This is a genomic window from Dolomitihabitans soli, assembly GCF_022213955.1.
Taxonomy (GTDB): Bacteria; Actinomycetota; Actinomycetes; order Streptosporangiales; family Streptosporangiaceae; genus Streptosporangium_A; species Streptosporangium_A soli.
Genome location: NZ_JAKNTW010000019.1, coordinates 57,672 through 114,240, shown reverse-complemented (window position 1 = coordinate 114,240; position 56,569 = coordinate 57,672). Strand labels below are relative to the sequence as shown.

57 protein-coding genes and 1 pseudogene (2 of these 58 only partly in view) are annotated in these 56,569 nt (G+C 69.6%); 33 read left to right on the top strand and 25 right to left on the bottom strand.

The features are described 5' to 3' along the window. The 6 genes from MBA17_RS30775 to MBA17_RS30750 all read right to left on the bottom strand — a co-directional run. Window positions 1-881, bottom strand: partial view of an MFS transporter gene (locus MBA17_RS30775; RefSeq protein ID WP_238500247.1) — the 5' portion only. It extends 421 nt beyond the left edge of the window; the window shows 881 of its 1,302 coding nt (coding positions 1-881); it begins with the start codon at window positions 879-881; the stop codon falls past the left edge of the window. 183 nt (window positions 882-1,064) lie between these two features. Then, on the bottom strand, window positions 1,065-1,943 hold the full coding sequence (locus MBA17_RS30770; RefSeq protein ID WP_238500246.1) for an ABC transporter permease: 879 nt from the start codon (window positions 1,941-1,943) through the stop codon (window positions 1,065-1,067). A gap of 113 nt (window positions 1,944-2,056) precedes the next feature. Further along, the gene (locus MBA17_RS30765; RefSeq protein WP_238500245.1) at window positions 2,057-3,007 is read right to left on the bottom strand and encodes an ABC transporter permease; all 951 of its coding nucleotides are present in this window, start codon (window positions 3,005-3,007) and stop codon (window positions 2,057-2,059) included. A 16-nt stretch (window positions 3,008-3,023) separates the two neighbouring features. Further along, window positions 3,024-4,040: an ABC transporter ATP-binding protein gene (locus MBA17_RS30760; protein ID WP_238500244.1), complete on the bottom strand. Its 1,017-nt coding sequence runs from the start codon at window positions 4,038-4,040 to the stop codon at window positions 3,024-3,026. Then, window positions 4,037-5,032 carry an ABC transporter ATP-binding protein gene (locus MBA17_RS30755; RefSeq protein ID WP_238500243.1) on the bottom strand — a complete coding sequence of 332 codons (996 nt, stop codon included), beginning with the start codon at window positions 5,030-5,032 and terminating at the stop codon, window positions 4,037-4,039. The genes MBA17_RS30760 and MBA17_RS30755 overlap by 4 nt, the downstream gene beginning before the upstream one ends. Next, window positions 5,029-6,648 (bottom strand): ABC transporter substrate-binding protein, encoded by a 1,620-nt coding sequence (locus MBA17_RS30750; protein ID WP_238500242.1) that lies wholly within the window; start codon window positions 6,646-6,648, stop codon window positions 5,029-5,031. The genes MBA17_RS30755 and MBA17_RS30750 overlap by 4 nt, the downstream gene beginning before the upstream one ends. A gap of 195 nt (window positions 6,649-6,843) precedes the next feature. Between MBA17_RS30750 and glnII the strand changes: the two genes are divergently transcribed. Beyond that, window positions 6,844-7,884, top strand: coding sequence for a glutamine synthetase (gene glnII, locus MBA17_RS30745; protein ID WP_238500241.1), 1,041 nt, complete (start codon window positions 6,844-6,846; stop codon window positions 7,882-7,884). A gap of 118 nt (window positions 7,885-8,002) precedes the next feature. On the opposite strand, the gene MBA17_RS30740 is transcribed toward glnII, so the two are convergent. After that, the gene (locus MBA17_RS30740) at window positions 8,003-8,263 is read right to left on the bottom strand and encodes a hypothetical protein (RefSeq protein ID WP_238500240.1); all 261 of its coding nucleotides are present in this window, start codon (window positions 8,261-8,263) and stop codon (window positions 8,003-8,005) included. Between the two features lie 239 nt (window positions 8,264-8,502). On the opposite strand from MBA17_RS30740, the gene MBA17_RS30735 reads away from it, so the two are divergent. Continuing rightward, a complete protein-coding gene (locus MBA17_RS30735) occupies window positions 8,503-8,952 on the top strand; it encodes a hypothetical protein (RefSeq protein WP_238500239.1) in 450 nt (149 codons plus the stop codon). Window positions 8,953-9,144: 192 nt separating this feature from the next. Here MBA17_RS30735 and MBA17_RS30730 read toward each other — a convergent pair whose 3' ends face one another. Then, window positions 9,145-10,281 (bottom strand): M20 family metallopeptidase, encoded by a 1,137-nt coding sequence (locus MBA17_RS30730; RefSeq protein ID WP_238500238.1) that lies wholly within the window; start codon window positions 10,279-10,281, stop codon window positions 9,145-9,147. Between the two features lie 98 nt (window positions 10,282-10,379). Here MBA17_RS30730 and MBA17_RS30725 point away from each other — a divergent pair, with 98 nt between their 5' ends. The 9 genes from MBA17_RS30725 (at window position 10,380) to MBA17_RS30680 (ending at window position 19,706) form a co-directional block, all read left to right on the top strand. Beyond that, window positions 10,380-11,591 carry a PucR family transcriptional regulator gene (locus tag MBA17_RS30725; RefSeq protein WP_238500237.1) on the top strand — a complete coding sequence of 404 codons (1,212 nt, stop codon included), beginning with the start codon at window positions 10,380-10,382 and terminating at the stop codon, window positions 11,589-11,591. A gap of 60 nt (window positions 11,592-11,651) precedes the next feature. Next, entirely contained in the window at window positions 11,652-12,146 is a 495-nt protein-coding gene (locus tag MBA17_RS30720) for a VOC family protein (RefSeq protein WP_238500236.1), read from the top strand. Continuing rightward, entirely contained in the window at window positions 12,143-12,850 is a 708-nt protein-coding gene (locus MBA17_RS30715; protein WP_238500235.1) for a FadR/GntR family transcriptional regulator, read from the top strand. The genes MBA17_RS30720 and MBA17_RS30715 overlap by 4 nt, the downstream gene beginning before the upstream one ends. Before the next feature lie 20 nt (window positions 12,851-12,870). After that, window positions 12,871-13,230, top strand: coding sequence for a cupin domain-containing protein (locus MBA17_RS30710; protein ID WP_238500234.1), 360 nt, complete (start codon window positions 12,871-12,873; stop codon window positions 13,228-13,230). Window positions 13,231-13,358: 128 nt separating this feature from the next. Beyond that, window positions 13,359-14,414, top strand: coding sequence for a BMP family ABC transporter substrate-binding protein (locus MBA17_RS30705; RefSeq protein ID WP_238500233.1), 1,056 nt, complete (start codon window positions 13,359-13,361; stop codon window positions 14,412-14,414). After that, window positions 14,371-16,554, top strand: a complete 2,184-nt coding sequence (locus tag MBA17_RS49755; RefSeq protein WP_455432889.1) for an ATP-binding cassette domain-containing protein — start codon at window positions 14,371-14,373, stop codon at window positions 16,552-16,554. The genes MBA17_RS30705 and MBA17_RS49755 overlap by 44 nt, the downstream gene beginning before the upstream one ends. Next, the gene (locus MBA17_RS30690) at window positions 16,551-17,654 is read left to right on the top strand and encodes an ABC transporter permease (protein WP_238500232.1); all 1,104 of its coding nucleotides are present in this window, start codon (window positions 16,551-16,553) and stop codon (window positions 17,652-17,654) included. The genes MBA17_RS49755 and MBA17_RS30690 overlap by 4 nt, the downstream gene beginning before the upstream one ends. 5 nt (window positions 17,655-17,659) lie before the next feature. Beyond that, entirely contained in the window at window positions 17,660-18,559 is a 900-nt protein-coding gene (locus MBA17_RS30685; protein WP_238500231.1) for an ABC transporter permease, read from the top strand. Between the two features lie 115 nt (window positions 18,560-18,674). Next, complete coding sequence (locus MBA17_RS30680; protein WP_238500230.1) at window positions 18,675-19,706, top strand: zinc-binding dehydrogenase; 1,032 nt, start codon at window positions 18,675-18,677, stop codon at window positions 19,704-19,706. A 95-nt stretch (window positions 19,707-19,801) separates the two neighbouring features. On the opposite strand, the gene MBA17_RS30675 is transcribed toward MBA17_RS30680, so the two are convergent. The 10 genes from MBA17_RS30675 to MBA17_RS30635 all read right to left on the bottom strand — a co-directional run bounded on the left by MBA17_RS30675 (window position 19,802) and on the right by MBA17_RS30635 (window position 27,050). Next, the gene (locus MBA17_RS30675; protein WP_238500229.1) at window positions 19,802-21,016 is read right to left on the bottom strand and encodes a cytochrome P450; all 1,215 of its coding nucleotides are present in this window, start codon (window positions 21,014-21,016) and stop codon (window positions 19,802-19,804) included. A 73-nt stretch (window positions 21,017-21,089) separates the two neighbouring features. After that, window positions 21,090-21,278 (bottom strand): hypothetical protein, encoded by a 189-nt coding sequence (locus MBA17_RS30670; protein WP_238500228.1) that lies wholly within the window; start codon window positions 21,276-21,278, stop codon window positions 21,090-21,092. 557 nt (window positions 21,279-21,835) lie between these two features. Continuing rightward, window positions 21,836-21,958, bottom strand: a complete 123-nt coding sequence (locus tag MBA17_RS49750) for a hypothetical protein (protein ID WP_274386208.1) — start codon at window positions 21,956-21,958, stop codon at window positions 21,836-21,838. A 189-nt stretch (window positions 21,959-22,147) separates the two neighbouring features. Further along, window positions 22,148-22,552, bottom strand: coding sequence for a VOC family protein (locus MBA17_RS30665; RefSeq protein ID WP_238500227.1), 405 nt, complete (start codon window positions 22,550-22,552; stop codon window positions 22,148-22,150). A gap of 56 nt (window positions 22,553-22,608) precedes the next feature. Further along, on the bottom strand, window positions 22,609-23,796 hold the full coding sequence (locus MBA17_RS30660) for a methyltransferase domain-containing protein (RefSeq protein WP_238500226.1): 1,188 nt from the start codon (window positions 23,794-23,796) through the stop codon (window positions 22,609-22,611). A gap of 247 nt (window positions 23,797-24,043) precedes the next feature. Beyond that, on the bottom strand, window positions 24,044-24,436 hold the full coding sequence (locus tag MBA17_RS30655; RefSeq protein ID WP_238500225.1) for a hypothetical protein: 393 nt from the start codon (window positions 24,434-24,436) through the stop codon (window positions 24,044-24,046). Window positions 24,437-24,726: 290 nt separating this feature from the next. Then, complete coding sequence (locus tag MBA17_RS30650) at window positions 24,727-24,930, bottom strand: hypothetical protein (RefSeq protein WP_238500224.1); 204 nt, start codon at window positions 24,928-24,930, stop codon at window positions 24,727-24,729. Window positions 24,931-25,022: 92 nt separating this feature from the next. After that, window positions 25,023-25,358 carry a hypothetical protein gene (locus tag MBA17_RS30645; RefSeq protein WP_238500223.1) on the bottom strand — a complete coding sequence of 112 codons (336 nt, stop codon included), beginning with the start codon at window positions 25,356-25,358 and terminating at the stop codon, window positions 25,023-25,025. After that, complete coding sequence (locus MBA17_RS30640) at window positions 25,355-25,582, bottom strand: hypothetical protein (protein ID WP_238500222.1); 228 nt, start codon at window positions 25,580-25,582, stop codon at window positions 25,355-25,357. The genes MBA17_RS30645 and MBA17_RS30640 overlap by 4 nt, the downstream gene beginning before the upstream one ends. Before the next feature lie 301 nt (window positions 25,583-25,883). Continuing rightward, window positions 25,884-27,050, bottom strand: a complete 1,167-nt coding sequence (locus tag MBA17_RS30635; protein WP_274386206.1) for a helix-turn-helix domain-containing protein — start codon at window positions 27,048-27,050, stop codon at window positions 25,884-25,886. Between the two features lie 499 nt (window positions 27,051-27,549). On the opposite strand from MBA17_RS30635, the gene MBA17_RS30630 reads away from it, so the two are divergent. Genes MBA17_RS30630 through MBA17_RS30620 form a run of 3 tightly spaced genes read left to right on the top strand, consistent with a single transcriptional unit; the run spans window position 27,550 to window position 29,257 of the window. Further along, window positions 27,550-28,167 (top strand): DUF2975 domain-containing protein, encoded by a 618-nt coding sequence (locus MBA17_RS30630; RefSeq protein ID WP_238500220.1) that lies wholly within the window; start codon window positions 27,550-27,552, stop codon window positions 28,165-28,167. Continuing rightward, entirely contained in the window at window positions 28,167-28,418 is a 252-nt protein-coding gene (locus MBA17_RS30625; RefSeq protein ID WP_238500219.1) for a helix-turn-helix domain-containing protein, read from the top strand. The genes MBA17_RS30630 and MBA17_RS30625 overlap by 1 nt, the downstream gene beginning before the upstream one ends. After that, complete coding sequence (locus MBA17_RS30620; RefSeq protein ID WP_238500218.1) at window positions 28,415-29,257, top strand: S1 family peptidase; 843 nt, start codon at window positions 28,415-28,417, stop codon at window positions 29,255-29,257. The genes MBA17_RS30625 and MBA17_RS30620 overlap by 4 nt, the downstream gene beginning before the upstream one ends. Window positions 29,258-29,327: 70 nt before the next feature. On the opposite strand, the gene MBA17_RS30615 is transcribed toward MBA17_RS30620, so the two are convergent. The 3 genes and pseudogenes from MBA17_RS30615 to MBA17_RS30605 form a co-directional block, all read right to left on the bottom strand. After that, complete coding sequence (locus MBA17_RS30615) at window positions 29,328-29,732, bottom strand: RICIN domain-containing protein (RefSeq protein WP_238500217.1); 405 nt, start codon at window positions 29,730-29,732, stop codon at window positions 29,328-29,330. A gap of 307 nt (window positions 29,733-30,039) precedes the next feature. Then, window positions 30,040-30,244: pseudogene (locus MBA17_RS30610) on the bottom strand (transposase); the annotation flags it as partial. 288 nt (window positions 30,245-30,532) lie between these two features. Continuing rightward, entirely contained in the window at window positions 30,533-32,020 is a 1,488-nt protein-coding gene (locus MBA17_RS30605) for an aldehyde dehydrogenase family protein (protein WP_238500216.1), read from the bottom strand. A gap of 120 nt (window positions 32,021-32,140) precedes the next feature. Here MBA17_RS30605 and MBA17_RS30600 point away from each other — a divergent pair, with 120 nt between their 5' ends. From MBA17_RS30600 to MBA17_RS30580, 5 genes are all read left to right on the top strand, one after another. Then, the gene (locus MBA17_RS30600; RefSeq protein WP_238500215.1) at window positions 32,141-33,526 is read left to right on the top strand and encodes an amidohydrolase family protein; all 1,386 of its coding nucleotides are present in this window, start codon (window positions 32,141-32,143) and stop codon (window positions 33,524-33,526) included. Next, a complete protein-coding gene (locus MBA17_RS30595) occupies window positions 33,526-34,548 on the top strand; it encodes an alcohol dehydrogenase catalytic domain-containing protein (protein WP_238500214.1) in 1,023 nt (340 codons plus the stop codon). Before MBA17_RS30600 ends, MBA17_RS30595 begins: the two co-directional genes overlap by 1 nt. Before the next feature lie 118 nt (window positions 34,549-34,666). Further along, window positions 34,667-36,001, top strand: coding sequence for an FGGY-family carbohydrate kinase (locus MBA17_RS30590; RefSeq protein ID WP_238500213.1), 1,335 nt, complete (start codon window positions 34,667-34,669; stop codon window positions 35,999-36,001). 170 nt (window positions 36,002-36,171) lie between these two features. After that, window positions 36,172-36,540, top strand: coding sequence for a VOC family protein (locus tag MBA17_RS30585; protein ID WP_238500212.1), 369 nt, complete (start codon window positions 36,172-36,174; stop codon window positions 36,538-36,540). 14 nt (window positions 36,541-36,554) lie between these two features. Beyond that, on the top strand, window positions 36,555-36,950 hold the full coding sequence (locus MBA17_RS30580) for a VOC family protein (RefSeq protein ID WP_238500211.1): 396 nt from the start codon (window positions 36,555-36,557) through the stop codon (window positions 36,948-36,950). On the opposite strand, the gene MBA17_RS30575 is transcribed toward MBA17_RS30580, so the two are convergent. Next, the gene (locus MBA17_RS30575; protein ID WP_238500210.1) at window positions 36,925-37,962 is read right to left on the bottom strand and encodes an aldo/keto reductase; all 1,038 of its coding nucleotides are present in this window, start codon (window positions 37,960-37,962) and stop codon (window positions 36,925-36,927) included. The two genes, MBA17_RS30580 and MBA17_RS30575, sit on opposite strands and share 26 nt — an antisense overlap. A 151-nt stretch (window positions 37,963-38,113) precedes the next feature. Here MBA17_RS30575 and MBA17_RS30570 point away from each other — a divergent pair, with 151 nt between their 5' ends. From MBA17_RS30570 to MBA17_RS30535, 8 genes are read left to right on the top strand one after another with little or no spacing between them, the layout of a single operon-like run. Further along, entirely contained in the window at window positions 38,114-39,307 is a 1,194-nt protein-coding gene (locus tag MBA17_RS30570) for an aromatic ring-hydroxylating oxygenase subunit alpha (RefSeq protein ID WP_238500209.1), read from the top strand. 15 nt (window positions 39,308-39,322) lie between these two features. Beyond that, a complete protein-coding gene (locus MBA17_RS30565) occupies window positions 39,323-39,778 on the top strand; it encodes a VOC family protein (protein ID WP_238500208.1) in 456 nt (151 codons plus the stop codon). Beyond that, window positions 39,775-40,149, top strand: coding sequence for an ester cyclase (locus tag MBA17_RS30560; protein WP_238500207.1), 375 nt, complete (start codon window positions 39,775-39,777; stop codon window positions 40,147-40,149). Before MBA17_RS30565 ends, MBA17_RS30560 begins: the two co-directional genes overlap by 4 nt. Window positions 40,150-40,161: 12 nt before the next feature. Further along, entirely contained in the window at window positions 40,162-40,944 is a 783-nt protein-coding gene (locus tag MBA17_RS30555) for a class I fructose-bisphosphate aldolase (RefSeq protein ID WP_238500206.1), read from the top strand. Further along, the gene (locus MBA17_RS30550) at window positions 40,937-43,018 is read left to right on the top strand and encodes a hydantoinase/oxoprolinase family protein (RefSeq protein WP_238500205.1); all 2,082 of its coding nucleotides are present in this window, start codon (window positions 40,937-40,939) and stop codon (window positions 43,016-43,018) included. The genes MBA17_RS30555 and MBA17_RS30550 overlap by 8 nt, the downstream gene beginning before the upstream one ends. Then, a complete protein-coding gene (locus MBA17_RS30545) occupies window positions 43,015-44,574 on the top strand; it encodes a hydantoinase B/oxoprolinase family protein (protein ID WP_238500204.1) in 1,560 nt (519 codons plus the stop codon). The genes MBA17_RS30550 and MBA17_RS30545 overlap by 4 nt, the downstream gene beginning before the upstream one ends. Then, a complete protein-coding gene (locus MBA17_RS30540) occupies window positions 44,571-46,040 on the top strand; it encodes a class I adenylate-forming enzyme family protein (protein ID WP_238500203.1) in 1,470 nt (489 codons plus the stop codon). Before MBA17_RS30545 ends, MBA17_RS30540 begins: the two co-directional genes overlap by 4 nt. Window positions 46,041-46,046: 6 nt before the next feature. Further along, complete coding sequence (locus tag MBA17_RS30535; protein ID WP_238500202.1) at window positions 46,047-46,673, top strand: RraA family protein; 627 nt, start codon at window positions 46,047-46,049, stop codon at window positions 46,671-46,673. A gap of 93 nt (window positions 46,674-46,766) precedes the next feature. Here MBA17_RS30535 and MBA17_RS30530 read toward each other — a convergent pair whose 3' ends face one another. Beyond that, entirely contained in the window at window positions 46,767-47,453 is a 687-nt protein-coding gene (locus tag MBA17_RS30530) for an MBL fold metallo-hydrolase (RefSeq protein ID WP_238500201.1), read from the bottom strand. Between the two features lie 162 nt (window positions 47,454-47,615). Here MBA17_RS30530 and MBA17_RS30525 point away from each other — a divergent pair, with 162 nt between their 5' ends. Next, window positions 47,616-48,164 carry an RNA polymerase sigma factor gene (locus tag MBA17_RS30525; protein ID WP_238500200.1) on the top strand — a complete coding sequence of 183 codons (549 nt, stop codon included), beginning with the start codon at window positions 47,616-47,618 and terminating at the stop codon, window positions 48,162-48,164. After that, on the top strand, window positions 48,161-49,072 hold the full coding sequence (locus MBA17_RS30520; RefSeq protein ID WP_238500199.1) for a hypothetical protein: 912 nt from the start codon (window positions 48,161-48,163) through the stop codon (window positions 49,070-49,072). The genes MBA17_RS30525 and MBA17_RS30520 overlap by 4 nt, the downstream gene beginning before the upstream one ends. A gap of 86 nt (window positions 49,073-49,158) precedes the next feature. On the opposite strand, the gene MBA17_RS30515 is transcribed toward MBA17_RS30520, so the two are convergent. Then, entirely contained in the window at window positions 49,159-49,320 is a 162-nt protein-coding gene (locus MBA17_RS30515; protein WP_238500198.1) for a hypothetical protein, read from the bottom strand. Between the two features lie 335 nt (window positions 49,321-49,655). Between MBA17_RS30515 and rho the strand changes: the two genes are divergently transcribed. The 3 genes from rho to MBA17_RS30500 all read left to right on the top strand — a co-directional run bounded on the left by rho (window position 49,656) and on the right by MBA17_RS30500 (window position 53,748). Further along, window positions 49,656-50,840 carry a transcription termination factor Rho gene (gene rho, locus MBA17_RS30510; protein ID WP_455432888.1) on the top strand — a complete coding sequence of 395 codons (1,185 nt, stop codon included), beginning with the start codon at window positions 49,656-49,658 and terminating at the stop codon, window positions 50,838-50,840. A 117-nt stretch (window positions 50,841-50,957) separates the two neighbouring features. Continuing rightward, complete coding sequence (locus MBA17_RS30505; protein ID WP_238500197.1) at window positions 50,958-51,770, top strand: putative RNA methyltransferase; 813 nt, start codon at window positions 50,958-50,960, stop codon at window positions 51,768-51,770. 211 nt (window positions 51,771-51,981) lie between these two features. Further along, complete coding sequence (locus tag MBA17_RS30500; RefSeq protein ID WP_238500196.1) at window positions 51,982-53,748, top strand: S9 family peptidase; 1,767 nt, start codon at window positions 51,982-51,984, stop codon at window positions 53,746-53,748. Window positions 53,749-53,804: 56 nt separating this feature from the next. On the opposite strand, the gene MBA17_RS30495 is transcribed toward MBA17_RS30500, so the two are convergent. Continuing rightward, entirely contained in the window at window positions 53,805-55,262 is a 1,458-nt protein-coding gene (locus MBA17_RS30495; RefSeq protein ID WP_238500195.1) for a PP2C family protein-serine/threonine phosphatase, read from the bottom strand. 210 nt (window positions 55,263-55,472) lie between these two features. Between MBA17_RS30495 and MBA17_RS30490 the strand changes: the two genes are divergently transcribed. Then, a protein-coding gene (locus tag MBA17_RS30490; protein WP_238500194.1) for a HAMP domain-containing protein crosses the window boundary here: on the top strand, window positions 55,473-56,569 show its 5' portion. It continues 3,088 nt past the right edge of the window; the window shows 1,097 of its 4,185 coding nt (coding positions 1-1,097); the start codon lies at window positions 55,473-55,475; its stop codon lies off the right edge, out of view.

The window sequence follows — 56,569 nt, the reverse complement described above, 5'->3', positions numbered from 1 at the left end:
AAGAACACCAGCGAGATGGTGCTCACGGTGAGCGCGTCACCGACGTCGAACCCCACGCTCTGCTGCGCGTAGGTCGGCAGGTAGGTGGTCCAGGTGTAGTAGGCGACGGTGCCCGCCATCGTGATGCCGACGATCAGGGCGGCCTTCGACGGGTAACGGACCAGGAACTCGAACAGCTTCGGCTTCTCGGCCGTGCCCCGCTCGATCTCCGAGGCCAGCGTGGTGGTCTCGTCGGCCCCCCGGCGGATCCACAGGCCCACCAGGCTGAGCACGGCCCCGACCAGGAACGGCACGCGCCAGCCCCAGGAGTTCATGTCGGCCTCGGGCAGGCTGCCGGCCAACACCGCGGCCAGTCCGGAGGCGAGCAACTGCCCGATCGTGGTGCTCACGTACTGGAAACTGGAGAACAGGCCGCGACGGCCGGGCGGCGCCGACTCGACCAGGAACGTGGTCGCCGCCGCGAACTCGCCGCCCACCGACAGGCCCTGGATCAGCCTGGCGAGGACCAGAATGATCGGCGCGAGCACCCCCGCCGCCGCGTACGTCGGCGTGATCGCGAGCAGCAGCGAACCGGCGCCCATCAACGTGATCGTGAACGTCATCGCCGTCTTGCGCCCGAACCGGTCGGCGAAGGCGCCGACGAGCAGGCCGCCGAGCGGGCGCATGAAGAACCCGACGGCGAACACCGCGAACGCGCTCAGCACCGGGATCAGCGGATCGCCGGTCTTGGGAAAGATCTGCGCGGAGAAGTACGTCGTCAGGAAGACGTAGGCGTACCAGTCGAACCATTCAACGACGTTGCCGGCGCTGGCCGCCATCAACTGGCGTACACGACTCCGGGGGACGCCGATCGGGGAACGGTCGGTAGGAGGGGCGGCCACAGGGTCTCCTTCACTGCGGTGGGGGTTGTTCCGCATCGAGACGACAGGAGCGGTCAACTATTCCGACTCGTGTAGACAACCACACCCTAGGACGATCCCCCACGAATAGCCCAGACCATTACCTACTTTCCGGTCATCCGTTCACCTGGCCATCCGGTCATCCGGTCACCTGCCCCACCCGATTCAGCGGACGAGTTTGGGGTCGAGGAAGTCGCGGAGGGCGTCGCCGAAGAGGTTGAAGGCGAGTACGGCGAGGCTGATCGCGATGCCGGGAAAGACCACCAGCCAGGGGGCGGTCTGGAAGTAGGTGGTGCCCTGGCTGAGCATCAGGCCCCAGGAGGGCTCGGGGGGCGGGGTGCCGATGCCGAGGAAGCTGAGGGCGGCCTCGGCGACGATGACCTGGCCGTAACCGAGGCTGGAAATCACGATGAGCGAGGGCAGCATGTTGGGCAGACCGTGCCGTACCATCACGCGGATTCGGCCGGCCCCCAGCGCGACGGAGGCGTTCACGAAGTCCTCGCTCTTGATGCGTTGCATCTCGCCGCGGGCCATCCGGGCGAAGCGCGGGACGGTGAGGACGGAGAGCGCGAAGATGACGTTGGTGATGCTCGGGCCGAGCAGGGAGGCCACGAAGAGGGCGAGGATCAGCGGCGGGATCGACATGACGGCGTCGATGATCCCCTGCAGGGTGGCGTCCACGGCGCCGCCGATGTAACCGGCGCCGACGCCGATGATGGAACCGATGACCAGGGAGAGCACGACGGTCAGGGTGCCGACGTACAGGGAGATCTGGGCGCCGTGCATGATCCGGCTGAGCATGTCGCGGCCGAGGTCGTCGGTGCCGAGGAGGTGCGCGCCGCCGGGCCCGGTCAGGAAGGACGCGCGGTCCTGCGAGATGGGGTCGTACGGCGCGATCAGCGGGGCGGCGACGGCGACCAGGATGAAGAGCAGGATCACCGTCAGCGAGACCGCGCCGACGGTCTGGGTCTTGAAGAAGCGGCGCAGCTCGCTCCAGCCGGTGTCGGCGGGGATACGGTCGATCACCGCGGCTTGGTCGGTCATCGCATCTCCTCGGCGCGGCCCGCGTCAGTGGGAAGGGGACCGGCCAACGCAGGTGGGCGGGTGTCGGTGGGGAGGCGGGAGGCCACTACGGCTTGGTCGGTCATCGGGTCTCCTCAGTCGGCTTTGCGCATCCGCGGGTTGACCCAGCCGTAGCTGACGTCGACCGCCAGGTTGACCAGGATGAAGATCGCTCCGTAGAGCAGCACGCACACCTGTAGCAGCGGGTAGTCGCGGTTGTTGACCGCTTCGAAGACGGTTCGTCCCAGGCCGGGCAGGGCGAAGATCTGCTCCAGGATCACGGTGCCGCCGAGCAGGCCGCCGATCTGGATGCCGATGAGCGTCAGCACGGGGATCAGCGAGTTGCGCAGGCCGTGCCGGAACATGACGGCCCGCTCGGAGACGCCTTTGGCGCGGTGGGTGCGGATGAAGTCGGAGCCGAGCACCTCCAGCATCGAGGAGCGGGACAGCCTGGCGACGCTGGCCGCGAGGGCGACGCCCAGCGCGACGGCGGGCAGCAGCATCTGGGTGAGGTTCTGCACGGGGTCCTCCAGCAGTCCCCGGTAGGACAGCGGCGGCACCCACTGGAGCACGGTCGAGGTGAACGTGATCATGAGGAGGCCGAGCCAGAAGTTGGGCACCGACAGGCCGATGACCGCGCCGACCCGCAGGACGTTGTCGAGCAGGCTGTTGCGCCGCACGGCGGAGATCACGCCGACGAAGATGCCGAGCAGCACCGCGACGACCACCGCGAGGATGGTGAGCTCGATGGTGAGGGTGAGCCGTTCGGCGATCACCGACCCGACCGGGCGGCCGGTGGAGAACGACATCCCGAAGTCGCCCCGGACGGCGCCGGCGTACCACGAGCCGAGTTGTTCCCACAGCGGCTTGTCCAGCCCGAGCTGGGCGGTCAGCTCGTCGATCCGCTCCTGCGAGACGGCCGCGTCGGCGAGCTGCACCCGGACCGGATCGCCCGGGATCAGCCGGATCACGAGAAAGAGGAAGACCGTCATGATGTTGAGGATGAGGAAGCCGTAGACGAGCCTCCTGACGATCACTTGGAGCATCAGGTCGTACCTCGTTTCACGTGAAGCACGGGCAGGCCGCCACCGCGTGGCTGGGGGAGATCTGGGTGAGGCGGGGCCGCACCTTCGCGCTCTCCGGGACGGCCTGGGGACAGCGGGGGTGGAATCGGCACCCGCTGGGCGGTTTCGCGGCGCTGGGCACCTCGCCGGTCAGCTGGATCCGTTCGCGGACCGAGCGGTCGGCGCGGAGTTGGGGCGCGGAGGAGAGCAGCGCCTTGGTGTAGGGGTGGCGGGGCGCGGTGAAGAGCTCCTCGGCGGTGGCCACCTCCACGATCTCGCCGAGATACATCACGCAGATCCGGTCGGCGATGTAACGCACCAGGTTGAGGTCGTGCGAGACGAACAGGTAGCCGAGGCCGCGCTGCCGTTGCAGGTCGCGCAGCAGGTTGATGATCTGCGCCTGGATGGAGACGTCGAGGGCGGAGACCGGCTCGTCGCAGACCAGGAAGTCGGGGTTGGTGGCGAGCGCCCGCGCGATGCTGATCCGCTGGCGCTGCCCGCCGGAGAACTGGTGCGGGAACCGGCCCGCGTCACGCGGTGCCAGGCCGACCTGGCGCAGCAGGTCCACCACCCAGTCGCGGCGGCTCTCCTTGGTGCCGATCTTGTGGATGTCGAGGCCCTCGGCGATGATCCGGCCGACCTTCATCCGGGGATCGAGCGAGCTGAACGGGTCCTGGAAGACGATCTGCAGCCGTCTGCGGTGTTCCTTCAGGTCACCGCCGCGCAGGCCGAGCACATCCTTGCCCGCGTAGCGGACGGTGCCGCCGGTCGGGCGGATCAGGCCGAGCACCATGCGGCCGATCGTGGACTTGCCGCAGCCCGACTCCCCCACCAGGCCGAGCGTCTCACCGCGGCCGACGCTGAACGACACGCCGTCGACCGCCCGCACCTCGCCCACCCTGCGGCCGAGCAGGCCGCGCCGTACGGGGAAGTGCTTGACCAGGTCGGAGACCTCCAGGAGGGACGAGTCGGCGGCCGGTACGGCGGGCCGCTCGTGGGTGGTCGGGGCCGTCATACGGAGACCTCCAGCCGTTCGCCGCGTTGGGCCAGCCAGCAGCGGCTGCGGTGGCCGGAACCGCAGTCGTGCAGGCCGGGCGCCTCGGTGAGGCAGGTGTCGAAGGCGTGTTCGCAGCGGGGGTTGAACCGGCAGCCGCCTGGCATGTCGTGCGCGCCGGGCACCGTGCCCTCGATGATGTGCAGCGGTTCGTCCCTGGACATGTCGGGGCTGAGCACGCTGCGCAACAGGGCCGCCGTGTAGGGGTGGCGTGGCTGGTTGAGCACCTCGTCGACGAGACCCTCCTCGACGACCTGCCCGGCGTACATCACCACGACCCGTTTGGCCATCTCCGCGACCACGGCCAGGTCGTGCGTGATGAGCAGGAGGGCGGCGCCGGTCTCCTCCTGCGCCTTCTGCAGCAGGCCGAGGATCTGGGCCTGCACGGTGACGTCGAGCGCGGTCGTCGGCTCGTCGGCGATCAGCAGTTCGGGGCCGCAGGCCAGCGCGATGGCGATCATGACGCGCTGGCGCTGGCCGCCGGACAGTTCGTGCTGGTAGCTCTTCAGCCGGGACACCGGGTCGGGGATGCCGACCATGGTCAGCAGTTCGACCGTGCGGGCGCGGGCCTGGGCCTTGCTGAGGTCCTTGTGGATCCGGAGTGCCTGGCTGATCTGGTGGCCGATCGGGTAGACGGGATCGAGGCAGGTGGTCGGGTCCTGGAAGATCATCCCGATGTTCCTGCCCCGGATCAGCCGGTACTCCTTGTTCGACAGGCCGACGAGTTCCCTGCCGCGCAGCCGGATGGAGCCCTTGGAGACGGTCCCGTTGCCTTCGAGCAGGCCCATGATCGACAGCGCGGTGACGCTCTTGCCCGATCCCGACTCGCCGACGACGGCGACGCTCTCGCCCTGCGGGATGGCGAAGGAGACGTTGCTGACGACCTCGACCCTGCCCTGACGGGTCTCGAAGGACGTGGTCAGCCCGTCGATCTCCAGTACCGGCGGCGTCATCGGCTCACCATCCAGGTGGAGACCAGCTCGGGATAGCCGTAGGCGGGTTGCGGGTGGAAGTCGCGGACGCTCTCGTTGATCAGCACCCGGGAGGGGACCGTCCACACGTAGATCGGGTTGACCAGGTTCTCAAGGACGTAGCGCTGGATCTCCTTGACCTTCTCCGTGCGCTCGGCCTCGTCGAGCAGGGTCGTCTGCTCGATCAGCAGGTCGTCGAGCTTGGGATCGCTGATGTTGTACCAGTTGCGCGATCCCTCGGAGTGGAGCTGGTCGCGGAGGAACTCGTCGGGCTCCAGGAACGGGGTCTGCAGGCCGAGTCCCATGTCGTACTGCTTGCCCGGCCAACGGCTGCTGAAGTAGGTGGCGTACTCGACCACTTCGAGCTTGACCTTGATGCCGATCTTGGCGAGGTCCTCGACCACCCATTCGGCGAGCCGGACGTACTGCGGGCCGTACCCGGGGGTGACGATCATGTTGGTGCTGAAGCCGTTCGGCAGGCCGGCCTCGGCGAGCAGTTGTTTCGCCTTGGCCTGGTCGTGGCCTTGGAGCTGTTTGAGCTCGTCCTGGGGAAGGGCGTACTCCTCCTGGGTGACCTGGACCGGGCCGGGATACTTGCCACCGTCGAAGAGCGCCTTCGCGAGGCCCTCCCGGTCGATGGCGAGGCTGATGGCCTTGCGGACCTTGAGGTCGTCGAACGGCTCGCGCTTCATGTTGAAGTAGACCTGCACGGGAGCGGAGCTGAGCAGGTCGAGCATCGTGGCGTTGGGCGCCGCCTGCTTCAGCGCGAGCGCCTCCTCCGGCGTCGAGGCGCTCACCAGCTGGCTCTCCCCCGACCGGAAGGCCGCGACGCGGGCGCCCTGGTTGGGCACGACCTTGAAGACCACCCCGTCGAGGTACGGCTTGCCGGTGTCGTAGTAGGTGGGGTTCTTCTTGTAGACGGCGGCGACGTCTCTGTCCCAGCGCTCCAGGACGAACGGCCCGGTGCCGATGGCCTGGCGGTCCAGATTGACGGTGCCGTCCACCGCCTCCTTGGGGAGGATCCACATGTGGTGGTTGGCCATGAAGTTGAGCAGCGGCGCGAAGGGCTTGGAGAGCTTCAGCACCACGGTGTGCTCGTCGGACGCCTTGACGCTGGTCACGTTGCGGAGCATCTGGGCCTGGAAGCCCTGTTTCTGGATCCGCTCGAAGGTCGCGACCACGTCGCCGGCGACGAACTCGCGCCCGTTCACTGGGGCGACGTCGTGCCAGCGCACTCCCTTCCTGAGGTGGAAGGTATAGGTCAGGCCGTTCTCGGCGACCTCCCACTTCTCGGCGAGGTCCCCCACGTTTTTGGCCTTGCCGTACGGGACGTCGGGGCCTATCTCCTGCTTGAGCAGGCGGCTGTAGACCAGCCCAAGGCGCTCATGGGTGTTGAAAGAAGAGGATTTATGGGGATCGAGGGTGGGAGCGTCGGACGGCATCGCCACGGTCAGCGTGCCACCCGGCCTAGGTGGACCGTTCTCCTGCGCCTGCGGTCCGCTGGTTCCGGCGCCTCCGCCCCCACAGGCGGACGCCGCGAGACAGATCGTGATCATGAGGGCCGTCAGTGATTTCCGCCGCTGGATGAAGGATTCCACCGGCTCTCCCTTCGGTCGGGATTGCGTCGCGCGTTCTCGTCCCCCGGGTGCCTCACGTGCCGGCTGTGACCGATGAGGTTAGAATCGATATCTAGAAGTGGATTCTAGGATTGCCCACTGTCACCGGTCAAGGGTTCACACAGTGGAAACATTCGGGCAACGGCGAAGAAATCGCCTATTGAGACTCTTGGCGTGGTGAACGAACACGTGAAGGGATCGACGTTGAGCTACAAGGCCGAGTACATCTGGATCGACGGCACCGAGCCCACCGCCAGGCTCCGCAGCAAGACGCGGATCCTGCAGGACGGCGAGAAGCTGCCGATCTGGGGCTTCGACGGTTCGAGCACCAACCAGGCTGAGGGCCGGTCCTCGGACTGTGTGCTCAAGCCGGTCTTCTCCTGCCCGGACCCGCTGCGCGGCGGCGACGACGTCCTCGTGCTGTGCGAGGTGCTCAACACGGACATGACGCCGCACCCCACCAACATGCGGTCGCAGCTCAGCCCGGTGGCCGAGCGCTTCGCGGGCCAGGCGCCGATCTTCGGCATCGAGCAGGAGTACACCTTCTTCAAGGACGGCCGCCCGTTCGGCTTCCCGGCCGGCGGCTTCCCCGCCCCGCAGGGCTTCTACTACTGCGGTGTCGGCGCCGACGAGGTCTTCGGGCGCGAGATCGTGGAAACCCACCTCGACGCCTGCCTGCAGGCCGGTCTGGCCATCTCGGGCATCAACGCCGAGGTCATGCCGGGCCAGTGGGAGTTCCAGGTCGGCCCGGTCGGCCCGCTGGAGGTCTCCGACCAGCTCTGGATCGCCCGTTGGCTGCTCTACCGCATCGCCGAGGACTACGACGTCTCCGCGACCCTCGACCCCAAGCCGGTCAAGGGCGACTGGAACGGCGCCGGCGCGCACACCAACTTCTCCACCCGCGCCATGCGTGAGGCTTACGACCCCATCATCACCGCGTGCGAGTCACTCGGCGAGCGCGCCGAGGAGCACATCAAGGGGTACGGCGCCGAGATCGAGCACCGCCTGACCGGGTCGCACGAGACCGCCGCGTGGAGCGAGTACAGCTACGGCGTGTCCGACCGTGGAGCCTCCGTCCGCATCCCGTGGCAGGTCGAGGTGGACAAGAAGGGCTACATCGAGGACCGTCGCCCCAACGCCAACTGCGACCCCTACGTGGTCACCCGGTTGATCGTCGAGACCTGCTGCGCCGCCCTGGAGAAGGCCGGCCAGGCCTGATCCACCCAGAACGACAGCCGTCCCCGCGAGCACACGCTCACGGGGGCGGCTTTTCGTCGTGGGTCACCAGTCGTGATCAGCAGGCGTCGGTCACCAGGCGTCGGTCACCAGGCGTCGGTCACCAGGCGTCGATCGGCGTCTCGTGGGCGGACACCAGATCGAAAAGCACATTTCCATCGCTGAGCCGTACGACCTGGAGCTGGTGCACGAGGCCGATCTCCCGAAGCCTGCGCGCGGCCTCCACGGCGAACTCCGCGAAGTGGTAGCGATCAATCGACGGGTATTCGGGGGGAGGAAAGGTGCAGCGCAGTTCGTAACGGTCAGGCGGCCATACCGGAACAGCGGGCTCAGAATGCATCCAGTTCGGCATCCGTGCCATCGGGACCTCTCCTGCCACTCGTAGCAACTCCAGGGTCGACTGTGCACGCCCGGCGTGCAAGTGAGGACGACTGGACGAGGTCGATGACTGATCGTAATCGAACGGTAAGCCACCGTGCCTGTTTTCGCCATTCACTCCGCCAGAAGGTTCTGCGCCCGAAAAGAAGAACCACGAATAAGTCAAGGGATCCGGGGCAGTCGAGGGGAACCCGAACCGGGGAAAGCTGAGGAGTGAGGTCAATGGTCGTGTTGGGCCTGCTACTTATGGTCGCCTCAGCGGCGGCGCTCGTCGTCATATTCGCCGATGAGCCCGCCACGGCGACCACGTCCGTCTCAATTATGGACAGGACGTACGAACTCACGCAGCTGGAGGTGTTCCTCGCCGGCGTCGCCACCGCAGTGATCTTCATGCTGGGTCTGATGCTGACGATGAGAGGAATGCGGCGGACTCTGATTCACCGCCGTGACCGCCGCCGCTCGCGAGCCGAGACGCACAATCGGACGGCACGGCTGGAGGCGGAGAAACGAGAGCTGGAGCGCAAGCTCGACGAGACCCCGTCGACCGTCTCCGGCAAGCACGCGGGGCCGGTCCCCCCGCCTAGAACGAGCCCGGCGAGCCCGACGGACCCGGCCGAGCCGACTGCGGACGATCAGCTCGTCGCGGGCAGGCGCCAGGACGGGCCTCGGTAGGACACGTCCCGGCCACAGAGTCCGCAGCCGCGGGCCCTGTGGCCGCCGTGTTTCCGGATATATCATCGCATGTCAGGGAAGTTTCGCCTGGCTGTCAGCCTGAAGCAGTCACATCCTGATTGAGTGACTTCTGTGCTAGTGGCACAACGTGCTTCCGTGAGTCGTGTGAGAGCTTCACATGCAAGCTCGGGCCTATCCGGTCCGGGCCGCCAGATCGATGGCGGTCCACGCCATCGCCGTACCACCGTCGAGCAGTGCGCGGTCCGCTGCGGGCCGTACCGCGAACTCGGCGAACTCCGCCTGGTGCTGGCCGACGGAGCCGGAGTCGATGGAGACGAGCGGCTGGATGGAAGGCACGACGAGCGAGACGTTGGCCATGTCGGTCGAGGCGGCCATCCGATCGTCGGCCGCGGTCGGCTCGGGGAAGCTCCTGCCGAGCTCGGCTGCGTTCCGCCGGTAATGGGCGAGCATCGACGCGTCGTGGCGGAACTCCGAGTAGGCGGGCGAGGCGGACCCCAGCGACAGCGTGGCGCCGGTGGCGATCGCGCCGGCCTCGAAGCAGGCGCGCACCCGGGCGTGCAGCACGTCGAGCTCCGCCAGCGTCCTGGCCCGCACGTAGTAGTCGGCCGAGGTGTGCGCGGGAACGATGTTCGGCACCTGCCCGCCCTCGGTCACGATGCCGTGGATCCGCTGGTCGCCGGGCACGTGCTGGCGGAGCAGGCCGATGGCCACCTGGGCCACGGTGAGCGCGTCGGCCGCGTTGACCCCGTCCTCGGGACAGGCGGAGGCGTGCGCGGGCCGGCCCTCGTACTCCACGTGGAGCTGCGCCCTGGCCAGCACCGGCGGGTCGAGCCGCTCGATCGGCGCCGGGTGCACCATCATCGCCGCGGTCAGTCCGTCGAACGCGCCGCGCTCGATCATCAGGACCTTGCCCCCGCCGTTCTCCTCGGCCGGGGTGCCGATCACCCGCACGGTGATCCCGAGGTCGGCGGCGACCGCCGCCAGCCCGATGCCGGCGGCGACCGCCGCGGCGGCGATCACGTTGTGCCCGCAGGCGTGCCCGATCCCCGGCAGCGCGTCGTACTCCGCGCAGATCCCGATCACCGTCGGACCACTGCCCGCGGTCGCCGTGAACGCCGTGGGCAGCCCGCAGACCCCGGCCTGTACGGCGAAGCCGTGGGCGGCGAGCGCCTCGCCGAGCCAACCGGCCGCGCGGACCTCTTCGAAGCCCAGTTCGGGGTGGGCGTGCAACCGGTGGCTGAGCGCGATCAGTCGGTCCGCCTCCCGGTTGATCACGGCCCGGACCTGGCTCTTTGCTTCCTCACGCATGGGCGTATTGTCACATGTCGATAAGGATGTCCCAAAATAAACTTGATGCCATGAAATATCGGCATATTGGTGCCTAAAGGCCACACCGTGGAGGCTGTATGGACCGCCTGAGCGCCGAGGGCGAGCGGGACGGGCGACCCGCCCGGCCCGGCCGTGCGCCCAGCCGCGCCTCCGGCCGTCGTGCCACCCCGGCCGCCGGTACCGAGGCGTTCGCGGCCGGGCTCAACGAGCTGGCCCTCGGCGGCGACGGGTGGCGCTCCATACTCTCCCGGCTGTCCGAGGAGACCGGCAAGGCCGCGCGGCTGATCGGCGTGCACGGCGGCGTGTTCTCCGCGACGGACGGCGGCGACGCGACGATGAGCCCTGCCGAGGTGGCCCGGGTGTTCGCCGAGCCGGAGCCGGTCACCGTGAAACTGCAGGACGGCTGGGCGGCCAGAGCGCTGGCGGTCTGGGCCGGGCAGCGCCGGGTGGGCCTGCTGCTGCTCGCCGAGCCGGTCGACGCCCGCGTCCTCGACTATCTGAAGGCGTCCTCGACCGCGGTCGCCATCGAGGCCGTACGGCGTGACGCCGCCGCCACCGCCACGGCGGAGACCGCGAGCCGGCTGATCGACGAGCTGCGCTTCGGCGCGCTGCGGGGCACCGAGGAGCTGACCCGTACGGCCGCCAGGTTCGGCCTGCGCCTCGACGAGCCGCACGCGGCGGCCGTCTTCGCCTACGACGGCCCCAACCGGCGTACCTGGTCCACAGCGCTGTCCTGGCTGGAGATGCCGGTGCGCCAGGAGGCCAGCATGGGCTGGACCGTGCTCTCCGGCGAGCTGGCGAGGGAGGTCGCCCGGATCAGGGTGCGGCTGCAGGGCATGGTCGGCGAGGGCACCGTGCTGGCCGCGACGGGGCCGGTGGTACAGGACCCGCGCGAGACGGCGAGATCGTTCAGGGACGCGGAGACCGTGCTCGGGTTGCTGCGCCGTAAGCAGGGCGAGACGGAATTGTTGCACTCCGACCTCGGGCTGGCCCAGTTGCTGCTCGCCGTACCCGCCGATCGGCTGCGGGCCTTCGTCGAACAGCAGCTCGGGCCGATCATGGACCGGCCCGAGCTGATCCTGACGCTGGACGCCTGGCTCGCCACCAGGGGAAGTCGTGCCACCGTGGCCGAATTACTGCACCTGCACCGCAACTCGGTGGGGTACCGGGTGGGTCAGCTGCGCCAGCTCCTCGGGTCCGACCCGTTGGATCCGGAGACGGCGCATCGGCTTCGCACCGCGCTCACGGCCAGGGAACTGCTCGACGTATTCGCCCAGAGGAGCCCTTGAACAGACCGCCCGACTTATGGTCTGATCGTCAGACCATCAGACCACTAAGGGAGCGGATGAATGGGTATCACGCGGATGAACCACGCGGTGTTGTATGTGCGGGACGCCCGCCGCACCGCCGATTTCTACCAGCGGGTGCTCGACTTCCAGGTGATCATCGACGGCCCCGGCGGGCAGTACATGTTCCTGCGCGCCCCCGACTCGGACAACCACCACGACCTGGCGTTGTTCACGATCGGCTCGGCCGCCGGCGACTCCCGCGCGGGACGCCAGACCGTGGGGCTCTACCACATCGCCTGGGAGGTGCCCACGCTTGAGGAGCTGGCCGCCGTCGAGCGCCGCCTCGCCGAGGAGGGCGCGCTGCACGGAGCCAGCGACCACGGCGCGAACAAGAGCCTGTACGCCAAGGACCCCGACGGTCTGGAGTTCGAGGTGATGTGGCTGGTGCCACCGGAGTTCTGGGGCGACGAGGAGCACGAGGCGATCATCAGGCCGCTGGACATCCCGGGCGAGCAGCGCCGGTTCGCGGACCTGATGGGGAGCACCGGCGAGTGACCACCCGTCCCCGGTTCGGCCCCGTCGCGCGGCGCATGGTCTCCGAGGAGATCCGTGACACGCTGCTGGAGAGCATCGAGAGCGGCGAGCTTCCCCCCGGCACGCAGCTTCCCTCGGAGCGGGCGCTGTGCCAGGACTTCGGGGTGGCCAGGACCTCCGTCAGGGAAGCCGTGCAGAGCCTCATCGCGCTGGGCCGCATCCACAAGATAGGGAACCGGTTCCATGTCACGGAGCAGCTGCCCGGGGTCACCGTCGACCCGCGCAAGAGCCGGGTCCGCGAGCTGTTCGAGTGCCGCAGGGTCATCGAGGTGTCCATCGCCCGGCTGGCCGCCTCCCGCGCCTCCGACACCGAGCGGGACGAGCTGGTCAAGACGGCCGACGCGTTCGTCGAGGGCATGCCGCTGGAGGACTTCCGCCGCTCCGACCGGCTCTTTCACTGGGCCATCGCCCGTTCCTGCGGCAATCCCACCCTTCAGGAGCTTTACGGGAAAGTACTCGATGGTGTGTTCGCTTCCGAGGAGTTTCGGACCCTGCTCGACTCCAGCACCAACGCGCAAGCCGTACGGGATGTGATCGCTCAAGCGTGCAACGCGCATCGGCGTATCGCGGAAGCGATCAAGAGAGGCGACGAGGATGGCGCGGCCAAATCAGCGGAAAGCCATCTAAACGAGGTAGAGCACTCCATGATCGCCCGCATGATATAACACCCTACGATGGAGAAACCATGACAGATCACGTGTGGCGTTTCGAGGACGTCTCCGCCTTCAAGGAAATTAAGCCGGGCTTCAAGCGTCGCATTTATACCGGCGACGGCCTGATGCTCACGTTTTGGCGGATCCGTGAAGGCGCCGGCCCCACGCCATACGATTGCCACCCCGACAACGAGCAGTTCGGCATGATCATTAAAGGTCAGCTCGACTTCCGCATCGGATCGGACGAACGCCGTCTGCTGAAGCCGGGCGACGTTTACTGGGCTCCCAAGGGGTTCATGCACGGTGACAGCCAGTTCATCGGTGATCCTGAACATGGAGAAACGTGGATTCTCGACATCTTCACTCCTCCCCGTGAGGACTACAGGGAGTAATCCATGTCTCTTGGCGGAGTGACGCAGGGCTGTCTCGAGGTCGAGGCCTGCCATGGCGGCAACATCCCGAATATCCAGTCCCGAGTCGCACAAGGACTGACCCCCCCTGTCCTTTGGAAGGCAACGCGATGAACACCTCAGCACGGGCCACCCTCGCGATCGTGATCGCGCCGGCGCTGCTGCTCACCGCCTGCGGCGGGAGCGAGACCGCGGACACCGGTACCGCGGCCAAGACGGCAGTCAAGGCCCAGCCCGACGTCAACGGAGACGGCAAGGTCGTCATCGGGGTACTCAGCCCCGGTGACACGCACGACAACGGCTATTACCAGACCTTTGTGGACAAGGCGCAAACCATCGCCAGGTCCAACGGCTGGGAGATGCGGACCATCGACCAGCTCAAGCCCAACGAGGTGCTCAACCAGGCGCGCAACCTCTGCCGCCAGCGAGTCGACCTGATCGCCGTCGGCGCCCAGGAACTGAAGGACGCCCTCACCGCCGCCGCGGAGCCCCAGTGCAAGGAGACGAACTGGTACGTCAACGGCGGCGGCGGCGTCGAGCAGACCAAGTACTTCAGCCAGTCGGTGGACAAGGTCAACCAGACCCTCTACTCGGCGGGTTACGCCGCCGGACTGGTGCTTGAGAAGTCGAATGGCACGAAGGCCGGTTACATCACCGGCCCCGAGGCGGACTTCTCCATCCAGGCCGCCAAGGCGTTCAAGGCCGGCATCCAGGACGTCGTGCCGAAGGCGGAGGTGCTCACCACCTTCACCGGCGACTTCAACGACTCGGCCAAGGCCAAGGAGGCGTTCGAGGCGCAGAAGGCCAAGGGCATCAAGGTCGTCTACCCCTACCTGGGCGGTGCCACCGACGCCGTCACCCAGGAGGCCAACAAGGCCAAGATCCCGTCGATGACCCCGGGCACCGACCGGTGCGAGGACACGGTGACGAAGTACGACATCTCCGTCATCTTCGACCCGGGAGAGTTCTTCGCCCAGTCCCTTCAGGACTTCCAGAAGGGCGAGATGAAGATGGGTGTGACGCGGGAGTTCATCATCGGCAAGGACCCGGTGCCCACGGTCAAGCTCTGCAAGTCGGAGGACGACCAGCAGTCCCGGCTGGACAAGGTTATGAAGGACATTGGTGACGGAAAGTTCGATGTCGATGCGGCTGTCGACGGAAAATAGCGACACAGGCGGGACCGCGACCAACCTGGTCGCGGTCCCCGCGGTCGAGCTGACCGACATCGCCAAGCGGTTCGGCTCGGTCGTCGCCTGTGACGACGTGTGCCTGAGCGTTCAGCGAGGCGAGATCCACGGTCTGCTCGGCCAGAACGGCGCGGGCAAGAGCACCCTGATGAAGATCCTGACCGGGCTGGTCGCGCCCGACTCGGGACGGATCGCCATCGACGGCGAGCACGTCGAGATCTCCGACCCGCTCGTCGCCGCCAAGCTCGGCATCTCCATGGTCCACCAGCACTTCAGCCTCGTCGGCCGGATGCGCGTGTGGGAGAACGTGACCCTGGGCGAACGCGGCCGGGTCGACCGCGACGGCGCCCGGCGGGTCGTCCGCGAGGTGGGCGACAGATACGGCCTCACCGTCGATCCCGACGCCGTCGTGGAGGACCTGACGACCGGCGAACGCCAGCGCGTCGAACTGGTCAAGTGCCTGCGGCGCGACCCCGACCTGCTCATCCTGGACGAACCCACCTCGGTGCTCACCCTCGCCGAGTCCCGTGAGTTGTTCTCCGTGCTCAGACACGTGACCCAGGACGAGAACAAGACCGTCATCCTGATCAGCCACAAACTCGACGAGATCCTGCACGCCACCGACCGGGTGACGATCATGCGCAGCGGCGCCGTCGTGGCACGCAAGGACACCGCCCACACCGACGTACGCGAACTCGCCCGCGAGATGGTCGGCCGCGAGCTGTCCAAGTGGACCGCCGCCACCGCCGTCGGCACCCTCGACTCCCTGACCACCCCCACCTCGGACCCCACCGACCAGGACCTCGCCGCCCAGGACCTCGCCGCCCAGGACGCTGCCGCCCAGGACGCTGCCGCCCAGGACCTCGCCGCCCAGGACCTCGCCGCCCAAGACCTCGCCGCCCAAGACTCTGCCGGCCAGGACTCTGCCGACCAGGACCTCGCGGAACCGGACGCCAAGGAACCGGCCCTCACCAAAACGAACACCGAGGAACCGGCCGCCACAGAACCGGACGCCGAACAGCAGGACGCCGCAGAACCCGACACCGCAGACCAGAACCCTGCGGAACCGGACCCTGCCGAACCCGCCGCCGAGGAACCCGACACCGCGACACCGGTCACCATCGAGAACACCACAGACCAGAACCCAGCCGAACCCGAACCTGCCGAACCCACCACCGAGGAACCCGACACCGAACACCAGGGCACCGCAGAAGACTCCGCAGACCCGGACCCTGCCGAACCCGAGGCTGCAGAGCCCGAGGCCGCAGAGCCCGAGGCCGCAGAGCCCGAGGCCGCCGAACCAGAGGCCGCCGAACCCGCCGCAGGAGAGCCCGACACCGCGACACCGGTCACCGCCGAGCGGGAACAGCCCCAAGAGGTACGGCTGAGCATCAAGGACGCCCACGCCACCGGGCGCGACGGCCGTCCCCTGCTGCGCGGGCTGTCCCTGGAGGTGCGGGCCGGCGAGATCCTCGGCCTGGCCGGCGTCGAGGGCAACGGCCAGGCGGCGCTCGGCGACCTGCTGTCCAGCCTGATCGAGCTCGACAGCGGCACCGTGCAGGTGTGCGGCACCACGGTGAAGGCGGGCCGCCCGGGAGCCATGCACGCGGCCGGCGTCGGGGTGGTGCCGGAGGACCGGCACGTGTCAGGCTGCGTCCTGGACATGACCGTGGCCGAGAACCTGGTCATGGCCGACATCGGCGAGGTCTCGCGCGGCTCCTTCGTCAATCCCCGCAGGCTGCGCGCCCGCGCCGGCACACTCATCGAGGAGTTCGACATCGCGGTGCCCGGCCCCGACACGCCCATGCGGCTGCTGTCCGGCGGCAACCAGCAGAAGGTGGTGCTGGCCCGCGAGCTCGCGGCCCGCCCGAAGGTCCTCGTCGTCGCCCAGCCCACCCGCGGCCTGGACGTCGGGGCCATCGAGTACATGACCGAACGGATCTATCAGGCCGCCCGGTCCGGGATCGCGATCCTGCTGATCTCCACCGAGCTGGAGGAGATCCTCACGTTGTCCCACCGGGTCGCGGTGATCCACCGTGGCGCGATCGTCGGCGAGATGGCACGCGCCGAGGTCGATCCGGAGCGACTCGGCATGATGATGGGCGGTCAGGCCGCATGACCTCACTGGCGACCCGGCTGCCCGCCATGTTCCGGCTGTCCAGCCTGGGCACCCTGCTCCTCTACGTCGCCTCCTTCGCGGTCGCGCTGACCCTGGCCACCACCTTGGTCACGTTGAGCGGGCACTCGATGTCCGACACCGTGCTCGCCCTCTACCAGGGCAGCCTCGAAGGCGGCGCCTCGATCGGCCTGACCATCGACCAGGCCGCGCCGCTGCTGATGGTCGCCATCGGCGCGATCATCTGCGCCAGGGCCGGGATCTTCAACATCGGCCAGGAGGGCCAGGTCCTCATCGGCGGCATGACGGGCGCGGCCGTCGGGCTGTTCCTGCCGGGGCCGGGCTGGCTGGTCCTGCTGCTGACCCTGGTGGGCGCGGCACTGGGCGGCGCGCTGTGGGCCGGGGTGCCCGCCGCGCTGTTCTACTGGCGCAAGGTCGACGTGGTGATCAGCACGCTGCTGATGGTCTTCGTCGCCACCCAGCTCGCCTTCTTCGCCGTCAACCGCGACTACCTGCTGCAGGAGTCCGGGACCGGGGGGACCGTCCTCTCCTCGCAGTCGGACCTCATTCCCGAAGCCGTGCAGCTTCCCCGGCTGGGCGAGTACCCCGACCTCAACGTGAGCCTCTACGTCTTCATCGTGCTCGGGTTCACGCTGGCGGTCACCCTGCTGCTGCGTTACAGCAGGTGGGGCTTCCGCCTGCGGATGCTCGGCCACAACCCGATCGCGGCGCGCAGGAACGGCGTGCGGGCCGGGGCGCTCGGCGGCGGCGCGCTGCTGTTGTCCGGCGGCTTCGCCGGGCTGGCCGGCGGCATGATGCTGACCGGCAGCGTCTTCCGCTTCCAGCCCGGCCTGGCGGACAACGTGGGCTGGGAAGGGCTGCTCGTGGCGCTCGTCGCCCGCAACCACCCGCTGCTCGCGATCCCGGTCGCCGTGTTCTTCGGCGCGCTGCGGGCCGGCGGCGGCTTCCTCGCCTCGACGGGCGTCCCGCGTTACCTGGTGTCGATCGTTACCGCCCTGCTGGTGCTCGCCGCCGTGTTCCCCGCGGCGTACGCCGAGATACGCAGGCGTCGCAGGCCCGCCACTGCCGTGGCGGGAGGGTAGGAACCGTGGAGAACATCGAACTGATGCTGGCCAGTGCCATCCGGCTGGCCATCCCGATGGCGTTCGCCGCGCTCGGCGAGTGGATCGCCGAGCGGGCGGGCACCCTGAACATCTCGGTCGAGGCCATGATGCTGGGCGGCGCGTTCAGTGCCGTCATGGGCGCGTCCGTCACCGGTTCGGCCGAGGTCGGCCTGTTGTGCGGCATCGCGGCCGGGCTGCTTATCGCCTTCATCCACGCCTGCTTCAGCCACCGGCTGACCGTCAACACCTACGTGGTCGGCCTCACCCTGAACGTGCTGGTGCTCGGCCTCACCAGCTTCCTGCTGGTCAGGACCGTACCGATCCAGACTGAGAAGCTGACGATTCCCGTGCTGGCGGACCTGCCGGTGATCGGGCCCGCCCTGTTCGACCAGCGCTGGCCCGCATACCTGCTGATCCTGCTGATCCCCCTGGGCTACTGGCTGGTTCACCGCAGCCGGTGGGGGCTGGAGGCGCGCGCGTCGGGCGAGAGCCCGCAGTCGGCGGACGTCACCGGCATCGACGTCAACAAGCGCAGGCGGCAGGCGCTGATGATCTGCGGCGTGCTCGCCGGTCTGGGCGGCGCCCACCTCGCGATCGCCGAGGTCGGCACGTTCAACCAGAACATGACCGCCGGACGCGGCTACCTGGTCATCGCGGCGGTCATCTTCGGCGGCTGGACGCTGCGTGGCACCCTGGCCGGGGTGCTGGTCTTCGGCGCCGCGGACGCCATGCGCCTGGCCCTTCCCGCGCTCGGCTACGAGCTCAACCCGCAACTCCTGATCGCCACGCCGTACCTGCTCGCGTTGCTCGCGATGACCTTCTTCGCCAAGACCCATCGCGGGCCCGGCGCGCTCGGCGCCCCCTTCGTCCGGGGGATCACGTGACGTCCGCCCCCGCTTCGCGACCCGACGCACCGACACATCAGGAGCCCGACATGCGGAACCGCTCCGCGTTCTCTTCCCCCCAGGCAGGACCGGGCCTCCACGTTGCGGGTGTTCGGTGAGAGCGACGCATCACATCGTGCACGGAGGTCCCGAGGTCCTGCGGCCGGTGTCGATGCCGGACCCGGTCTGCGGGCCGCGGGAGATCCTGGTCTCGGTGCGGGCCGCGGCGGTCAACCGGCTCGACGCGCTCCAGCGGCGCGGCCCCGGGCTGCTTCCCGGGTTCACCCTGCCGCACGTGCCGGGCACGGACGTGGCGGGCGTCGTGGTGACCGTCGGCTCGTCGGTCACCACCCGCGCCGCCGGCGACCGCGTGGTGCTCGACCCCTCCCTCCACTGCGGCACCTGTACGGCGTGCGCGAGCGGCGACTCGGCCTACTGCACCGGGATGCGCGTCATCGGCGCCTCCCGGCAGGGCGGTTACGCGGAACTGGTGACCGTGCCGGAGACGCACGCCCACCTGGTTCCCGACCACATCTCCCTGGAGGAGGCGGCGGCCGTGCCGACGGTCTACGGGATGGCGTGGCAGGCGCTCGTGGTCCGCGGCGCGCTGCGCGCGGGTGAGACCCTGCTGGTGCACGGCGCGGGCAGCGGGATCACGCTCGCCGCCGTGCAGCTCGCCCGGCGGCTCGGAGCCAGGACCATCGTCACCTCCGCGTCGGAGGAGAAGCTGGCCAGGGCGGCGAAACTCGGCGCCGACGTGACGGTCAACCACGCCACGGCCGACCTGCCCGCCCGGGTCCGCGAGGCCACCGACGGGCGCGGCGCCGACATCGTGTTCGACCACGTCGGCCCCGCCCTCTTCCAGTCGTCCCTGTCGTCGTTGCGGGTACGCGGCCGGATGGTGTTCTGCGGCAACACCACCGGCATGACGGCGTCCTTCAACCTGGTGGACGCCTATCACCGGGCCCTCACGCTGATCGGCTCCGAGTCCCACGGCCACACCGCGTTCGGCGAGATGCTCCAGTGGTACTGGTCAGCGGGCTGCGAGCCGGTGACCGACTCGGTCTTCCCGCTCGCCGAGGCCGCCCGGGCCCACGAGCGGCTGGAGAGCGGCGAGGCGTTCGGCAAGATCCTGCTGCTCCCCTGACCCTCCGCCCGGCACCGGCTTCACGACCGCCCTCGCCACCCTCGACCGCACCCGCATCACCATCGCCGCCCAGGCTCGCTCCCTCGGAGCACGGTTCACCAGGCCAGCCGTACGGCCTCCGGGTGGCGCAGGTCGAGGACGGGGCGGTAGGTGACCGGCTCGGCCAGCCGCAGACCGGGCAGCCGGGTGGTCAGCGTCTCCAGGGTGATCTCAAGCTGCCTGCGCGCCAGCCCCGCGCCCACGCAGTAGTGCACACCCCGGCCGAAGCTGAGGTGCCGGGTCGGTTCCCGCGCGACGTCGAACTCGGCCGCCCGGTCGAACCGGGCAGGGTCCCGGTTGGCCGCGGTGTAGCGCAGCGCCACCCTGGCCCCGCTGGGCAGATCGACACCGCCGAGCTTGGTCTCCCTGGTCGTCTCCCGGTAGAGGCCGCTGGCCGGCGTGCCGTACCGAAGGATCTCCTCCACCGCTCTGGGGATCAACGCGGGCGTCGCGCACAGCCGCTCCCACTGCTCCCTGTGGGTGAGCAGCAGCACCATCGCCATGCCCATCAGCGGCACGGTGGTGATGTGCCCGGCGATCACGAGCTGCACCAGGTTGGCGACGATCCGGCCCTCGTCCTCCGGGCTGAGGCGCGCCGACCCGTCGGTGCTGAGCGCGACCACCTCGCTGATCGCGTCGGATCGCGGGTGCGCGTGCCGTTCCCGCACCATCCCGCCGAGCAGCCGCTGCAGCCGGACCCCCGCCCGCGCCGCCTCGATCTCCTCGTCCGGCGTGAGGTACGCCGCCTGCAGCACGGTGAACGCGATCAGCGAGGAGTACGCCTCCCGGGACTGCTCGGCGTCGAACCCGCACAGCCGCCCGATCGTACGGCACGGCAACGGCACGGCGTACCGCTCCATGAACTCGACCTCGCCGTCCGCCGCGAACCCGTCGATCAGCTCCGCCGCCTGCTCCTCGATGTACGGGTCGAGCAACGCCACCCGATCCGCCTTCAGCACCTGCGCGATCGGCGCCCGCAACCGCGAGTGCACCTCGCCGTCCGACTGGATCAGATCCGGATACTGAGGGTAACCACGCTGAAGCTCCCGCACCGCCGCCTCACTCAGCGGCACCGCATCCGCGAACGGATGCGCCGACGAGAACGTCTCCGGGTCACGCAGGACCTGGACCAGATCGTCGTACCGCGTCGCCACCCACGCCCCGACGGCCGGCGAGTAGAAAAGCGGCTCCTCATCCCTGGCTCGGTCGTACATCGGATAGGGGTCGAGCAGGTGAATCCCGAGCGGATCGTATATCTCACCAATCGACATTGCTCTCCTCATATCACGCCGGCTACCCAGTGATCATCCACTCTCCTCCATTACAGATCAATCCCCCGTCTTGTCAGCCGATCTCCCAAAGCGCACCGACCGGCATCGCCCGGAAACGCGGACCGAATGGAACCGTCTGACTACCGGTGTAGAGGACCAGGCCGACGAGGAAATCATCACCAACCCGGTCAGCCAAATGCCGAAGCCCACGAAAATCGTCCTCCCGGACGGTAGAAGCCGCCTTGACCTCGATCCCGACCACCTGCCCCCGGCGATTCCGCGACGTAGGAGTCGAAGAACCGAGCCCGGCGGCGTTCGTCGGGACGGGCGACCGCTTCGGGGAAATCCCCTTGTAATGCCAGATCAGAGGGGGGAACGGTCGATCCGCCGCGTGATCACTGGTCGTTCTGCCGCGTGATCACTGGTCGTTCTGCCGCACGGTCCGTGGACGTTCTGCCGCACGGTCCGTGGACGTTCTGCCGCACGGTCCGTGGACGTTCTGCCGCACGGTCCGTGGACGTTCTGCCGCACGGTCCGTGGTCGATCTGCCGCACGGTCCGTGGACGTTCTGCCGCACGGTCCGTGGTCGATCTGCCGCACGGTCGGTGGCTTGTCCCGCCATGTTGGTGCGTGTTCGTCAGATTTCCGCCGGCAGGTCTCCAGTCGCACGGGCCAGGCCGGTATTCGGACGTCGACGGCCATCCCGGCCACCATCGGCGGGTGGCGGCGGGGCCTCGCGAAACGCCTGATCGGCGGCATCGGAAACGAAGGCCGATGCCGCCGATCAGGTGGTCTATCCGCTGCCCGAAGCTCTACTCACTACTTCGTGTCGCTCTTCGGGTCGGCGTCCGCGCCGCCCGGCTTCTCCTGCTTGTCGGGATTGGGCACTGGCGGCTGATGCGGCTGGTCCTTGGGGGTCCTCGGGGCGCTGTGCTTGCCCATACCGTCATCTCCCTCTCTGAGCCAAATGCTTAGCGTAACCGTACGACTACGCATCGACTCGGGGCAAGGGCTTATTCTGAACGTTATAAACGTTCAGGAGGGCAGGTTCTGCGCGGAACCATTCCCCCCATTTCCATAATGTTGGGAGGCTGCGCACCGCCCGCCGCCACGGCGGATTTCGCCACGATGCTACAGAAGCCCGGTGTCGCCGTAGGGCTGCAACAGATCCCAGCGGTTTCCGTACAGGTCACGGAATACGGCGACGATGCCGTACGACTCATGCCGTGGCTCCTCCTCGAAGGTGACCCCGGCCGCTTTCATTCGCCCGTAATCCCGATCGAAGTCGTCGGTGTACAGGAACATGCCGACACGTCCGCCGGTCTGATCGCCCACCCGGGCGTCCTGGCCCGCGTTCACCGCACGGGCGAGGAGCAGCGCCGTCTCCCGCGCTCCCCTCGGGCGAAGGACCACCCACCGCTTCCCGTCGTCAAGCTGCAGGTCTTCGACGAGTTCGAACCCGACGACGTCAACGTAGAAGGCGATGGCCTCGTCGTAGTCACGCACGACAAGGCTCACGAGTCCGAGATGAGCCACGACCAAATCATGCCTCACCGCACCCGACCGCCTCCAACCCAGCGGTACTCCCGCGATCAGCCGATGACGTGATCGGGCGTGTCCAGCCACACCTGCCGTCCACCGGCCATGATGGTCATGCCGAATCGTGAGCGATCGGGCTCACCCCAGGCCACCCACCGGAAGTACGCGTTCACCGCCTCCTCCCACACCGGCCGATCCCCCACCTGGTACACCTCGAATTCCACGGCGTCCCGGCGCCAGGTCGCCAGCGCCCACCGGGAAGGGGCGCCGGGATCGGACACCCACAGGCGGTATACCCCCTCGTCCTCATAACGACGGCCAAGCGAGTGCAGGCCGGTCAGTGCCGATATCGCCAGGTCGGCCCCCGCCGGGGCGAAGGCGATGGCGCGCGGGTCGACCGGAGTGGTGAAGCGGCGCTCATCGTCAGGGCTGCGAGCCGGCTCGTCCTCGGGCACCCGTTGAGAGCGCATCAACATGTAGGAGGCGAACCCCGGGAACCGGCCGTGGGCCGTGCCGTCCGGCCCGACGACGAGCCGCAGCGCGTGGTTCGTCCCGAACCCCGGACAGTACGGCAGGACGATCACTCCGCCGGGACGGGTCTGCTCCACCCATGCGTACGGCACGCACCGCACCCCGCAGGTGACGTGCACCCGATCGTACGACGGCACCTCGGAACAGCCGGCCGCGCCGTCGCCGATGATCAGGCGTGGCTGCATGCCGACGGCGGCCAGGTTCTTGGCGGCCTGTTCGGCGACGATGGGATCGACCTCGATCGAGGTGACGTTGCCCTCCCCCACCGGGGTGCCCTCCCCCACCAGGTGGGACAGCAGAGCCGCCGTCCAGCCGGTGCCGGTGCCGATCTCCAGCACACGGTGGCCGGGGGCGGGGTCGAGAAGCTCCAGCAGATCGGCCACGGTGCTGGGCGCGGACGCCGAGGACGTGTAGTCGGCCCCCCGCCCCAGGTCCACGCCGCCGTTCTGGTCCACCACGTCACGGAGGACGGTCGCACCGTCGTCGAGCTGGGTGACGATCGAGGTGTCGGTGTAGACCGCCCGCCACCAGGCGTCGGGGGCCGCGTCTCGGTCGATCAGGTGAGCCGGCTCGCCGACGGGAAAGGCCAGCCCCACGGGCGGGATGAACAGGTGACGCGGCACCGCGCGAAGCACGTGCTTGACTGGATCACCGATGTCGCCCAGGTCGCCGATCAGCCGCTCGATCCGCTCCGCAGCGCCGTAGTGCACTATTTCTTGCCGCCATTCGGGTCAGCGTGCGCGCCACCCGGCTTCCTGTTCGTGTCCGGCTCGGGCTTCGGCGGCCTGAGCGGCATGTCCTTCGGACTCTTCGGGTCCTTATGCTTGCCCATTATGCCGATCTCCTCACCTCACGCGAATACTCACCGCGACTGTACGGCTCCCGAATAAACCGAGCAAGACTTTCAGCGAACTCACCGCATTCGCACTGCAAGACGAAACATTCGACCCGCTTCCATTATGCGATGGCCACCATATGCGAGCAAAGATTCGCGCCCTGGCGGAAGCTGGTGCACATGGACAGGCGCATCACCGTCTCCGACCGTCCAATGGCGGCATAGAAGGCGGGTGACAGCAGTTGGTTCTCCACCTGGTGCTTGATGACCATGGGAGAATCTCGAAAGTGTTGAGCGAGTTTATCGAGATCGTCCTGGATCGCCGCGTCAGGCGATGTTTCGAGAAGATCCTTTATCCCATCGGCCGGCGCGAGGAGTCCAGCCGAAAACGCACGTTCCGTCTTCTGTCGATCCGTATATGCGGTCGTCACGAGAAAGAGTGGCTCGGTCTGCCAGATGTAATGCCAGAGCGTACGGCACAGCGTGAAAACGTCGCGATCCATCGGGTCTGTCATGGTCCATCATGACCACCGGGCCCTTTTCGGCCACGGCTCCGCCAACAGCCTGCAGGCCACGATTGACCATAGCCCGATCAACGCTGCCCACGTATGCTGCCACATCGAACTCATTCGTACGTCCGACCAGCAATTCACGCCGGACCGAACGAGCCTGGTTCCACCCGGTCTGCCCAGGACGGCACGGCGGCCGGGAGTAGGAGGGCCCCGCCACCCGCCGTCACCGACTGGAAATCAGCGGACGACGAAGCCCAAGCCCGGGGGCGACAGCCCCGGGCCGATCTTGAGGGCTACCCGTGAGGGCGGCGCGGATCGCGGATCAGGCTCAAGAACGCTTCCATGGCAATCGCCCGACGCACCTGGGCGGGCGACATGCCGACGCTGGCACCGAGCGCCAGAGCTTCGGGACTTGGCTGGTACTGGTGCTCGCTCGCGCGGATGTACGCGGCGATCTCCGCATCCATCAGTGTGTTTTCGTCCTGTTTGCCGTTCACGACGCCTCCATGGTCAACGGGCCAGGCGCAGCGGACCGCCATCGCGGTCAGGTGCGGCTCCTCGAAGTCGCCACTTGGCCTGCGCTGGGTGTTCACCGCAGGTCGCCGCCTTCGACGCGGATCCCGCCGGTGACGTCGTCGCGGCACAGTCGCATCAGCACCGGCGTGTACACGTAGACGGGCTGGCGGGCGAACGTGTTGAGCATCGCGGCGCGGAGTGTCCCCTTGGCGCCGGGGTCGGGCATGTCGCGCATGGCCTGGAACAGGTCGAGGGTCGCTCGGTGGCGGAAGCCGGTGACGCCCGACTGCTTCCGGCCCTGGCCATCGACGGCCTCCCACACGTACATCAGGGGCGAATCGTGGCGAGGCATCCCGAGCAGGGCGGGCGGGCCCGGCGCGGCCGGGAGGTGCTTGCCGTTGGTATTCACCGGGCAGCCACCCGGCTCGCGTCCTCAGCCGCGCGCATCTGGTCGACGAGGTCCTGAATGTCGCGTGACTCCACGATCGGCGGGCCGGGGCAGTCCCAGACGGGGACGGCGTAGAACCGTCGGGAGCCCGCGCCGTACCAGACCACCCAGTACGGCTCGATCAGGTCGAGGTGCGTGGCGGCGGCCCGGCGTTCGGCGTCGAAGCTCTGCCGCGGCACAGGCACTCGCGGTCTCCCGGTCGCGTGTCGTGCTGCCTTACTGTGTCCCATGGGTCGCACCTCCGCGTGCGATCAAGGAGCCCGCCGAGCGTTCACAGCGTCTCGGCGGGCTCCGCCAGTTCCGCACACGCGAACAGGCGGAGCGCTCAGCGCCGCATGCCGTCGCATGTCATGCGCGGAAGGCTATGGCGAGGTGTGACTCTCGCCCACGGACGTTCTGTCCGACCGGGCGACCTTTCTTCCACGCGAGTAGGACACCCCGTCCGACACAGAGAGACACGGCTCCGCCACGCTAGGACACGGCGTCCTAGGTCAGTCCGACAGATCGGGCCAAAGACCGCACCGCCGGAGACGGACGGCTCTCCAACTCCCGCACGTCCGCCACCAGAGACCGGGCAACCTCCATGTGCCGGAACCACACCGGCGACAGCGCCTGAGCCTCCTCCAGCCGCGCGGCTGCCGCACGCGGCTGTTGTGCGTCGACGTGCGCCTGAGCGAGGTCGATCAGGTGCCGCCCGTACTTGATACGCAGCAGATCCCCCGGCTCAACACGCCGGGACGCCTTGAACGCCTCGCTCGGTTCCTTCCGCATCGCGTGGACGTGGACGGCGTGCCACGCCACTTCGGACGGGCCGAAGAACGTCTGATAGGAGTCGACACGCCGCCCCACCCGCTCCGCGCCGGCCGCAGCCATCGCGAGATACTCCCGCACGTTCCGGTTGGTGGCGGTGGCGCTCCACACCGCGGTGATGAGCAAGCTTCCCCACACCGCGATGTGGTCTGCGGGGCCGCTGAACGACGGCTCGACCTGGTTAGCCACCTGCAGAGCGAGGGCTTCCGCCTCCGCGGGCCTGGCCTGATTCAGCAGTACCCAGGCGTAGGTGCGTTGCACCACGGCCCACTGCAACTGGTCGCTGCTCTCCACCGCGGCGACGATTCCTCTTTCAGCGGCGATGGCCGCCAGGTCGGTCTTGCCGAACTGCTCCATGAGCGCGGCCGTGAGCTGCCAGATCTGCGCGAGAGGCGTTGCGGCGCCGGGGCCTATGGAGCGGTGTGTCAGCCTGGCCTCTGCGATCAGGCCCGGCATGGCTGCGGTCAGCGGTCCGAACTCGCCCCGCCAGTACTGCCGCCACGCCTCGGTCACCGCCGAACCCAACTCGGGAAGCGGTGTCGGCTCGCCGTCGTCGTCGGCGTCCAGGCCGGGTAATCCGGGGAGGAGCGATGGGGAGAGGATCGCGTTACGGATGGCGAGGACGCTACCCCCGTCGCGGTCGGTGCCCAGTCGTTCGCGTTTGCCGGTGAGTTCGGTCAGGTCGACGTCGAGGGCGTTCGCGAGCTTCATCAGCGAGGTGATTCGGCACGATTGGCGGCGCCCCTGTTCCAGCTTGGAGATCAGGTCTTTCGATAGTCCAGCGCGATCCGCCAGGGCTTCCTGGCTGAGGTCGCGCTCGTTCCGGATCGCCTTTAGATGCATACCAATCGTGCTAACGTCGCCCATAGCCCTGAACCTTCCTGACGCTTAGACAACCTCAGGCTACGGCGCAGGGCTTTTCTCATGCCATGACTTGGAGACCTTGTTCCGTGGAGCACGGGACAATAGCGGCATCGTGGCTACCTCCCCGCCCACCTATATCAGCGGATAGGTGTCTGGATAGGGACATGAGGTGATTCGGGCTGGCCGATGGGGCGTCCTACACGCCACCATTCCACGCCCCACGGGAGCACCCATGGCCCACCACTACGGCCCGCCCCAGCAGCCCTACCCGTACAGGCCCGGAGGAGGCGACCCGTCCCAACCGGTTTGTGTGCGTTTCGCTGGATATGGCCGCAGGCACGGTCGACCGGATGGTCCATCAGCCTGCGCACCCTGACCGGTTTTGCCACCGCACTTCGACAAGCGCTTGCATGCCCTATCGACTATCGATATCCTCCAACCGCAGGGCTATCGATATTCGATATGGCGGAGGACTGCCATGGCAACGACGTACGACCGAACCCTGCGCGCAGCCCGCACACCTGCGGTCTTCGCGCTTCTCGTCCTGGTGACAGGCGTGATCACCAGCATGGCCCTCTACTCCCGGCAGGGGTTCTTCGGCCTGACCGGCGGTTTCGTGGTAGGGGACTCCCCCAACTTCCACAGCATCCCGATCGAGGACCTGGCCTATACCGAGGGGACCCGGCCAAGCGTCCTGGTGTCGGCAAACGATCTGAGCTACGTCGACTTCACCCCCGACACCGGCCAGTACATCTGGCAGGCACTCACCACCGCACCCAGCTTCATCGTCGCTGCCGGCGCGTTCTTCCTTGTCTGGCGGTTGTTGTGGCGGGCACGCAAGGAGGTCTTCATTCCGCAGGTGGCGCGACAGGTGCGTCTGCTCGGCTGGTGGCTCCTTGCCGGGGGCCTGCTGGCACCCCAGGCGGAAGCCTTCGCGATGATGCGCCTGATGGACAGCCTGACGGTGGATCCGGGTGTCTACCTGCTCAAGGAGATCCCGCCCGTCGTTCCGCTCGTCGGGCTCGGGCTGCTGGCACTGGCAGCCGTCCTGCGCAAGGCCGTGCGGATGCGCGATGACCTGAAAGGGCTCGTGTGATGCCACGCGCCGAAGCCGCAGTCGAAGACCAGGAGCACGCCATCACCGTCCACCTGGACCGACTGCTGGAAGATCGCGGCATGACCCTCACCGAACTGGCCGACCGCGCCCAGATCACCGTCGCCAACCTCTCCGTGCTGAAGAACGGCCGGGCGAGGGCCATCCGGTTCACCACCCTCACCAGGATCTGCGGAGTCCTGAACTGCCAACCGGGCGACGTGCTCGGCTATCACCCCAGGGAGGAACGATGAGGGCACACACCGCCTTGGCCGCCGCGGTGCTCGCGACGGTTACGGCCGTCTTCGGCACTGCGCCCCCGGCCGCCGCGATCATCGGCGGCCGGGAGGCGACCGAGAAGTACTCCTTCATGGCCACGCTGCACGATCCCGAGCACGGCCACTTCTGCGGCGCCTCGCTCATCGCGCCCCAGTGGGTGGTCACCGCCGGCCACTGCACGCCGGGGGTAACGGCCGGCCGGACCATGGTCCGGATCGGCAGCACGTCCAGGCTGGAAGGCGGATCACTGACCGGTGTCGCATCCGTGATCCTCCACCCCGGCTACACGAAAACCCGCGATCCCGAAACAGGCGATGTACGTATCACCCACGACATGGCCCTGATCAAGCTGAATCGGCCGGTCACGCAGCGCCCGATCCGGCTCCCCACCCGGACGGCGGAGCCGGGCGGCAAGGCGCGCGTCCTCGGCTGGGGGTACACCTGTCCGCCGCCTTTCACTGAAAACTGCCCCATCGGATCGCTTCCCACGATGCTCCGGGAATTGGACCACATCGTCATCCCCGACAGTCACTGCGCGCGCATCCAAGGCCGCGAAGAGGTGTGCGCCGAGGTGCCCCACCCCAAGGCCGGCGTCTGCACCCACGACTCCGGTGGCCCACTCGCCCGCAGGGCGGGCCGGCACTGGACCCTCGCGGGCGTCACCTCCCGCACCGAGAGCATGCTGCCAGGATGCGGCACGGGCAACGGCCGCGCCATATGGACCGACGTCGCGGCCTACCACACCTGGATCAGCCATTATGCTTCCGCCTTGGAATACGGGTCGAGGCCCAGCCTGGCGGCGGCCAGACAGTAGTCAGCCTCCTTATCAGGCTGTTCTTCGGTCTCTCGGACGTGGGTTGCGGAGTTTCTTCGTGATTTGAGGGTCAGCGGGGGATGAAGTACCACTTGCGTGCCGCGTGGGAGTCGCAGGTGTACTGGTTGGCGTAGATGTTGTTGGCAGTGCCGCCGCCGGCGATGCTAAGGCACTTGCTGCTGTTCCAGTTCCTGATGTGATACTTGGCGTAGCCCATGTCGACGAAGTACCAGAGGCGCGATGGGTGTCCATCGCAGGTGTACTGGTTGGCGTAGATGTTGTCGGCGGTGCCGCCGCCGGCGATGGCGAGGCACTTGCCGCTGTTGTAGTTCCTGATCCAGTAAGTGTTGTTGCCTCTGTCCACGAGGTACCAGATACGTGACGGGTGGAAGTCGCAGGTGTACTGGTTGGCGTAGATGTTGTCGGCGGTGCCGCCACCGGCGATGGCGAGGCACTTACCGCTGTTCTCGTTCACGAGCCAGATAAGGGCCCCTGCTGGCACGGGTGGTACCGAGGAGGCTGAGGCCGCCGGTGCAGACACTGCCATTCCCGCAGTCGCGGCCATCCCCGCTATGAGCACGGCGATCGTCTTGATGTGATGCTTCGCCATTTCCCATCACTTTCTCTTGTGCCTGTTTGCGCTCTCTTGGGTAGAGTTTGCCTGTCTCTGAAAATTCTCGTATGAGTAGGCCGCTACTCAATTCCGCCGGAAGAGTGGAGTCGCCTGGCTCCGAATGAGCTCTTATTGGTGCGTGTTTGAGAAGATCGTTTTTGGCGGGACTTCAGTCGCAGATGTAGCGCGGTTGGCGTCGGGCGGGTCCTCCTCGGGTGAGGCGGCGGGCCATACCGGCGATGGCCGCCCAGCGGATGATCGCCTCGGAGACGGCAGGGTCGCGTTCGTAGTCGCGGGCCAGGCGACGGCAGGCGGTCAGCCAGGCCAGCGTTCTCTCCACCCACCCAACGGCGGGATATGACGCTGAAGCCGCGCAGCGCACCGCCGCCCCAAGCGGCGCATGAACGCATTCGCTGGCTGAATCCACACGCCAGGGGCGACCGGATCCGGGTCCGCGAACACACCTGCAGCTGCCGCCCGAGGCACGGTCGACCGGACCCGGAGTGCGCCCAACGCCGACGGGCCTGCCGTACGGGCAACGACCGCAGGACGAGCGGACCGAACGGGAGCGGCGCTCTGGCCACAGCAACGGATCAGGTCGCGGGTGACCTGCTCGCCGACCCGCGGCCTGCCCACGCGTGCGGGGCAGGCCGCGGGCGTGGTCAGGAGCGGGTTTGGATGGTGATCGCCTTGAGGCGGGTGTAGGCGTCGATGCCGGTGCGGGAGTGGCCGCTGGCGCGGCGGGGTTCGCCTCGGCCGCCGTTCATGTCGGGGGTGAAGTGGCAGTTGACGTTGATCTCGCCGCAGTCGAGGGCGTCGGAGACGCGGAAGGCGCGTTCGAGGTCGCGGGTGAAGACCGTGCCGTTGAGGCCGTAGGCGGTGCCGTTGGCCAGGGAGAGGGCCTCGGCCTCGGAGGAGAAGGGGGTGACGGCGAGGACGGGGCCGAAGACCTCCTGCTGCTCGATCTCGCTGCCGGGCCGTACGCCGGCGAGCACCGTGGGCGGGACGAAGGTGGGGCGGGTGCCGCCCGCGACGGACGGCGAGCCGACCACCGTGCCGTCGCCGGCCGCGACGGCCCGGGAGACGAAGCCGCGGACCCGGTCGGCGTGCTGCTCGGTGATCAGCGGGCCGATGAAGGTGTCGGGGTCGAGGGCGTCGCCGATGGGCAGACCGGCGGCGGCCCCGGCGACCCCCTTCAGGACGTCCTCGTAGACGGACTGCTCGACGAGGAGGCGGCTGCCGGCCACGCAGACCTCGCCCATGTTGACGAAGGCCGCCATCATGGCCCAGCCGACGGCCTGGTCGAGGTCGGCGTCGGCGAAGACGATGACCGGAGACTTGCCGCCGAGCTCCAGATGGGTGGGGGTCAGGTTGCGGGCGGCCAGCTCCAGCACGCGGCGGCCGGTGTCGGTGCCGCCGGTGAGGCTGATCAGGTCGACGCGCGGGTCGGTGACGAGTTGCTCGCCGATGGTCTCGCCGGGGCCGAGCACGAGGTTGAGCACCCCGGCGGGGAGCCCGGCGCGGGTGAGGATCCGGCCCAACTCGACCAGGGAGACCACGGCCTCCTCCGGCGGCTTGGCCACGATGGAGCAGCCGGCGGCGAGGGCCATCGCGATGCGCTGGCTGCCGGTCATCAGCGGGCCGTTCCAGGGCAGCAGTTCGGCGACCACGCCGGCGGGTTCGCGCAGGCGCATGGTCAGCAGGTCCGGGCCGCCGCCGGGGAGCAGTTCGGGCGGGAAGGCGCTGCGCCGTACGTCTCCGTGCATGGTGCGGGCGACGGCCGCGGCGTAGGAGAAGGCGTTGGCGGCCTCGTAGACGTCGTTGGTGAGGGCGCCGCCGACGGCCTTGCCGGTGTCGAGGGCTTCGAGAGTGGCGAGGCGGCGGGCGTCCGCGCGGATCTCGGCGGCGACGGCGTCGAGGAGCTGGGCCTTGAGCGCGCCGGGCATCCGCCGCCACTCGCCGGCGTCGTGGCTGCGTCTGGCCGCGGCGAGCGCCCGGTCGACCTCGGCGGCGGTGGCTTCGGCGTACGACGCGGGTGACTCTCCCGTGGAGGGGTCGACCACCGGGCGGACCGGCCCTTCGCGGGTTTCGCGACCATCGATGAGCTGGGGCAGCGGGTCGGCGTCAAGCCAGGCCGGATCGTAACGCATGGGGTCAGCCTGGCCGCAGGGGCAGAGCCGGGCATTGTGTCCCTGGCATGGAGTCCGCCCGACTTGTTGTGCTCCGGGGGTGATGACCTGAGTGACCCGATGAACCTAGCGTTCGATGGCATGGCGCTGAGTCCGGATCTCCTGATCACCGGTGGCGACGTCGTGACCATGAATCCCCGCCGCGAGGTGCTCCTCGGCGGCACGGTCGCCGTCGCCGGCGACACGATCATCGCCGCCGGCGGGACCCGCGAACTACGCTCCCGCTTTCCCGGTACGGCGGAGCTGGACGCCACCGACTGCGTGGTCACGCCCGGCCTGATCAACGCCCATCAGCATCTGACGGGCGACCCCCTGGTGCGGGCGTGCATCCCGGACGACATCGATTCCGACGAGGCCATCTACCAGTGGGCGGTGCCGCTGCACGAAGCCCATCTGCCGGAGGACGAGGAGCTCTCCGCGCTGCTGGCCTGCGTCGAGAACCTGCGCAACGGGGTCACCACGATCGTCGAGGCCGGCACCGTCGCCCATCCCGACCGGGTCGCGCGGGCGATGACCCAGGCGGGCGTACGGGGCACCGTCGGCACCTGGGGCTGGGACGTCGAGGACGCGCCGCACGCCGCCCCGGCCGGGGAGGTGCTCGACCGTCAGCGTGCGGTGATCGAGTCGTATCCGGCGGGCGGCCTCGTCGAGGGCCGGGTCACCCTCGTCGGTCACGGGCTGGCCTCCGACGAGCTGCTCGCCGGTGCGGCCGACCTCGCCCGCACCACGGGCGCCGGGCTGACCATGCACATGTCGCCCGGCCGCGCCGACGTCGAGCACTACCGGGAGCGGTCCGGCCGCCGCCCGCTGCTGCACCTCGCCGACCTCGGCGTGCTCGGCCCGCACCTGCTGCTGGCGCACGCCGTCTGGCTCGACGACGCGGAGGTCGGCGCCGTGCTGGCCACCGGTACGGCGATCGCCTACTGCCCGTGGGCGTACCTGCGGCTCGGCCAGGGCGTCACCAGGGCGGGACGGCACGCGGAGCTCTTCACCCGGGGCGGCAGGATCGCGCTGGGCTGCGACACGGGCAACGCGGGAGACGCCGCCGACATCCTGCGGGCCGCCGCCCTGGCCGCCGGGCTGGCCAAGGACATGGGCCTGGACCCGGCGGGGATCGGCGCGCCCGAAGCCCTGGAGATGGCCACGATCCGCGGCGCGGAGGCGGTCGGGCTCGCCGCGCGGGTGGGCTCGATCGAACCGGGTAAGCTCGCCGACCTGGTCGTGCACGACGCGACGGGCCCGCAGTGGACGCCCCGCGGCGACGTGGCGCAGCAGCTCGTGTGGTCCACCGACGGCCGCTCGGTCCGTGACGTGTTCGTCAACGGTCGGCAGGTCGTACGGCGGGGCCGTTGCGTGACCGTCGACGAGGCCGGCCTGCGGGCCGAGTCGCTCAAAGCCTCCGCCGCCCTGCTGATGCGGGCCGGCGTCACCGTACGCCATTCCTGGCCGCATCTGAGGAGTAATTGATGAGAGTCGCCGTGGTGACCGCCCCCGAGGTCGTCGAGTTGCGTGCGGAACCCGCGCCGAGTGTCGGCCCCGACGAGGTGCTGGTGGAGGTGGGCGCGTGCGGGTTGTGCACGATGGAGCGCCGCCTCTACCTCGGGGAGAAGCGGTTCTACCCGGTGGCGCCGGGTCACGAGGTGGCCGGGCGGGTCGCCGGGGTGGGCGACGCGGTGGCCGGTCTGGCCGGGTCGCCGCGGGTGGGCGACACGGTGACGGTCGATCTGCTGACCCGGTGCGGCACCTGCGCGTCGTGCCGGCGGGGGCGCAGCGCGTTGTGCAAGCGTCCCCAGGGTGGCGCCCTGTCCGACGGCACGGTGTCCTTCGGGGCGGGGCTCGCGGACAGCGTCGTGGTGAAGGCGTCCCAGGCGTACGTGACGGGGCGGGCGCCGATCGAGCACGCGGCGATGGGTGAGCCGGTGGCCTGCGTGGTCCACTCGCTGCGGCTGGGCGGGCTGCGCGCCGGTGACCGGGTGGCGGTGATCGGCGCGGGGTACATGGGCCGGCTGCACCTCGCGCTGGCGCGGCAGGCGGGCGCGGAGTCGGTCGGCATGATCGACGTGAGCACCGGCAGGCTCGCCGAGGCCGAGGCGGCGGGGGCCGCGTGGACCGCGAGCCCCGGCGAGGCGGTGGAGCGGGGCGGCAAGCAGGATCTGGTGTTCGTCACCGCCGGCGCGCCGGGCGCCCTGGAGACCGCCGTGAGCCTGTGCGACGACGGCGGCACGGTGGTGCTCTACGGCGCGTTCGCCAAGGATCTCTCGGTGGAGGTCAGCCCGGACGCGATCCACCACCACGAGCTGTCGATCATCGGCGTCTACAGCCAGGAGCCCGAGGACTGGCGGCGGGCCGCCGCCCTGATCGCCTCCGGGGTCCTCGCCGCCGACCTGGACGCCCTGGTGACGGCCCGCTTCGCCCTAGACGACGTGGCCGAGGCGCTGAAGCTCGCCGCCACCACGCCGGTCTACCGCGTCCTGGTCGGCGGCCGATGAGGCCCGGAACGGCCACCCGCCGGACCGCAGCGCAGGCCGTCCGGCCCGGCGCGACCGCGACGCGGAGACCGGAGCAGGCGACGGGGTCACGTTCGGGAGCCGGGCGGAGGAGCCGGTGATGAGCACGGTGCCGGGGATGGACGCCGGGTCGAGCTCCGCGCGGGCGAGGAGCACGGTGCTGGGGATCGACGTCGGGTCGAACTCCGCGCGGGCGCTGGCGCTCGACCCCGACGGGAACGTGGTGGCCGGCGCCTCCGGGTCCTACGCGGGCGCGGAGGGCTGGGCGGAGGGCCGGGCGGAGCCGGCGGCGTGGCTGGCGGCCGTGGTCGAGGCGGTCACCGCGCTCGGCCTGCGCCCGCAGGCGATCTGCGTCGGCGGCCAGAGCCCGACCACGGTCACGCTGGACGGCAGCCAGGCGGTGACCGTACGCCACCCGGCGGGCGCCGCGGGCAGTCCGGCCGAACAGCACTACGCGCAGCGCGAGGTGCTCGGCGCCGGCAAGGTCATGCAGATCTACGACTGGGTGCCGGCCAGGCTCGGCGCGGCCGACCGGCAGGCACGCTGGCCCGGCGACCCCAGCCTCGACGGGTACGGCAGGCGGGCCGAGACCGGCACGATCGTCGGCTACACGGACGGCGCGCTCGGCCTGCCCAAGGACATCCCGCTGGTGGCCGGGGCACAGGACGCCTACCTGGCCTTCTGGGCCGGCGGCGTGGACACCCCCGGCAGGGGCCTGGACCCGGGCGGCCGCACGGGCGGGCTCGCGGTCGCCGTCGACGCCGCGGGCGTGGACGCCGACCCGTACTCGCTGCGCAGCGCCGCGACCGGTGTGGACATCGTCGGCGGCCCGGTGAGCAGCCACGGCCTGATGCTGGAGTGGCTGCGCGACCTGACCGGCAGGACGGTTCCCGAACTGCTGGCGCTGGCCGAGCCGGTGCCCGTCGGCGCGGACGGCGTCGTCGTCCTGCCGTACCTGGAGGGCGAGCGCGCGCCGCGCTGGCAGCGGGACCTGCGGGCCGAGATCGTCGGGCTGGGCTCCGGCCATGGTCCGGGGCACCTCGCCCGCGCGGTGCTGGAAGGCACGGCGTACGGCTTACGCCATATCGCCGACTCGCTGCCCGGTTCGCTCGACGTCCTGGTCTGTGCCGGTTCGCCGGCGCGTAGCCCCCTGTGGTGCCAGATCAAGGCCGATGTGCTCGAAGTCCCCGTCGAGGTGCCCGCCGAGCCCGACCTGGCCGCGTACGGCGCGGCCCTGGCGGCGGGCGCGGGGGCCGGTTGGTGGCCGGCGCCCGGCACGGCGGCGGGCGGGTCGTGGCCCCGGCCGCCGGTGACCGTCGTCGAGCCGGCTCCCCACTCGGTCCACCGCACGGCCTACCGGCGTTTCGTGGAGCTGGGCGACGCGGCCGAGCTGCGCCTGACCGGGCAGCCGGCGGAGTCGCCCGTGTCCGGGTAGCCGACCACACCGCCCGTGTCCGGTAGCCGACCACACACCGACCGTGTCCGGGTAGCCGACCACACCGCCCGTGTCCGGTAGCCGACCACACACCGACCGTGTCCGGGTAGCCGGCCGCACCGACCGTGTCCGGAAGACGGACCAGACCTGATTCGAAGTGAGGAGACACCTTGCCCAACCCAGTGATCTTCGTTGACTTTCCGACGACCGATCCCGAGGCCAGCTCGGATTTCTACGAGAAGCTCTTCGGCTGGCAGATCAAGCGCCGCCCGGCCGGCGAGTTCCACGAGGTGCTGCCCGGGGTGAAGCCCAACCTGGGGATCCACCGTGAGGAGACTCCGGTCTCCGGGCCCGTCCCCCGGGTCTACGTGATGGTCGACGAGCCGCCGAAGTTCCTCGCCCAGGCCGTCGAGATGGGCGCGACGGTTCTGTGGGAGGAGCGGTACTGGGAGGAGTTCGACGGGCGGCTCGCGGCGTTCCGCGACCCGTGGGGCAGCGAGATCGTGCTCTGGCGCGACAAGGGCACGTACTACAAGTAACAGGAGTTATGACCGTGGCAAACACGCTTGTCTTCGTCGATCTGCCGACCTCGGACATCGAGGCGACCTCGATCTTCTACAAGGATCTGTTCGGCTGGACGATCAACGGCCGCCCGCAGGGCGTCTTCCACCAGGTGGTGCCCGGCGAGGGGCTGCACCTCGGGCTGTGGAACGAGGTGCAGCAGGTCCCGGACCCCGCGCCGCGGTCGCCCGAGCAGCGTTCCGGGGTGCAGCCGCGCATTTACATCACGGTCGACGGCCCGCCCGGCGAATATCTCAACAAGGCCGTGATGCTCGGCGCCACGGCCCTGTGGGAGCAGACCTACTGGGAGGAGTTCAACGGCCACCACGCGTCGTTCCTCGACCCGTGGGGCAACCAGATCGTCATCTGGGGAAAGAACGACGCCTGAGGCCGGGGTCGGCCAGCGCCGGAGGCACATACCCGACATCGTCGGGGCTGAGGCTGGTCCCCGGCGCGACGAGTTCGTCGATCGCGTCGAGCACCTCCGGCGCGAGCCGTACGGCGTCGGCTCCGAGGTGGTCGGTCAGCTGCGCGAGGGTGCGCGGGCCGATCACGGCCGAGGTCACCGCCCGGTGGGACAGGACGAAGCCCAGGGCCAGGTGGATCAGCGAGATCCCGGCTTCGGCCGCCAGGTCGCCCAGCTTCGCCGACAGGTCGAGCTTGCGGGCGCGTACGTCTTCCGCCCGGTAGTCGAAGTGCTCGGCGTTGACGGCTGCCCGGGAGTCGGCGGGCGGGGGCGCGTCGCGGCGGTACTTGCCGGTCAGCCAGCCGCCGTTGAGCGGGCTCCACACCAGGACGCCCATGCCGTACCGCTCGGCGACGGGGAGGGAGGCGGCCTCGGCGTGCCGGGCCAGAATGGAGTAGGAGAGCTGCTCGGCGGTGAACCGCTCGCGGCCGCGCCGCTCGGCGGCCCACTGCGCCTCGACCAGTTCCTCGGCGGGGAAGGAGGACGTGCCGATGGCGCGCACCTTGCCCTGGCGGATGAGGTCGGTCAGGGCGCCGAGGGTCTCGTCCACGTCGGTCAGGGGGTCCGGCCTGTGCACCTGGTAGAGGTCGATCCAGTCGGTGTCGAGGCGGCGCAGGCTGTCCTCCACCGCCTTCATGATCCAGCGTCGCGAGTTGCCCCGGTGGTTGGGGTCCTCGGACATCGGGTTGTGGAACTTGGTGGCCAGGACGACGTCGTCCCTGCGGCCCTTCAACGCGCGCCCGACGATCTCCTCGCTCTCGCCGAAGGCGTAGACGTCGGCGGTGTCGATCACGTTGATGCCGGCGTCCAGCGCCGTGTGCACCATGCGGACGCATTCGTCGTGGTCGGGGTTGCCCCAGGCGCCGAACATCATCGTGCCGAGACAGAGCGGGCTGACCTGGATGCCGGTGCGGCCAAGAGTTCGGTGATTCACGGGAACGACCCTGTCACGCCGCAGGTACGGGCACCGATGTGGCTCCGGTGCAGTGCGGAGGCCCGATCTTTGGGCTGGGGGCACATGGAGGCTTTCCACACCCCGGACATAGCGTCCCAGACATCCCCTTGAGCAGCACGGGAGGCACCTCTTGCTCGAAGACAGTACAGCGGAGCAGGCCCTGCACGAGCGTGTCGTGCGCCGTCAGGGCGACTGGGAGCGCGAGTCACACGGGCTCGTCGACCCGCCGCTGCCCAGCGACATGCTGCAACCGTGGGAGATCTGGGACCAGGACCTGTTCAACCTGGAGATGATCCGGGTGTTCGCGCGGTCCTGGGTGTGGCTGGGCGACACCGAGGACCTCGCGAAGCCGGGCGACTTCATCACCGGCAAGGTGGGCACCCAGCCGGTGATCGTGATCCGCCAGGAGGACGGCTCGGTCAAGGGCTTCCTCAACAACTGCCGCCACCGCGCCGCCGGCCTGGCGTTCGAGCCGGCCGGCTCGTGCAAGGCGCTGGCCTGCCCCTACCACGCGTGGACGTACGCGATCGACGGCAAGCTGCTGAGCATCCCCGACATGGAGCGGATGTACGGCCCGGACTTCCCGATGGAGGAGTACGGCCTGGTCCCGATCCGGGTGAAGGTGGCCTTCGACAAGCTGGTCTTCGTCTGCCTGTCGCGCAAGACGCCGACCTTCGAGGAGTGGATCGCGCCGCTGCTCCCCCGCTACGAGCAGTACAAGATCCACACCTTCAAGAGGTACCACCGCGAGCTCGACGAGATCCACCCGATCAACTGGAAGACGTTCGTCGAGAACTCCAACGACGACTACCATGTCCGCTTCGTGCATCGGCGGTTGAACAAGGTGCGCAAGCAGATGGACACGATCGTCCGGTTCGAGGGTCGTACGACCAGCGGGTACAAGCCGCACTCCGCGAACTTCGACATGTCGGCCGGCCGTACGGACCTCGACGAGCAGGATCTGAAGGGCAGCTACGCGGAGTTCATCTACCCGAACCTGACGCCGCTGCCGTACGCGTCACAATTGATCATGGTGCGCGTCGACCCGATCGCCCCCGACTCCTCGCGGCTGTTCTCCCGGATCTACGGGCTCACCGACGATCTGGAGCTGCAGAACCGGGAGCTGGACGGGCTGGCGCAGACCAACAAGGAAGACACCGACATGGTGACGCAGCTCATGGGGAACCTGCGCTCGCCCTTCTACCGCGTGGGACCGCCCAGCGCGTGGGAAGGAAGAGCACAGCACATGATGAAGCTGATCCGTGCGGATGTGGCCACGCCGCTCGATCCCGACGAGTTCGACGGGCCCGTCGACAAAGACTGAGACACGAGGAGAATCATGGCTCTCGGCAAAACGCTCACCGAAGCACGCTGGACCCACGTCGCGCTGCCCAGCAGCGACCTGGACAAGGCGATCGAGTTCTACACGACGCTGACCCCGCTCGTGGTGGTCGCGAGGCACGAGGACAACGCCGGCCGGAACGCCTGGCTGTCGAACGACAAGCAGGTCGAGACCCCGTTCGTGCTGGTGCTGGTGGAGTTCGCCAAGGACAAGGGGAACCCGCAGCCGCAGCTCACCCCGTTCGCGCACCTCGGCATCGAGGTGCCGAACCGCGAGGACGTCGACGCGATCGCGGAGAAGGGCCGCGAGCTGGGCTGCCTGCACTGGGAGCCCCAGCAGATCCCGCCGCCGGTCGGCTACGTCTGCGCGCTCAAGGACCCCGACGGCAACGTCATCGAGATCTCGCACGACCAGAAGGTCTACGAAGAGGTACGCACGCTTTGGGGGGAGTGACCCGGCAGGCGGTCGAGCGCTACATCGCGGCGCTCAACCGCCACTCCCCGGAGGAGATCGCCGCCTGCGTGACCCCCGGTTTCCACAACGAGCACACCTCGGCGGCCGGCGTCAGCCTGCACGGCAGGGACGCCTACCGGGAGCGGCTGGGGAACTTCCTGACGGAGTTCACCGACCTCTCCTACGAGATCGAGGACCTGCTCGTCGACGGCGACCGCGCCGCCGTGCCGTACCGGATGACCTTCAGGTACGGCGGCGCCCCCGTCACGATCCGCGGCATGTTCCGCTTCCGCGTGGCGGACGGGCTGGTCGCGCACCGGGTCGACTACTGGGACGGCGCCGAGTTCGAGCGCCAGATCCGCACCGCCTAGAAAGGAACCACCGTGCAGTACACCTCCGCCGTCGGAGCGGGCAAGGTCCGGCGGATGCGCCGGATGTTCGGCGCCGACGGCCGCAGCCTGTTCGTGGCGATGGACCACGCCGCCTACATGGGCCAGGGGCCGCCGCTGGGCGAGCCCATGCACGAGATCGCGGCCGGCCGGCCCGACGGGGTGCTGGTCACCTGGCACCTGGCCCGCGCCTACGCCGACGCCTTCGCCGGCGCAGGGCTGGTGCTGCGGGTCGACGGCGGCTCCTCCGAGCTGGGCGAACGCGCGACCAGCGACCTCAACGCCATGCTGCACCGGGCCGAGGAGGCCGTGAAGATCGGCGCCGACTGCCTGGTGGTGCTGGCCTTCCCCGGCGCGCCCGACGAGGACAAGTCGCTCACCCGACTCGCCCGGCTGTGCTCGGAGGCCGAGATGCTCGGCCTGCCGGTCATGGCGGAGATGATCCCCGGCGGCTGGGGTCAGGCGGTGCCGTGGACCGTGGAGAACGTGGCCCGCGCCGCCCGGATCGGCGCCGAACTGGGCGCGGACATCATCAAGACGGTCTGCCCCGGCCCACCGGCCGAGTTCGCCCAGGTCGTCGAGACCTGTCCGGTCCCGGTGGTCGCCCTCGGCGGCCCCAAGATGAAGACCGAGGACGACGTGGTCGCCGTAGCGCGGGGCGTGGTCGAGGCGGGCGGGGCCGGGGTCGCCTTCGGCCGCAACGTGTGGGGCTCGGAGAAGCCCCGGCAATTGGTGGAGCGGCTGCGCGACGCAGTGCACGGGACGACCGGTGACTGACTGGCGGCTCGCCGTCGACATCGGCGGGACCTTCACCGACGTGGTCCTGCTCGACGCGGACTCCGGGCGCGTGGTAGTGGAGAAGACCCTGACCACCCCCGCGGCCCCGCTCGGCGGCGTCCGCGAAGGGGTGACCTCGGCGCTGGCGGCGGCCGGTATCGAGCCCCGCGACATCACCCGGCCGATCGTGCACGCCACGACGCTGATCACCAACGCCCTCATCGAGGGCAAGACCGGCCGCGCCGCGCTGGTCACCACCAGCGGGTTCGGTGACACGCTGGAGATCCGCACCGAACACCGCTACGACATGTACGACATGCAGATCGAGTTCCCCGCCCCGCCGATCCCGCGCGAGCTGGTGTTCGAGATCGACGAGCGGACGATGGCCACCGGAGAGGTACGGCAGGCGCCGACCGAGGCCGCGCTCGACCAGCTCGCCACCAAGTTGCAGGGTGTGCAGGCCGTCGCGGTCTGCCTGCTCAACTCCTACGCGAACGCCGACAACGAGCGGCTGGTCGCCGAGGGCCTGACCAAGCGCCTCGGCGTGCCCGTCTGCGCGTCCTTCGAGGTCACGCCGCAGATCCGGGAGTATCCCCGGATGGTCACGACGGCCTGCAACGCGGCGACCATGCCCGTGATCGGCCCCTACCTCTCGGAGCTGGAGCGCTGGCTGAGTGACAGCGGCTTCGGCGCCTCGGTGCTGATGATGCTCTCCAACGGCGGGGTCGTCTCGGCGGCCGACGCGCGCCGGGTGCCGATCAGGCTGGTGGAGTCGGGCCCGGCGGCCGGCGCGCTCGCGGGCGTCTGGTACGCCAAACGGCTCGGCGAGGACCGGTTGTTCTGCTTCGACCTCGGCGGCACCACCGCCAAGTCGTGCCTGATCGAAGACTACGTCCCCGAGCTGACCAACGAGTTCGAGGTCGCCCGGGTCTACCGGTTCAAGAAGGGCTCCGGCTACCCGTGCTCGGTGCCCTCCGTCGACCTGGTGGAGATCGGCGCGGGCGGCGGCAGCCTGGCACGGATCGACGACCTGGGGCTGCTCAAGGTGGGCCCCGACTCCTCGGGCGCGGACCCCGGCCCGGTCAGCTACGCCAGGGGCGGCACCGTCCCGGCCACCACCGACGCCGACCTGGTCATGGGCCTGCTCGACCCCGACTACTTCCTCGGCGGCGAGATGCCGCTCGACCTCGACCTGGCGCGCGAGTCCTTCGAGCCGCTGGCCGACGGCCTGGAGACGGACGTGGACGAGGCCGCCGTGGGCGTCTACGAGGTGATCAACCAGAACATGGCGGCGGCGGCCCGGATGCACGCCGTGGAGCGCGGCATCGACCTGCGCGGCGTCGCGCTGATCGCGTTCGGCGGCGCGGGCCCGGTGCACGCCTGCGGCGTCGCGACCCTCCTCGAAGCACCCCGGGTGATCTTCCCGGTGAACGCGAGCGTGCTGTCCGCGTTCGGCACCCTGGTCAGCCCGGTCCGGATCGACCTGGCCCGCAGCATGGTCCGGGTGCTCGGCGGCGACATGGAACACGACCGCGACACGCTGCTGGAGGAGATGCGCGAGGAGGGCCGCAAGGTCCTCGCCTCCGCCGGGGCCGACGTCTCGGCGGTGCGGTTCCGCTACGGGCTGGACGCGCGGTACGCCGGGCAGGGCAACGAGATCACCGTCTGGGTCGGCGAGGGCGCCTCCTGGCCGCTCTCCCCCGAGGAGACGGTCGAGCAGTTCCACCAGGCGTACGAGCGGGTGTACGGCCTGCGCATCCCCGACCTGGAGGTGGAGGTCGTCACCTGGCGGGTCGCCGCCTGGTCGGATCCGCCGCCGTTCGAGGTGCCCACGCTGGCCCCCGGCAGCGGTACGGCGGTGCCGTACGGGACCAGGAAGGCGCGGTTCCGGCGGGGTGAGCGGCCCGCCGACGTGCCCGTCTACCGGCGGGGCGAGCTGGGCGCGGGGATGAGGTTCAGCGGGCCCGCCCTGGTGGAGGAGCGGGAGACCACCTCGGTCGTGCCGGACGGCTGGACCTGCGAGGTCGCGCCCGACGGCTCCATCATCGCGACCGCAGTAGGAGGCACCCGATGAGCCGGACCTTCGACGCCATCGAGCTTGAGGTCCTCTGGGGCTCGCTCGTGTCGACCGTGAACGAGCAGGCCAGGGCGTTGCAGCGGGCGGCGTTCAGCCCGATCGTGCGGGAGGCCGGCGACCTCGCCAACGCCCTGTTCGACCGGCGCGGCCGGATGGTGGCACAGGCGGTGACCGGCACTCCCGGGCACATCAACTCCCTGGCGATCGCCGTCCGCAACATCCTCGACAAGCACCCGGTCGACTCCCTCGAACCGGGCGACGTACTGATCACCAACGACCCGTACAAGACGGCCGGGCAGCTCCTCGACGTGACCGTGCTGGTCCCGGTGTTCCGCGCGGGCCGGGTCATCGCGTTCTTCGGCTCCACGATCCACCACACCGACGTCGGCGGTTACGGCATCGGCGCGGGGGCACGTGACGTCTTCGAGGAGGGCCTGTGGATCCCGATCACGAAACTGCTCGTCAAGGGTGAACGGCACGCGCCGGTCTGGGACTTCATCCTGGCCAACGTCCGGCAGCCCACCCACATGGCCGGCGACCTGCACGCCCAGATCGCCTCGGGCGAGGTCGGGGCCCAGCGGCTGCGCACCCTGCTCGACGCGTACGACCTGGCCGACATCGAGGGCCTGGCCGACGAGGTCATCGAGCGGTCCGAGGACGCCACCCGGCGGGCGATCAGGCGCCTGCCCGGCGGCAGGTACGAGGCGGCCTCGGTGCTCGACCTGGCCGACGGCTCGGAGATCACCATCCAGGTCGCGGTGACCGTCGACCCGGAGCTCGGCGAGATCCTCGTCGACTACGCGGGCTCGTCCGGCGCCAGCCCGTACGGCATCAACGTGGTCAAGAACTACACCCACGCCTACACCACGTTCACCCTGCGCAGCCTGCTCAACCCGGAGATCCCGAACAACGCGGGCTCGCTCGCCCCGATCCGGGTGGAGGCCCCCGTGGGCAGCATCGTCAACGCGGTGCCCCCGTCGCCCTGCACGGCCAGGCACGTGGTCGGCATGTTCCTCCCCATGCCGCTGCTGCAGGCTATGTCACAGGTGCTACCTGACGCAGTGATGGCGGAGGGCTCCGCGGCCGTGTGGACCATGCAGGTCAGCGGGCAGCACGACGACGGCAGGCCGTTCATCACCGCGATGTTCACCTACGCCGGCGGTGTGGGCGCGCGTTCCGCCAAGCCGGGCCTGTCCGCCACCTCCTATCCGACGGGCGTGGCGGCGGTGCCGATCGAGGTGGTCGAGGGCTCGGCGCCGATCAGGTTCCTGCGCAAGGAACTGCGCCGCGACTCCGGCGGGAAGGGCCGTTTCACCGGCGGGCTCGGCCAGACGATCGAGTTCACCGTCGACACCAAGGCCCCGTGGACGCTCAACGCGGTGACCAGCCGCCTGGCGCGCGGCCCGCTCGGTGTCTTCGGCGGCGAGGCGGGCGCGACCGGCCGCTTCCTCGTCAACGGCGAGCCGGTGCGCACCCAGGCGCGGATCACGCTGCAACCCGGCGACGTGGTACGGCTGGAGCTGCCCGGCGGCGGAGGGTACGGCGAGGCATGACCGCGACGTTCGCCGACCGGTGGCGAGAGGCGGTGGCGGCCCGTCCGGATCAGCCCTTCCTGGTGTGGGAGGGCCCGGACGGGTCGGTGACCCGGTGGACGTACGCCGAGTTCGACGCGCTCGCCGACCGGGTGGCGGGCGGGCTGGTCTCCCATGGGGTGCGGCCCGGCCGCCGGGTCGGGCTCGCGCTGCGCAACTCCCCGGCGTTCGTCGCGATCTGGATCGCCTGCGCCAAGCTCGGCGCGGCGATGGTGGCGTGCGATCCCTCGACGCCGACCACCGAGCTGTCGTTCCTGCTCAGGCGGACCTCGGCGGTGCTCGCGATCCGGGCGAGCGCCTTCCCCGCGCACGTGCCCGTCCTGGTGGTCGCCGAGGACGACGTCACGCTCGACGGGCTGTGCGGCCGGCCGTACACGCCGCAGGAGCCGCCGGGGCCGGGTGAGCCGCTCGGGCTGATGTTCACCTCGGGCACCACCGCGGCGCCCAAGTGCGTCGTCGTCACCCAGGCGAACTACGCCTTCGCCGGCGACGTCATGGCCGCCGCCGCCACGCTGCGCCCCGGCGACCGGCAACTCGTCGTGCTGCCGATGTTCCACGCCAACGCGCAGTACTACTCCTTCGCGGCGGCGATCTCGGCCGGGGCGAGCGTGGCCCTGATGCACACCTTCTCCGCCAGCCGTTTCCTCACCCAGGCCAAACGGCACGAAGCCACCCACGCCAGCCTGTTCGCGGCGCCGATCCGGATGATCCTCAGCCGTGGCAACACCCCCGTCGAAGGGCTCCGGCTGGTCAACTGCTGGTACGCCCAGAACCTCACGGACGAGGCGTACGAGGAGATCGCGGACCTGCTGGGGTGCCGCCCGAGGCAGTTGTACGGCATGACGGAGACGATCCCGGCCGTGCTCACCAACCCGCTCGCCGGTCCGATCCCGGCGGCGATGGGCCGGACCACGCTGGGCTGCTCGGTCCGCGTCGCCGAGCCGGGCACCTGCGTGCCCTCGCGGGAGGGCGAGATCCTCGTCGGCGGCACTCCGGGGACGACGCTGTTCGCGGAGTATCTCGACGACCCGGAGACGACCTCGGCGTCCTACCGGGAGGGCTGGTTCGTCACCGGCGACAGCGGCACCGTCGACGCCGACGGGAACGTCCACTTCGCCGGGCGCGGCGGCGACGTGCTGAAGGTCGCCGGTGAGAACGTCTCGATCGTGGAGATCGAGACCGTGCTGGCCCGTCATCCGGACCTGTTCGAGGTCGCCGTCGTGGGCGAGTCCGACCCGGTACGGGACGAGGTACCGGTGGCGTACGTGGTGCCGCGTGACGGAGTGGACCCGTCCAGGCTCGGGGAACTCGGGGATTGGTGCGCGGAGCACCTGGCCAGGTCCAGCCGACCGGTGCGCTTCGAGGTGGTGGAAGCACTACCACGCACTTCCGTAGGAAAGATCCGCAAATTTCTCCTCAAGAGGTGATTTATCGTGGTTCCCCCGACTACCGCGATCGCAGATGTCCTCCAGCTCAAGGGGCTGAACGGCTGGCTCAGCCCGCCGTTGCGCCCCTTCTACCGCTCGCAGGCCGTACTGGGCACCGCCAGGACGATCAGGGTCGCGAGCGGTCGTGGCGACGACGGTTTGAAACCCCTGCACCGGCTGCTTGACGAGGACCTCGAAGGCCGGGTGATCGTGGTCGCCGGCGCGCAGGCCGCGATGGGCGCGATGTGGGGGGAGATCCTCACGCGTGCGGCCCTGGCCAGCGGCGCCTTCGGCGCGCTCGTGGAGGGCGGGGTGCGCGACGCCGACGCCTTCCGCGATCTGGGGCTGCCGGTCTGGGCCCTCAACGAGGCGACCGCGGGCCCCGGCCCCGATGTGCACATCGCTGAGGTGGGCGAACCCGTGGAGATCTCGGGAGTGCGCATCTGCGACGGCAACCCGGTGGTGATGGACTGGAACGGAGTCGTCGCGCTGGAGTCGACCGACATGATCGGCGACGCCTGCGCCTACGCGGACGCGGAGGAGGAAGTGGTGATCGCGCTCAGGGACGGCGCCACGCTCGCCGAGGCGTACCAGTACAAGGCCGAGGTGGTCGCCAAACTGCGTCATCCCTGACACGTGACGGCTCCGGGTCGGGCGCGGGACGGGCAGGTGCCGGGTCGGTGAGTGGCCGTCCGACCCGGCGGCAGGCCGAAATACGAGCGGCGGTCACTCGACCCGGGTGAAGGGGTCGGGGAAGTGCGCTGTGGCGATCATGCCGCGTTCGGCGCGCAGTTCGTCGAGCAGCGCGATCCTCGTCGCGGCGGCGGTCTCGGGGTCGTCGTCGTAGACGTAGGTCACCTTCGGATCCGCGAGCTGAACCGGATGGAGCACGACGTCACCGGTCATCACCAGCTCCCCCACCCGCACGACCTGGTGGCCGGGCGTGTGCCCGGGGGCGGGGATCACCCGGATGCCCGGCAGCACCTCCACCTCGCCGTCGACCACCTGCAGCCGATCCTCCAGCGGCCGGACGATCTGCTGCGCCACCGCCCCCGACGCCACCTCGATCTCGGCCCGCTGCAGCACGTGCCGCGCATTCGGGAAGGCCACGACCCCGTCCTCGACGGCCCCGCTCGCGTGATCGCTGTGCAGGTGGGTCAGGACCACGGTCTCGATCTGGCCCGGTTCGACCCCCACCCGCGCCAGTTCCCCGCGCAGCCCGCCGGGCACCGGCGCCCAGCTCGACGCGGGCGAGTCGGCCGCCCCGATCCCGGTGTCCACCAGGACCAGCCGCCCGCCCCGGTCACGCAGCAGGTAGCAGTGGAAGTGCAGCACCCACGGATCGGCGTCGAAGTCGGCCGCCGAGGTCCCGGGAAACGTCTCCGTCAACGCCCGCCGGATCGAAGGCCCCATCGGCCCCACCGCATCACACAGCGGGAAAACCTCGACACCGCTCACCGTTCGCGACTCATGCGACATCGCACCAGCGTATTGGACGAAATGATTTAGCCGTCCCCGACATGAACGGGTATCAGTCGCACCCGTCCAGAAGGAGACCCCCAATGGGAACCGCCCGTGGATGACGAGAGACAAACGCGGTTCGAGGTCGTCTACCGGGAGACCTACGAACGTATTCTCGGCTACGCCGTACGCCGCTGCCATTCCCCCGAGGACGCGGCCGACGTGGTGGCCGAAACCTACGCGATCGCGTGGCGCCGCGTGGCCGACCTGCCGGGCGGGGACGAGGCCAGGCTCTGGCTGTACGGCGTGGCGCGCAACGTGCTGGCCAACCACCGTAGAGGCGAGCAGCGCCGGCACGCCCGCCAGATCGCGCTGGAGGAGGACATCGCCGTCTTCTTCCCCTCACCGGAGGAGACGCAGGAACTCCGGGCGATCGGGCACGTCTTCCGCTCGCTGTCCGTCGACGACCGTGAACTGCTCTCCCTCGTGGCCTGGGAGGGCCTGGACGCCGGGGAGATCGCCCACGTTCTCGGCCGCTCACGCAACGCCGTACGCATCCGCATCTACCGGGCTCGCAAGCGCCTCTCACACGCCCTGGAGGACGCGGGACTCGGCTTCACCAGGAACCGGACCGCGGAGATCCAGGCAGGGAGACCATCGTGAACACCACAGAAGAGACCGTGAGCCTGCTGGCCAGGGTCCACGACGACGCGCTGAGCGGGCAGGCGACCGGCACGGGGGCCCGTACGCTGCTTGCCGCGATCACCGCGACGCCGCCGGCGCCCGCCCCGCCGCGCGCCTCACGCATGCGGCTCCGCCTGACCGTCGGGGCCCTCGTCACCGGCGTGGCCGCGACCACCGCCATCGTGATCCCCGGCCTGCTCGCCGAGGAGAACGCGACGGTCTACGCCAACTCCGCCATCGAACTGGAACGCGACGGCGACGAGTACGTGGCCCGCATCAAGGACCCCTTCGCCGACCACCGGCGGTACACCGAGGCATTCAGCGCGGTCGGCATCAAGATGGACATCCGCCTCGTCCCGGTCTCGCCGAGCGCGGTCGGCAAGATGACACAGATCGGATCTTCAGGCGGTTCACCCGGCCGTCCCCAACCCCTCTCCGGCGGTTCGGAATGCGAGGACGGCGAAACCACCGACTGCCCGATCGTCGTCCGCCTGTCCGTCGACTATTCGGCCCACGGCTGGATCAAGATCGGACGTGCGGCCAGACCAGGCGAGTCCTACCAGAACGCCGGGTCCGCCGCCCGAAAGGGCGAGGCGCTGGAGGGCGTCGCCGTACGCGAGGGCCGTAAGGTGTCCGAGATCCTGCCCGAGGCCGGCGAACGCGGGTTGGCCGTGATCTACAGCGTCGTCCGCGTGACCCCACCAGGCAAAGCGGGCGAAGCGGGCGGTGGGCCGGGGCCCTCGGGTGCGGCGTTGTCCTTCGAACCGATCTCCGCGGACAAGGTCGGCCCAGGGTGGCGGGTCTGGGACGCCGAAGCCGTGAAGGCGGGTGCGGTCCGCCTTCTGGTCACCCCCGGCCCCCTGCCGAAGAATCCCCTGTACGACTGATCGACCACCGTACGGCTCTCGCCCCCTCGACGAGAGCCGTACGGTCTTCCACGCCCCGGCCGGCGCCGTCGGCGGCCGGGCGCCGGTCAAGCGGCTCTGTGGGTGAACTCCCGGGTCAGTTCGGCGGCGTAGACGGCACGGCGGCAGCGGGAGCAGCGGTACACGACGGGGCCTTCGTCGAGTGAGGTGCGGCAGCGCGGGCAGCGGATCGTCTTCATGGTCATCCCCTCGATTCCCTCTGCCCTCATGAGATACCGGCCGCCTTGCGTAACCCCTGCAACCGGCTTTCACGCGTCCTTTGCCCGCCTTCAAACGCGACCGTCAAACCCCTCTCCGGGCCACGCCGTCCGACCGCGCCGCGCCTGCCGTACGGGAGCCACGCTGGTGTCCAGCGGGCGAAGGCGGTACCCTGAAGGTGGTCGTTGACTCGACGCCCGGCTTCCAGGCCGCAGGCGACGTCCGGCCGATCTTCTCTCACCGCCCCTGCTGAGGGCGCGCTTTTCTCCACCGTACGGCGAGCGGTTCGACCGCCTTCCCGACGGCTTTCCCTCACCAGGGCCTCTTTCCCTCACTAGGAGGGCCCATGACCACATCCGTTGAAACCGTGCCCAAGCCCAGGACCAGAACCCGGGCCAGGCGCGCTCCCAAGACCGACCCCGTGCAGACGGGGACACCCGAGACTCCGGTGACCGTCACCGGACTGCTCGACGTCCGCGGCCGGACGGCCCATCTCAGAACCCGCGGCCACCTCCCCGCCAGCGGCGACGTACGAGTGCCGATCGCCCAGGTCAACCAGCTCAACCTGCGCCACGGCGACCTCCTGGTCGCGACCGCGCGCCGGCCGTACGACGAGTTGGAGAGCGTCGAGACCGTCAACGGCAGGGCCGACTGGCAGCACAGACCCGACTTCGCCGACATGACACCGATCCATCCGCAGGAGCGGATCCGCCTGGAGACCGGGCCGGAGACGCTGACCACCCGGGTGATCGACCTGTTCACGCCGATCGGCAAGGGACAGCGCGGGCTGATCGTGGCGCCGCCCAAGGCGGGCAAGACCATGGTCCTGCAGGCCATCGCCGCGGGCATCACCGCCAACCACCCCGAATGTCACCTGATCGTCGTCCTCGTCGGCGAGCGCCCCGAGGAGGTCACCGAGATCCGGGAGACCATCAACGGCGAGGTGGCCTACTCCACCTTCGACCGCCCCGACAGCGACCACACCGCGGTCGCCGAGCTGGCCATCGCCCGAGCCAAGCGGCTCGTCGAACTGGGCGGGGACGTCGTGGTGCTGCTCGACTCGCTCACCCGTCTCGGCCGCGCCTACAACAACCTGGCCCCGGGCGGAGGCCGTGTCCTCGCCGGCGGCATCGACGCCACGGCCCTGCTGCCGCCCCGGCGCTTCTTCGGCGCCGCCAGGAACGTCCGCGACGGCGGCTCGCTCACCATCCTCGCCACCGCGCTCGTCGAGACCGGCTCCCGGATGGACGACAACTTCTTCGAGGAGTTCAAGGGCACCGGGAACATGGAGCTGAGGCTCAGCCGCGCCCTGGCCGACCGCCGCCTCTTCCCCGCCGTCGACCTCGACGCCTCCAGCACCCGCCGCGAGGAGATCCTCCTCCCGCCGCAGGAACAGCAGCTCATCTGGCGGCTACGCCGTACCCTCGCGGCCCTCGACAAGCCGCAGGCCCTCGAACTCCTCGCCGACCGCCTCCGCGACACCCCCACCAACGCCGACTTCCTCCACCAGGTCGTCCGCCAGACCGCCTGACCGCCTGGCTTCAACCCAAGTCGCAACAGCGAGCGTCTGCTTGACGGCGACTCGTGTCTGGCGTGCTGATCGACGCCCACGCGTCCAGGGGCGGTGGGGATCCGCGATGATGGGTCCGTGCTCGGGGATGTCGTCGACCTGCTGGTCTGTCCGGTGTGCGGGAATGGTCTCGTGCTCGGGAGTGGAGTCGTGCGGTGTGCGGGCGGGCACGGGTTCGACGTGGCCAGGCAGGGATATGTCAGCCTGCTGGTGGGGTCGCGGGCGCCGGGGACCGCCGATACGGCCGCGATGGTGGCGGCGCGGCAGGAGTTCCTGGGGCGGGGGCACTACGCGCCGCTCGCCGTACGGCTGGCGGAGGTGGTGCGCGGCGGGCCGTCCGGGGTGGTGCTCGACGCGGGGGCGGGGACGGGCTACTACCTGGCGGAGGCGGTCACCGGGCGGGGAATCGCGCTGGACGTCTCCAAGCACGCGATCAGGCGGGCCGCGCGGGCGCACGACCGGATCGGGGCGGTGGTGGCCGACGTGTGGCGGCCGTTGCCCGTCAGAGACGCGAGCGTGGACGTGGTGATCAACGTGTTCGCGCCGCGGAACGGTCCCGAGTTCGCCCGGGTGCTGCGGCCGGGAGGCAGGCTCGTCGTGGTCACTCCGACGCCCAGGCACCTGGAACCGCTGGTGGCCGAGCTGGGGCTGCTCACGGTCGACGAGGAGAAGGATCGCCGGGTGACGGAGAGCCTGCGTGGCCTGTTCGCCGAGACGGGAAGCCGCACGCTGGAGTTCCCGATGGAGCTGGGTCCCGCGGACGTCGAGGCGGTCGTGGGCATGGGGCCGAGCGCCTGGCATTCGGATCTTGCGGCTATACGGGGGCGAATCGGTGATCTAGTGACTGTCACCGCATCGTTCCGCATGTCTACCTTCGAACCCATCGTGTGATCAAGAGCATTTTCTTGACTTATTGGGGATATCGGTGCTACTGAAGGGACATTTGCCCCCAAATTCACCTACATTCCTTGAACATTCACGCTCTCCGCGCGACATACTGGACGACAACCCGCCGTACCCGGAAGCCGGGAAAGCGTAGGGATTCTTCGCGCGGATCGGCCATTCGCTCCGCGTTGGAGGATCTGAGGGAGGGACGCGCCATATGAAGGCGGAGGAACGCTGGCAGGCCAGGTTCCGCGCGCCGCGGATGACGCTGCCCGTGTGGGCGCCGCAGGCTCCGAGCCGGGCGGTCTACCGGTGCAACGCTTCCGGCGCCTGGGAGATCTACTCCTGGGATCGCTCTTCCGGCAGCTCACGGCAAGTGACCGACCGGCCCAAGGGCACCTCCCACGGCGTGCTCGATCCAACCGGGCAGTGGATCTGGTGGTTCGCCGACACCGACGGGGACGAGTGGGGCGAATGGTTGCGCCAGCCGTTCGCCGGCGGCCCCGACGAACCCATCGGGCTGCCGCAGGCCAACCCCGCGGGCGTGGCGCTCTCCGCGATCGGCACCGCCGTGGTGGGATTAGCCAGGCCGGGCACCGGCTTCCAGGTCATGCTCGTACGGCCGGGCGACTCCGCCAAGGTGATCTACGAGTCGCAGGAGGCCGCCTTCGTCGTCTCCATGTCGCTCGACGGCTCGCTCATCGCGATCAGCCACAGCGAGCACGGCGACGCGCGGCACCCCGCCCTGCGGGTCATCCGGCCGGACGGCAGCACGGTCGGCGATCTCTCCGACGGTCCCGGCAAGAGCGTGTACGGCCTCCGCTTCGCGCCCCGGTCGGGAGACCGCCGCCTGCTCGCCCTGCACGAACGGCGGGGCAGGCGCGAGCCGCTGCTCTGGGACCCGGCCACCGGAGACCAGCGCGAGATCTGGCTGCGCGACGCCGGTGAGATCACGGCCGACTGGTACGAGGACGGCAGGTCCGTGCTCATCGTCGGCGACGACCGGGGACGCACCCGGCTGCACCGCTACGACCTCGGCGGGGGTGGGATGACCCCGATCGACACCCCGCGCGGCGTCATCGAGACCGCCGCCCCGCGCCCCGACGGCACGGTGGAGTACTCCTGGTCCAGCGCCGCGCACCCGCCGGTCATCCGCTCCAGCAACGGGCACGTGGTGATGAACCCCGCCGGCCCCTCCGCGCCGCCCTCCGTCCCCGTCGAGGACCTCGACGTGGAGGGCCCGGGAGGCCGGATCCACGCCCTGGTCTCCCGCCCCGAACGCGGCGCCGGGCCGTACCCGACCGTGTTCCTGCTGCACGGCGGCCCGGCGGGACAGGACGACGACTCCTTCGCCCCGGCCGTCGCCGCCTGGATCGACCACGGCTTCGCCGTCGTCAGGGTCAACTACCGGGGCTCCACCGGGTACGGCTCCGCATGGCGGAACGCGTTGCACGGCGACGTCGGCCACATCGAGCTGGCCGACGTGACCGCCGTACGCGACCACGTGGTGGCCAAGGGCATCGCCGACCCCGACCGGACGATGATCTCCGGACGATCGTGGGGCGGTTATCTCACGCTGCTCGCGCTCGGCACCCAGCCGAAGACGTGGGCGGCGGGCATCGCCGTCGTGCCCATCGCCGACCACGTGGCGGCCTACGAGGACGAGACCGAGGTGCTGCGCGCCTACCACCGCGCCCTGCTCGGCGGCTCTCCCGAGGAACTGCCCGACCTCTACGCCTCGACCTCGCCGATCACCTACGTCGACCAGGTCCAGGCCCCGGTCCTGATCCTGGCCGGCAAGAACGACCCTCGCTGCCCGATCCGGCAGATCGAGAACTACATCACCCGCCTGATGGACCGCGGCCACGACCACGAGGTCTACCGCTTCGACGCCGGCCACGGCTCCCTCGTCGTCGCGGAGGGCATCGAGCAGATGTCCGCCCAGCTCGACTTCGCCAGAAAGCACCTCGGCGTGATCGCCTGACGAACGACCCACACGGACGTACGGCGCGCGGCACGCGGCCGGCCGGGCCGTCGGCCCTAACGTGCGGCGCGCAGCACCAGGATGGCCAGGTCGTCGGCGCTGGGTTCGGGGGCGAAGTCCTGGACGTAGCGGCGGATCCGCTCGGCGACCGCCTGCGCGGACAGTCCGACGCATTCGGCCAGCAGCTTGGCCAGACCGCCGTCGTCGTCGAGGAGCCTGCTCCCCGAGCGTCGTTCCGTCACCCCGTCGGTGACCGCGAGCAGCACGTCGCCGTGGGCGAGCCGTACGGTGTCGGCCTTGAAGGAGACCTCGGGGAAGACGCCCAGCAGCGACTGCGGCTGGGTCACGACCTCCACCACGCCGTTCGGGCGCAGGCGCAGCGCCTCGGGGTGCCCGGCGGACACCAGTTTCGCCTCCAGCCCGTCGGGGGTCGGCGTGAGCTCGCCGTGCAGCAGGGTCAGGAAGCGGGCCCGCTCACCCTCCTCCAGGATCGCCTCGTTGAGCCGGCCGAGCACGGTCGCGACGCCGTGGCCCTCCCGGGACAGCAGCCGCAGCGTGTGCCGGGCCAGCCCGGTCACGGCCGCGGCCTCGGGCCCGGTGCCGCACACGTCGCCGATCGCGAACCGCCAGGACCCGTCGCCCGCGGCGAACAGGTCGTAGAAGTCGCCGCCGACCTCGTTGGTCTCGCCGGCGGGCTCGTAGACGACGCCGTAGTCGAGGCCGGGCACCTCGGGCTCGTCGGGCGGCAGCAGGCTGCGCTGCAACGCCCGGTTGGCGGCGGCCTGCTGCGCGTAGAGCCGCGCGTTGTCCATGGCGAGCGCGGCACGACGGCCGATGTCCTCGGCGAACTGGATGATGTCATCGGGGAACCGGTCGGACCTGCCCAGGCACATCACGCCCAGGCCGCGTCCCCTGGCCAGCAACGGCACCGCGAGCACATGGGAGTCGGCCAGGTTCATCGTGATCGTCAGCGGCCCCTCGGCGACCGGGATCGTGATCGCGGCGAGCTCCTCGCGGAGCGAGTCGATGCGGGCCTCGTCGGCGTGCCACAGGTAGGCGGGACGCAGCGGCCCCAGCCCCGCGTCGGACGTGTAGACCGCGCACCAGCTCGCCAGCCTCGGCACCACCACCTGCGCGACGAGCGCCGGAACCATGTCAGGGTCGAGGGTCCCGGCCAGCAGGTCGCTGGCGTCGGCCAGGAACCCCAGCCAGAACGGCCCGCGCGCGGTCTCCTCCGACCACTCGGCGGCGATCCGCTCGGCGGACCCGGGCAACGACAACCGGGCCCACTGCACCCTGAGATGCCCGGAGAAGGTGACACCCCACTCCTCCACCGGCACCGTGGGGGCGTGCGTGGGCTCCCCCGGAACGTCCTTCTGGCGGACCTCCACCTGAACGGCGTCGCCGCGGTGGCCCCAGACCACCTCGAACGGCGCCTGGTCCACCTGGGCGGCCAGCTCCCCGCAGACCTGTTCGGCGACAGGCAGCATCGCACCGGCCGCCCAGGCTGTCATAACCTCGCGGGTGAACCGGCGTGCTGCTGGAACGGCCGTATCTCCGGGCGCAAAGGTAGCGGCCAAGACGGCACGGGGAGAAGAGGTCATCGTTTCGATGCCTACCACACTTCGCGCTTGCATGGGGTAAATCGAGGACAGGACTACAGGCTACCCATCGTGACAGACTGGCATCACTCACGGCTGCCCACCGGGAGTTGAGGAGGTCGTATGAACACCGCCGGCAACGTGTCGGATACCGAGGAACGGTGTTACAAGGAGTCGGAGCTGAAACCGATTCTGCAGGCACTCGTATCATGGCGCGACGGCGACTTCCGCCGCCGCGTCCCTGCCGTGTCCGAAGGAACGCTGGGAGAGGTCCAGAGTCTCCTCAACGACGTTGCCGACCGCCAGGAGCACCTGGCGACCGAGCTGCAGCGGATCAAGCGTGAGGTCGTCAAGGAGGGCCGCTTCGGCGAGAGGCTGACGCCCGGCCCCGGAGTCGGCTCGTGGTCGGAGAGCGTCGAGTCGGTCAACATGCTGATCGACACGCTCGTCAGCCCGGTCAGCGGCGCCGCCGACGTGATCGACGCCGTGGCCAAGGGCGACCTCTCCCGCCGCATCGACCTCGACCGGACCGCCAGGGGCGAGGTCCGCAGGCTCGGCAAGGCGATCAACGGGATGGTCGACCAGCTCTCCCTGTTCACCTCCGAGGTCACCAGGGTGGCTCGGGAGGCCGGCACCGAGGGTCGTCTGGGCGGGCGGGCCAATCTGCGCGGCATGTCGGGGAGCTGGCGCGACCTGACCGAGGCCGTGAACACCATGTCCAGCCGCGTCTCCGCGCAGGTCCGCGACATCGCCCTGGTCACCACCGCCGTCGCCAAGGGCGACCTGAGCCGCAAGGTGACCGTCGACGCGGTCGGCGAGATGTTCGAGCTGAAGAACACCGTGAACACGATGGTGGACCAGCTCTCCTCGTTCGCCGAGGAGGTCACCCGCGTCGCCCGGGAGGTCGGCACCGAGGGCCAGCTCGGCGGCCAGGCGCAGGTCCGGGGCGTCTCGGGCGTCTGGAAGGACCTCACCGACAACGTCAACTTCATGGCGGGCAACCTGACCACCCAGGTCCGCGCCATCGCCACGGTGGCGACCGCCGTGGCCCAGGGCGACCTCTCGCAGAAGATCACCGCCGATGCCCAGGGCGAGATCCTGCAACTCAAGGACACCCTCAACACGATGGTGGACCAGCTCTCCTCATTCGCCGACGAGGTCACCCGCGTCGCCCGCGAGGTCGGCACGGAAGGCCAGCTGGGCGGCCAGGCCCGGGTCCG

What these genes read in the sequence shown, in the direction of transcription:
- MBA17_RS30770 (WP_238500246.1), bottom strand. Translation starts at nt 1,943, where the DNA reads ATGACCGACCAAGCCGCGGTGATCGACCGTATCCCCGCCGACACCGGC.
- MBA17_RS30765 (WP_238500245.1), bottom strand. Translation starts at nt 3,007, where the DNA reads ATGCTCCAAGTGATCGTCAGGAGGCTCGTCTACGGCTTCCTCATCCTC.
- MBA17_RS30760 (WP_238500244.1), bottom strand. Translation starts at nt 4,040, where the DNA reads ATGACGGCCCCGACCACCCACGAGCGGCCCGCCGTACCGGCCGCCGAC.
- MBA17_RS30755 (WP_238500243.1), bottom strand. Translation starts at nt 5,032, where the DNA reads ATGACGCCGCCGGTACTGGAGATCGACGGGCTGACCACGTCCTTCGAG.
- MBA17_RS30740 (WP_238500240.1), bottom strand. Translation starts at nt 8,263, where the DNA reads ATGGCACGGATGCCGAACTGGATGCATTCTGAGCCCGCTGTTCCGGTA.
- MBA17_RS30735 (WP_238500239.1), top strand. Translation starts at nt 8,503, where the DNA reads ATGGTCGTGTTGGGCCTGCTACTTATGGTCGCCTCAGCGGCGGCGCTC.
- MBA17_RS30730 (WP_238500238.1), bottom strand. Translation starts at nt 10,281, where the DNA reads ATGCGTGAGGAAGCAAAGAGCCAGGTCCGGGCCGTGATCAACCGGGAG.
- MBA17_RS30725 (WP_238500237.1), top strand. Translation starts at nt 10,380, where the DNA reads ATGGACCGCCTGAGCGCCGAGGGCGAGCGGGACGGGCGACCCGCCCGG.
- MBA17_RS30720 (WP_238500236.1), top strand. Translation starts at nt 11,652, where the DNA reads ATGGGTATCACGCGGATGAACCACGCGGTGTTGTATGTGCGGGACGCC.
- MBA17_RS30710 (WP_238500234.1), top strand. Translation starts at nt 12,871, where the DNA reads ATGACAGATCACGTGTGGCGTTTCGAGGACGTCTCCGCCTTCAAGGAA.
- MBA17_RS30705 (WP_238500233.1), top strand. Translation starts at nt 13,359, where the DNA reads ATGAACACCTCAGCACGGGCCACCCTCGCGATCGTGATCGCGCCGGCG.
- MBA17_RS30690 (WP_238500232.1), top strand. Translation starts at nt 16,551, where the DNA reads ATGACCTCACTGGCGACCCGGCTGCCCGCCATGTTCCGGCTGTCCAGC.
- MBA17_RS30675 (WP_238500229.1), bottom strand. Translation starts at nt 21,016, where the DNA reads ATGTCGATTGGTGAGATATACGATCCGCTCGGGATTCACCTGCTCGAC.
- MBA17_RS49750 (WP_274386208.1), bottom strand. Translation starts at nt 21,958, where the DNA reads ATGGGCAAGCACAGCGCCCCGAGGACCCCCAAGGACCAGCCGCATCAG.
- MBA17_RS30655 (WP_238500225.1), bottom strand. Translation starts at nt 24,436, where the DNA reads ATGACAGACCCGATGGATCGCGACGTTTTCACGCTGTGCCGTACGCTC.
- MBA17_RS30635 (WP_274386206.1), bottom strand. Translation starts at nt 27,050, where the DNA reads ATGCATCTAAAGGCGATCCGGAACGAGCGCGACCTCAGCCAGGAAGCC.
- MBA17_RS30630 (WP_238500220.1), top strand. Translation starts at nt 27,550, where the DNA reads ATGGCAACGACGTACGACCGAACCCTGCGCGCAGCCCGCACACCTGCG.
- MBA17_RS30625 (WP_238500219.1), top strand. Translation starts at nt 28,167, where the DNA reads ATGCCACGCGCCGAAGCCGCAGTCGAAGACCAGGAGCACGCCATCACC.
- MBA17_RS30620 (WP_238500218.1), top strand. Translation starts at nt 28,415, where the DNA reads ATGAGGGCACACACCGCCTTGGCCGCCGCGGTGCTCGCGACGGTTACG.
- MBA17_RS30605 (WP_238500216.1), bottom strand. Translation starts at nt 32,020, where the DNA reads ATGCGTTACGATCCGGCCTGGCTTGACGCCGACCCGCTGCCCCAGCTC.
- MBA17_RS30600 (WP_238500215.1), top strand. Translation starts at nt 32,141, where the DNA reads ATGGCGCTGAGTCCGGATCTCCTGATCACCGGTGGCGACGTCGTGACC.
- MBA17_RS30595 (WP_238500214.1), top strand. Translation starts at nt 33,526, where the DNA reads ATGAGAGTCGCCGTGGTGACCGCCCCCGAGGTCGTCGAGTTGCGTGCG.
- MBA17_RS30590 (WP_238500213.1), top strand. Translation starts at nt 34,667, where the DNA reads ATGAGCACGGTGCCGGGGATGGACGCCGGGTCGAGCTCCGCGCGGGCG.
- MBA17_RS30565 (WP_238500208.1), top strand. Translation starts at nt 39,323, where the DNA reads ATGGCTCTCGGCAAAACGCTCACCGAAGCACGCTGGACCCACGTCGCG.
- MBA17_RS30545 (WP_238500204.1), top strand. Translation starts at nt 43,015, where the DNA reads ATGAGCCGGACCTTCGACGCCATCGAGCTTGAGGTCCTCTGGGGCTCG.
- MBA17_RS30540 (WP_238500203.1), top strand. Translation starts at nt 44,571, where the DNA reads ATGACCGCGACGTTCGCCGACCGGTGGCGAGAGGCGGTGGCGGCCCGT.
- MBA17_RS30530 (WP_238500201.1), bottom strand. Translation starts at nt 47,453, where the DNA reads ATGGGGCCTTCGATCCGGCGGGCGTTGACGGAGACGTTTCCCGGGACC.
- MBA17_RS30515 (WP_238500198.1), bottom strand. Translation starts at nt 49,320, where the DNA reads ATGAGGGCAGAGGGAATCGAGGGGATGACCATGAAGACGATCCGCTGC.
- rho (WP_455432888.1), top strand. Translation starts at nt 49,656, where the DNA reads ATGACCACATCCGTTGAAACCGTGCCCAAGCCCAGGACCAGAACCCGG.
- MBA17_RS30500 (WP_238500196.1), top strand. Translation starts at nt 51,982, where the DNA reads ATGAAGGCGGAGGAACGCTGGCAGGCCAGGTTCCGCGCGCCGCGGATG.
- MBA17_RS30495 (WP_238500195.1), bottom strand. Translation starts at nt 55,262, where the DNA reads ATGACAGCCTGGGCGGCCGGTGCGATGCTGCCTGTCGCCGAACAGGTC.